The sequence below is a fragment of the Litorilituus lipolyticus genome (assembly GCF_006439335.1).
GTDB lineage: Bacteria > Pseudomonadota > Gammaproteobacteria > Enterobacterales > Alteromonadaceae > Colwellia > Colwellia lipolytica.
The window spans coordinates 1-57,671 of record NZ_SAWY01000005.1; the positions used below are offsets into that span (position 1 = coordinate 1).

The following is a 57,671-nucleotide window of genomic DNA, read 5'->3' on the forward strand; positions in this document are numbered from 1 at the left end:
GTAATCTCTTTGAGTTCGTTTAGTGATTGATTTCATAACACTCTCCAATTTAATCGTGGAAAAGTGTCAACCTTATTTAGGACGGGTCAAGTTAAAGAATAAAAAAAGGTGAGTGTAATACTCACCTTTTTATTGGATTTATCTTTTACAAGTTACAGGAAATGTTCAAACCCCTACCAGATTTTTACTCTATCTTCTGGTGCTAAATATAGTTTGTCTTTTGGTTTTACATCGAATAATCGGTAGAACTCAGGAACATTTCTGACCACACCGTTTACGCGATACATTGACGGGGAGTGAGGATCAGTTTTGATCTGATGCTTTAACGCTTTATCACGATATTTTTTGCTCCAGCTTTGAGCATATCCTAAAAAGACTCTCTGCTCTCCAGTAAAGTTATCGATAGTAGGAGCAGCCTTACCATTAAGAGACATGTTATAGGCTAATAATGAAATACTTAGGCCACCTAAATCACCAATGTTTTCACCAAGCGTAAAGGTACCATTGACGTTAACGCCATCAAGGGGCTCAAATTCATCATATTGAGCAACTAACTTTGCGGTTCTGTTTTTGAATTCTGATTTATCGGCTTCTGTCCACCAATTTCTAAGCACACCATCACCATCAAAGGTACTGCCTGAGTCATCAAAACCGTGACCAATTTCATGACCGATTACTGCACCAATAGCGCCATAATTTACGGCATCTTCTGCTGCTAAGTTGAAAAAAGGTGGTTGTAGAATAGCTGCAGGAAAGACAATTTCATTAAGTGGTGGATTGTAATAAGCATTTACTGTTTGTGGAGTCATTGCCCACTCATGTTTTTGCACAGGACCATTTTGTTTGGCTAGCTGCTGTTGATAAACTACCAGCGCAGAACGCTTTAAGTTACCAAATAAATCGTCTTTATCAATCGCTAAGTCTGAATAATCTTTCCAAATATCAGGGTAGCCAATTTTTGGGGTAAATTTAGAGAGTTTATCTAACGCTTGTGTTTTAGTTTCAGGCGTCATCCAGTCAAGCTCTTTAATACTAACTTCATAGGCTTTGATTAAGTTAGCTACTAATTCTTCCATGCGCTTTTTGGCTTCTGGTGGAAAGTGATTTTTTACGTAAACTTCTCCCACTACTTCGCCGATATTGGCATTAACTACGTTAACTCCACGTCGCCACATAGGCAGTTGAGCCGTGACGCCACGTAATGTTTTACCATAAAACTCAAAATGTTGTTTATCAACCGCTTGTGTTAATCGAGTGGCGGTAGTACGTAAAACACCCCATTTTAAATAGGTTTTCCAATCGGCTAACTTTGTGTCTTTGATAATATCATTTAAGGCTTTCATGTAGTCTAACTGTGTTACTACAAGGCCATCAATATCACTGACCCCCGCTTCAGCCATATATCCTTGCCAGTTAAAGTCAGGCATGATTTCGGTCAATTTTGCCGTAGGGATTTTATTATAAAGCGCTACCATATCTCTGGTTTGCTCTTTCTTCATTTGCTGACTAGCAAGTTTCGTTTCTAAATCAAAAATAAGTTGTGCATCAGCTTTGGCGTTTTTTGCACCTGTTAGCGATAACATTTGTTCAATATGGTTTAAATAATCATCTCTTAGTTTTTGCGATGACTCATCTTGAGTAAAGTAATACTCTCTATCGGGTAAGCCTAAACCTGCTTGCCATGTATACATCATATAAACATTAGGATCTTTAAAATCGACATATTGGCCTAAGTTAAATGGAAGGCCATAACCTAACTTGTTTACTGAAGCAAAATGAACGGCTAAATCATCATAGTTTTTAATGGCGTCAATGTGTTTAAACTCATTATATAATGGCTTTAATCCCGCTTTATTTCGGCTGTCCCAATTCACATAAGATTGATATAAATCTCCCACTTTTTGCTCGTTAGAGCCTTGAGGGAAATTGCCTGTAGCAGAAGCTTCTATTATCGCTTTTACATCTTTTTGTGACTGTTCATGAACAATGGTACCAACACCATAGGAAGATTTGTCATCAGGGATTTCTGTTTTTGCTAACCACTTGCCATTTGCGTATAAATTAAAGTCATCTCCCGGCCTTACTGAGTTATCAATTGCTTGTAGGTTTAAGCCTGAGCTGAGGTTTTGGCTATTGGCGGTAGCTGGAGGAGGTGGGTTGTTATTACACGCCACTAACGTAAGAAGTACCGTTAATGCTATGAGTTGCTTCTTCATTTTAACTTCCTTTTTATTGCTTATTATAGCTTTATATTGTTTAGAAAATTTGAGCACTCGACAACGTACTGAGTGGTGAACAAACAAAGATAGCAGCTATCAAAGCTGCTATCAATGAAGGGAAAGTGTCCTTGTTATCGTATCTTGTTGAAGTTTGCTCTGTTATATATTGAGTTCACACGCTTTAGTGAACTATTTCTTGTAAACTTTGCCTGCTTTCATAACAAAATCAACATCGAGTAACTCGTGAATATTGGTTAAGGGGCTAGCATCAAAAGCGATAATATCGGCATATTTGCCTGCCTCAATAGTGCCAAGCTTATCACTCATGCCAATTAAATCTGCGCCATTTACCGTGGCAGATTTTAAGATGTCTGAGGTTGTCATACCTGCTTTATGCATTAACACCGCTTCTTGGGCGTTGGTACCATGCTTTGATACGCCACTGTCAGTGCCAAAAGCTATTTTAACACCTGCTTTATAAGATTTTTCAAAATTAATGAGCATATCAGCGCCTACGCGAATGGCTTTGGCTTTTATCGGTGCTGACATGAAGTCAGAGGTTTTAGCCATTTCAACCACGGTTGCACCAGCGAGTAATGTTGGTACTAAATACGCGCCAGACTTTTTAAATAACTCAATGGACTCTTGATTCGCATAACTCCCATGCTCAATGCTGTCTACACCGGCTCTTAAAGCAGCGTTAATACCTGCTGCAGCATGGGCATGACTTGCTACTTTTCTACCTAGGCCGTGAGCTGTTTCAACAATTTCTTTTAATTCATTGTTTGTCATTTGCTGACCTGTACCCGTACTCGTATCGGATAAAACACCACCTGTAGAGGCAACTTTAATTGCATCAGCGCCATATTTAATGGCATGACGGGTCATCTTTCGACACTCATAAGGACCATCACACAATGTTTTAGGTGATTTGATGGCTAATAAATCTGGTGCCATACCATCAACGTCTAAGTGTCCGCCGGTAATAGATACGCCTGCTGCAGCAATGATCCTAGGCCCATCTACCCAACCTTTAGCAATGCCATCACGTAAAGCATACATTTGCTCAGGTTGGCTGAGTAAATCACGCACTGTAGTAAACCCTGACAATAAGGTTTTTTTAGCAAAGTGAACACTGTGCATAGCAACATCAGCATCAGATAGCTTCACTGTTTCTTTGATGTTATTTGGGCCAAGTTCACCTTGAAGATGTACGTGCATATCCATCAAGCCGGGCATTACAAAGCTGTTAGATAGATCAATAACGGTTGTACCACTGTTAAAAGAAGCGACTGGGGTAAAGCCTTTGTTAATGGCAATTATTTCATCATTTTCAATGACAACGGTGCGTTTTTTAACAGGTGCTTTACCTGGTACAGAGAGCAGTTCTCCTGCATATATGATAGTCGTATTTGCAAGGCCTTGAGAGCTTATCATAATCGATGATAGTGCCGTGGCTAAGGCGAACGTTTTTGTTATTGCTTTTCGTTTTAATTTAAATTTTTTCATAGTTTCTGTTCTATTATTAAGCCAGTATTACGGCAATAAGCTTTTGCTCTATTTAGTAAACTAAAAGTAATGTGAATTTCCATCATATACTGTATTCTTGTTATATGTAAATGAGTGTTCACATAATAATCCCTATGTTAGCTTTTTAAGTAAGGTATACTTTTTAGCAACAATTGATAAAACAATCTTAATAACAACTTTATGAGAGATAGCAAATGCCCAATAAACCGTTAATGTATGTCTTATGCTGTCACATCAGTGTGATGAGTGTTTTGTTTAGTGGCTCAATAAAAGCTGATACTGGGCCAAAAGAGCAAGCAGTTTTGCATGATATCGTTAAGCAAATCTCGCCTGATAACATTGAAAAGGATATTACCAAACTGGTCAGTTTTGGTACTCGCCATACGTTATCAGAAACAAAGTCTGAAACTCGGGGGATCGGTGCTGCAAGACGGTGGATAAAAGCTGAGTTTGAGCGTATTTCTCGTGCTTGTAATGATTGCCTAGAAGTGTACTTTCAAGCAAAGACTATCTCTGGTGAAAAGCGAATCCCTGATGCTACCGAAGTGGTAAGTGTTATAGCCGTATTAAAAGGTAAAACCGATCCAAGTCGTTATGTTGTTATGTCAGGTGATATTGATTCGCGTGTAACTGATGTCATGGATTTTACCTCTGACTCTCCAGGCGCTAATGATAATGCTTCGGGGGTTGCTGGTGTGTTAGAAGCAGCAAGAGTGCTTTCACAATACTCGTTTCATGGCTCGATAGTTTTTGCCGCCTTGGCAGGGGAGGAGCAGGGCTTGTTTGGTGGGAAAATTATGGCGGAACAAGCACAAAAAGATGGCTGGCGAATAAAAGCGGTATTAAATAACGACATGATTGGTAATATCTCAGGTATAAATGGTGTAATTAATAACACTACGGCGCGAATTTTTGCTGAGGGTACACGCCAAAACGAAACCGAGAAACAAGCAAGAAAAAGACGTTTTACTGGTGGAGAAGTAGATTCGCCCACAAGAAACTTAGCTCGTTACATTGATAGAATGGCCGATGACTATATTCCTAATTTAGATACCATGATGATTTATCGATTAGATCGTTTTGGTCGAGGCGGACATCATCGTCCTTTTAATGACTTAGGCTACCCTGCGGTTCGCATTATGGAAACCAATGAAAATTATAATAGACAACATCAAGATTTACGTACAGAAGATGGCATCAAGTACGGTGATACTCTTGATGGAGTAGATTTTGATTATGCGGCTAAGCTTACTGCATTAAATGCTGTATCATTAGCGGGTATGGCTTGGGCTCCGAACCCACCGGTAAATGTTGCAATACAAGGCGCAGTAAAACCAAGTACAACGTTGTCTTGGAATGCGCCAAAAGCAAATGAGAAAACTATAATTAAAGGTTATAAAATTTATTGGCGTTTAACGGATCAATCACAATGGCAATATAGTCGTTATGTCGGTAATGTAACCCAGTACACGCTAGAAAATATCGTCATTGATAATTACTTTTTTGGTGTGGCAAGTGTTAGTCATGATGGCTTTGAAAGTCCCATAGTATTTCCTGGCGATGCCGGATCATTTGGTCAGTAATTAATAAGAAATTAAACGTAAATAATTAAATTTTAATGAGAATCTAATGAAGTTAGTAAAGAATGTTTTTATGGTGTTGGCTCTTTTGGGCTCAGGGTATGCGTCAGCAAATTTTAGTGAGATACAACAGTTAACGGCACCTGATGATAAGGCAATAATTTTCTTTTATCGAACAGGACGAGTTGGTGGTGCAGTAAAATTTCATGTGCATAAACCTGATGGTACTGCTGTAGGCTATTTAGGTAAAAGCGGTGATAGCTTTTCTATTGAGGTAGCCCCAGGTAGCCATCAATTTTGGAGCAGGGCGGCAAGCAGAAATGATGTTTCATTAACTGTTGAAGCTGGGCAAGTTTATTATGTAAAAGCAACAGTTAAAGTTGGTTTGGCTGTTGGTAGGCCTGTACTTGAACAAGTGAGAATTGATCAAGTACCTCAGTAATTTATAAACTATCACCTACTCATTTTATTAAGGAAAAGTGTTATGTATCAAGGGAAGTGTTTATGCGGTGCTGTGCATATACAAATAGCAGGAAGTATTAATGATATTATTCATTGTCATTGTTCATTATGCCGTAAAAATAGCGGCACGGCTTATGCCACCAATGGCTTTATTCAAACGGCTGAATTTTCTATTGTACAGGGGCAAGAAAAATTAACTGCCTTTTCATTTAAACCGGGCAGAACACGGTATTTTTGTTCGCAATGTGGCTCTCCTATATATAGCGCTAATGCGGATGATCCTTCTCGTCTTAGAATTCGTTTAGGGTTATTAGATTCAGATATTACAGAGCGACCAATTTCTCATAATTTTGTGACATCAAAAGCAAACTGGGAAGAGCTTGATGCTCAGTTACCTCGTTATGAAACGTTTGAGCCTAGTCGAAAATAGTGCTTCAAAACATTTGAACTGATTTTTACCCAATAGGAATTCAATGAACACACCATCAAAAAGAAGCGTTTCACTCGTACTTGGTAGTGGCGGGGCAAGAGGCTTAGCTCATATTGGCGTTATTCAATGGCTTGAAGAGCATCATTTTGACATACAGTCTATTGCTGGCTGCTCTATGGGTGCTTTAGTTGGCGGCATTTATGCGGCTGATAAACTTGATGAGTTTCAGCATTGGGTGAAAGCAATCAGCAAAGGGAATATTGTCAGTTTGTTAGATTTTTCATGGCGCTCGAGTGGCTTAGTCAAAGGTGATCGAATCATTGAAACACTTACGGAGTTAGTTGGTGATGTAATGATTGAAGATCTAGCAATAAAGTACACAGCAATTGCGGCAGATATTGGTAATGAAAAAGAAGTTTGGATGAACTCAGGAAGGTTATTTGATGCAATCAGAGCTTCTATTTCTTTGCCCTTATTTTTTACACCTGTTGAATATAACGGAAGGCATTTGATCGATGGAGGCGTATTAAACCCTGTCCCTATTGCGCCTACCTTTAGTGACCCAACAGAATTGAAAATAGCTGTAAACCTTGGTGCAGATGTCGAAAGTGCAATGAATTGCACTGTGAAAACTATAAAAAATGAAGATAAAGAAGAAGCTTCATTTACAGCGAAAATACAGCAATTTATTGCTGAAATGACCTCTAAAGATGAATTACCTGAAGCAAAGAGCATCGATGCTTTTGATATTGCTAATCAAGCATTTGATGCGATGCAAAGTACAATTTCACGACAAAAGCTCGCGGCTTACCCACCAGATCATACTATTGATATTGCCCGTAATGCTTGTGGTACTTTAGAATTTGATAGGGCTGAAGAAATGATTGCATTAGGGTACGCCAAAGCTGAACAATGTTTGAAAACGATATTGTAATGCTAGGGCTTTTTAGCTGATGTTAATAGCAGGCGAAGATAACTGTTTATCAAAGTAACTTGAATTACATTGGTTTATCCCCAATTTTTATTGATATAAAAAGTGAAATTACAGGATGTTACTATGGGACTTTTTGATACATTTTTGAGCGCATTGGGGTTATTACCCATATCTGGGTTAGGCGAATCAATGAAGCGCTCTAAAACCCTCTCCTTAATGGTTCTACTTGGTATAGCGTTATTTGGCTGCTTTATTTTATTTCTAGTTTATATGGCAGGTAAGCATTAGTGACAGCTCATATATTTAAAGTATTGCTCCTTAGTGTATCTTTATTGAACATTGCCAGTTGTGGCAGTGCCAGCAAAATCCCCAACACTTGTCGAGAACAAGCTTATGGTGAGCATAATAATGAACTTAAAGATTCCACCAGTGATGTCTATGCTAGATGTCAGGCACGCCATAAGAAAGCCCAACAAGCAGCTGATAAAGAAGCTCAAAAAGAGAGTGTTTTTGAATCTATTACTGAGCTGTTAGAAGAGGTCTTTTAACTCGCTAAATTAATATTTAATTATTTCCCCTAATTAGCGACATATAATGAGCAAGCTGTGATTGCTTGTCATTAATTAGTCGTTCTTCAATGCTAGCTTTAATGGTGTCGGGTTTATTTTGGCTCATTTTACAATGAGCTCGAATATCAGTTATTTCAACGTTGAGTAAGGTAATAGCATTGAGCATTTGCGTTATCGCTTTTTCAGGGATTGATTGAAAACGCCATAGTGAATTGTTCTTATTTATATCAATGTCTTGCTCAAAGTGTTCACTGGTTTGTTGTATGCTATGCCTTCTTTGTTGTTCGTCGGTTAATGCAAAGGCGCTACCTTGCACATGGATATTGGCATAATTCCATGTTGGAACGTTATGGGCTGTTCGATTTTCTTCCCCAAAATAGTTAGGTGAAATATAGTGGTCGCCGCCATGAAATATTAAGGTGATGTCTATTTGAGCCGTTTCCATAAGTTGCAGGGCAAGAGGGTGCTGATTGCTAACGTGTCCTGATAAGTTAAGCTTTGATAACGCTTGAGGCGCTTTTTCTAAAGAAGCTGAAGCAAAATGAAAGGGGATATGGCTAACATGTGGGCTAAACTCACCACCTTGGTTTTGCATGAACACTACTGTTGCTAGGGGATTATTATCAATAATGGTTTTAATAAGTTGTTGGTTCTTATGCTCACTAAAGTGTTTGTTAGGGTACATGGAAAAATTCCTCAACAGTATTACCTGTATTTAATAATCGTTTTTTAACCTCTGGCCATTGTTCATCAATAATACTGAACATGGCGGTATTTCTATATTCGCCATTTGGGGAGCGGCGATGTTTCCTTAAAATTCCCTCAAATTTTCCACCGATGCGAGCAATAGCTGTGCGAGATTGTTGATTATTTTCGTGCGTGCAAATTTCTACTCGTGCTATTCCTAATTGTTCAAAGGCATGCTGTAGCATGAGGAACTTAGCATGTGAGTTGACATAACTTCGCTGAAATTTTGGGGTAATAAATGTGTAGCCAATTTCTAGCTTTCTATGTTCTCGGTCTTGGCGTATAAATCTTGTAGAGCCAATCACTTGATTCGTTTTTTTATCAAGAGTGACAAAAGCCAATTGCTTGCCATTGTTCATATCGTTAATCGCATCACTCATCCATGCCATGGCTAACTCGTCTGTTTCACAACGATTCATTGGCATATGCTGCCATACTTCTGGGTAATTTCCGGCTAAACGAAACTCTCTAAGGTGATCTAAAGTCATTGGCGTTAACTTAACAAGACTTGTTTCAAGTACGGTGGGTTCAAACATAGTAGTTCCTAATCATGGCTAAAGTTACTGCATAATGTAGAGTTGTTCTGGTATAACTACTACAACCAGAATTTATAAAGTTAGTAGACCAGATGAAGGCACTCAATTTATCATTAGCAAATGAAAAGAAAGCTAAGTACTTAATTATTGCTGATGCGATTAGAGCTGCCATTAAAACAGAGCAAGTAGCACAAGGTGAGCTACTTCCTTCGGCGAGAACTTTGGCGCAGCAGCTTAATGTTAATCGTCATACAGTAATGGCGGCTTTTGCAGAGTTAGTCGCTCAAGGTTGGGTTGAATCGCGAGAGCGAGCTAGTTATCGTGTTGTTAAATTTCTACCTATTCAAACTAGCAAGAGCCTTGAGGTTAACCTTGAAAGCACAGCAGTTTTAAAACCGTTTAAATGGCAATTTGCTAAACAGGTTTGTAGTGATACGCATTTAGCGAGTGCGAATAAAAAAGCCAGCGAATACTTATTTAATTTTTCAGGAGGCCAGCCAGATATTCGGCAATTCCCCTTTGATGAATTTAAGAGTTATTTTGCCCAAGTTTGTCAGCGACCCAATATGCAACAATTGAGTTATGGTGATAACCAAGGTGAACAAGCGCTTATTGAACAAATAAGCATATATCTTCGACGAGTGAGATCTATTACAGAGAAAAAAGTGATGATTTGTAATGGCTCGCAAGAAGCGCTATATATGATCTCGCAGTTGTTATTGCAAACTGGTGATTATGTGGCGGTAGAGCAGTTAGGTTACCCACCAGCATGGGCTGCGTTTAAAAGCGCAGGTGCCAAATTGTTAGCGATTAAGCAGGATGAAAAAGGTGTTGTCCCTGAACATCTTGCCAAGGAGCTTGCTAAAGGGAAAATAAAACTCATTTACCTAACACCTCTGCATCAATACCCAACGACGGTAACCTTGGATATTCAAAGACGCAGACAAATATATCAATTAGCATCCCAGTACGGCGTAGCAATTGTGGAAGATGATTACGATCATGAGTTTCATTATGATAGTCAACCCGCTGCTCCACTTGCAGCAGAAGACCCTCAAGGTTTAGTGATTTATATTTCAACCTTTTCAAAGTTAATGTTTGGTGGTGCCAGAGTGGGTTACGTTGCTGCTACAGATGAACTTATTGCTCAGCTTGCACAATATAAAATGCTTATTAATCATAAAAGTAATGTATTAATACAGCATGCTGTTGCCAAATGGATGGAGCAGGGAGGTTTTGAAGCACACTTAAGGCGAATGACTCGGCTATATCATAAGCGGCGTGATCATATGGTCGCTTTGCTTAAAAGCTATCAACGGCAAGGGCTATCTATTGAATTTGCAATTCCTGCAGGAGGGATGGCTATTTGGTTAAATGTAGGCAAGTCTGTCAAGGGGTTAAAAGAAAAGCTACTTGCCCAAGGTGTGTATATACAAACGGAAGAAGAATTTAACATCAATAAACAACTGCCCTCAAATGCATATCAACATATTCGGCTCGGCTTTGCTGCAATGACCGAAGATGAAGTTCAAGAAGGTGTGGCAACGGTGATGGGGGAGCTTTTTGGCTCCCCGAAGTAATCGCTACTTTTTAATCGCCGTGTGACTGTTAACGTATTGACTGCTTAAGTAAATGGTTTTTACTTTGTTAATAAACTATCGCTAAATATTATGTTTTCAATTTTCCTTTTGAAAAAAGTAACCAGCGTTTGCTATTTTTACCTACAATTTGCTGTTGATAAAATTGCTCAAACGATTCTTTTGATATGTTACTTAGTACTAATGCTATTTTTTCTTTTTGATCAAAGCGGTAATTAGTTATTTGGCCATTGGCATAGAGCTCTGTTGAGAGTGCTTTGGTGTATCGGTCTAAATGAAAACTAGGTGCATTAAGTTTATTTAGGCTTAATTGTAATTTTTGTTGAAAATCGGCCTCTGACATCTCGGTTAACTTGTTGGCATAGTCTATAAGGAAGTCATTGCTGGCGTTAATTAGAGCTTCAGCTGAACTATTACTTGATTGGGCACTCATAACAATGCCTGAGCTAGCAGGACTATATAGTTTGTTTAGGTCGACAAAGTAGGCCAGTGATTTAGTATCTCGAATACTATAATAGTACTCCCTTGATAACAGTGATTGGGTTAAATGGAACATGGCTTGGCTTTTAAAACTGTTATCTTGGCTTTGTATCAGGTAATTTATACTGGCATCATCATGAGCTAATGGTATTTCGCTTTGGTGTCGCGTATTAGCAAGTTTTTTTACATTGGGTGTAGTGCTTAAATCCGAGGCTAATTTTATCGCTTGAGTACTAATAATTGATTTAGCAAACTCTTGTACAGCCATAGCATTTACATCACCTGCTATTACACCATTAAGCTGAAATTGCTGATCTGTATTTAACGCAGTTACATAATCTTGATAGGAAAAATTTTTAAGTGCTTCTAATGTTTGTGCATCGCTTAACTCATTAAATAAATCTTTATATAACACTCGCTCTAATTGTTGATGGGCATGATCTTGGCTTTTTCGGTGAGTTATATTGCCTTTAATACGCTGTTTTGCCGACGCAAACGCAAGCTTGCTTGGCTCAAGAGTAAAAAAAGTTGTTAATACCTTTTCAGCATAATCAAAATAGTTTTCTTTGTAGCCATTAATATCAATTACATAATGAGAATCTAGCGTATTAATGTTAGTGCTAAATCCTGCTAGTGAAGCAAAATAGCCGCTATTATGAAGTTGCTCCTGTACCATGTTGGCATAGATTTGCTTAACGATTGGGTTTTGGCTTTTTATCTCATGATAAAGTCGCAAAGAAGTACTGATTTTGTTGCGACTAAGATCTGTTTTATGTTGTACCCATAACTGGATACCTTGTTTATTTATGACTAATTCGGGCTTAATTTGAACTAATTTTGTCGTTTTGTCCTTTAATAATAATTGATGATTTTTTTGGTTGTTCACTTGTTGTGCTAAATAAGGATTAGCCTTGGGCAGATGCATACTCGATTTTTTTGTTGCGTTTGACCAGCTATTCAGTTGCTCTGTCGTTAATGTAGAGGTTTTATAAGGCGTGTTAAAAATAGGCTCTATTTTGTTGGTATTAGGCATATCATCTTTGTTGGTATGACTGACAATAAGCTGCATATTTTCTGGCGTTAAATAACTTAAAAAGTGATTGAAATTTTCGATTGAAATTTGTGTGCGGTTATTTAACCAGTGCTTTGCTAAGTATAAGTGCATATCATCACTAATAGGGCTTATCCAATCTCCCGGCTCTTGTGATTTAGGAAAATCAAATTGTCGTTGAGCCATCACTTGTAATTCAGCAACTATCCATGGTGGTAATTCGGTTTTTTTGAGTAAATCAATGTAAGAAAATACTGCTGCAATCACCTTATCTTGGTCTTTTACGCCTTTGTCAGTTAACTCTAAATAAAGGTGCAGTTTGCCTACATAACGACTTCCTTGGTCGATAACTTGCAAATAGTTGATTAACCCTTGCGTTTTAAGGTAAGTAAATAAAGAGCCTTCACTTTCATGACCTAGTAAATAAAAAAGTATTTCTTGGGTATTGTGAGGAAAATCAGAAGCGTTAGCAGGAAGTTCAAAGCGCAAATCTATACTTGGGTTACTTGAAGGTGAAAGTACTTCAATTTTGCTCGCCAGCTGGTTAGATAAATGTAAAGGCTCGTTTGATGGCTGACTTGATAGCTCACTTTGAGGGAATTGATCAAAGTGTTTTATCGCCAGTGTCTTTAACGCTTGAGTAGATTGCTTACCATAAAGGACTAAGGTCATATTTTGCGCACCATAGTACTGCCTATGAAAATCGCTTAAAGCTTTTTTTAATGTTTTCGTATCGGTGCTTAATGTTTGAGTATTACCCGTGCCAAATTTAGCTGAAGGATGCTTGGGATTTGTTTCATTTTGTAAAATAAGTGCGGTTTTTCGCCAGTCATTGATACGGCCGTTAAATTCATTATCAACGGCAATTAGCGATTTTCTAATGCTTGACTCTGTGAGTAGAGGATAAGCGAGAAAATCTGCCATTCTGTGTAAGGTTTCATCGAATGCTGGCTGTGTTACTTGAAAGTGATAACGTGTGTTAGAGGTTCTGGTTGAAGCATTACTCCAACCTTGGTTACTTTTTACAAAAGGATCAAATTCATTGGTATTGGGAAAATTTTTACTGCCCCAAAAAACAGCATGCTCTAGTAAATGTGCTAAGCCTAAATAAGCCTTTGGATTTTCTCTATGGCCAACACCTACCACTAATGAGGCTGCAGCGACTTCTGATGTTTTATCTGAAATAACCAGTGCTTTTAACCCGTTATCTAAAATGAAATGCAAATAGTCTTTTGAATCATATTGACTGGTGACTATGATGTTTTCGGTTTCAGTGCTTTCGGCATAAACATTACTATGATGCCCTACTAGTGCTGTGGCTGTGAAAATGGCGATAGATAATGCATATCGCTTAATAGGTTTAGTGAACATGAACTTCCTTGTAGTGTGCTGTGTATGTGTTAGTTAAAGGTGAAAAGCTATTTTGAAAAGTAATTAAATAGACAAAAAGAGAATCAGATTAAACAACATTGTATACAATAACAAGTGCAATTATTTTTCCTGCTAATATTTGAACATGCAGATTAAAGGAAAGGTTAATATTTAACCTGATAGGTAGGTAAGTGCGATAAACGGTTGATTTCAAAAACTCTTAAAAATATTTAATAGGATATCACTGAAAATTATTATTAAATGCCGAATTAGATATCGATGTAATCTTTAATAAGCTGAAATATCAGAAGAAAAGAGTAATAGAGGGGAGGATATTACTGTGAACTCTTAGTAATATCTTCAATATTTCTGAAATGCCTGCTTAAAGAGATAATAACAGTATGATTTATTTTGCTTTTTTGATATTTTAAGTAACAACTCGTAGATGGATATTACTAAGACGTCTATATAATATACTGTTAGCAGTATAATCATTTATCAAAACATGGAGTGTTACATGAAAATTCAATTACAAAATCAATCTTTTGCTATTACTGGCTTATCTGTAGGTCTATTAGCAACCTTATTTGGTCTACACATCTCATCTGCAATAGAGTCTACTCCTGCTTTAGTGGGAGTAGTTTCTGCTGTATGGATTGCAGTTTCAGCAAGTATTATAGGTGGTAGAGTTAATAAAGACTCAGCATAGTAAATAATGCATACATGGTAATCAAGTGGGGAAAACAATTTGCTGTTGTCGTTCCCCATTGTTTTAGTAAACAATTTTTATTATTAAGGCATTAGTTGAAAGGAGTTTAAGTGGCTATGGGTAATCCATCAACTTTATTAGTCGTTCAAGATCTTCTCGTATCGAGGAATTTTTACATTGATGTACTAGGTCTAAAGCTTGTTGAAGAATATGAAGACAGTTTAAAGCTTAAATGTGGCTCGCATAATGTGTTTATGTTTCAAGGCACAACGGAAGCAATAAGCTATGAACACGGATATAGTTCAAACTCTTCATTAGTGCTTACTGTTAGTAACTTGGATGAAAAAATTACCGAGTTTAAATCAAAGGGGGTTGCTTTTGTTCATAAATCTCCTAATGAAAATCGATGGGGTCGCTATGCAGCTTTTAAAGATCCATCAGGGATCGTTAATGAACTCATGGAGTTTTTCACCTAACAGTCGCTCAAAGTTGACGAAAAAAGTTGACTTACGCTCATTCCTCGCTAATTTTATCCAACAAATTTTTGCCCCTAATGTGGGCGATACCACCGTGCGCTGTTGACACATAAACGACAGTCAAATTTGATTGAATCCTATTAATTGATTTTTATAGATCACGTTAAGGTTTAATCATATTTTCCTTATTCTCGCCTTTCTTTATTGTGCTCGTAAAAAGTGCAAACAATGAATTAAAACTGTGCATCCCTCATTTACCAAGTGGTTATGCTTTGCTGTCATAATTATAATAGAATTATTTAAAATCCAATATAAACAATACCTTAATTGTTTGTTGTTCAAGTTTTTTGCTCTTGGTATTAAATTTGCGACAGCCTAGTTAATAAAAATTAAATTTGTTAAATAGGGCTGCATTATGAGTAAGCAAAGAATTGTTGTAGTAGGAAACGGTATGGTTGGTCATCATTTTATTGATCAATTAACCAATAATCATAGTGATCAGTTTCAGGTTGTCACTTTTGCTGAAGAAAAGCAGCTTGCTTATGATCGAGTGATGCTAACCAGCTACTTCTCTGGTAATGACTTATCCTTAACTACGCCAGAAGCTTATGATGAAAAAGGTGTTGAGTACCATATAAATGAGAAAGTCACTGGTATTAATAGACAAGAAAAAACCATCGTTACCGAATCAGGTAAAGAAGTTGCTTACGATAAGCTAGTGCTTTCAACAGGGTCTATTCCTTTTGTGCCACCTGTACCAGGTAAAGAGCAAGAAGATATCCATGTTTATCGGACCATTGATGATTTAGATGACATTGCCTTTTCAGCCAAGTCAAGCAAAGTTGGGGTGGTAATTGGTGGGGGCTTACTTGGCTTAGAAGCCGCTAATGCTATCAAGCAGTTAGGGCTTGAAACTCATGTGGTTGAGTTTGCCCCGCGTTTAATGGCAGTACAGTTAGACCAAGAAGGCGGTGATTTACTACGCAATAAAATATCTGAACTTGGTGTAACCGTTCATACAGAAAAAAATACTCAAGAAATTGTTCAAGGAGAAAACTGTCGCTATCGCATGAACTTTGCTGATGGTACTTTTCTTGAAACCGACGTAATTGTTTTTTCTGCGGGCATTAGGCCGCAAGATCATTTAGCTAGAGTGAGTGATTTATCGCTTGGTGAACGCGGCGGTATCGCTATTGATGATCATTGTGTAACTAGCGACCCAGATATTTATGCTATTGGTGAGTGTGCCCTTTGGGATAATAAAATTTTTGGTTTAATTGCACCAGGTTATGCCATGGCGAAGGTCGCAGTAAGCCATTTAACTAGCCAAGAGAAAAGCGAAGCCAAAACTTTTAAAGGCGCTGATATGAGCACCAAGTTGAAATTACTTGGCGTTGATGTAGCGAGTATTGGTGATGCTCACGCTCAAACACCAGATGCACAATGCTTTAGTTTTGTTGATTCTGCCGCGGGAATTTATAAAAAAGTTGTGGTGAGCAGCGACGGTAAAAAACTACTCGGTGCTGTATTAGTGGGTGAAACAAGTGATTACGGGCAATGGTTACAACTTGTAGTAAATGATATGGCGTTAACACGCCCAGCAGAATATTTGTTATTGCCTGAGCTTGATGATGAAGGTGCAAGTGAAAGCGGCGTTGATGCATTACCTTGTAGCGCACAAATCTGTTCTTGTTATGACGTCACTAAAGAGACGATAAGTAAAGCGGTAGCTGATGGTGCTCATGATATTGCCGCCCTTAAATCATGTACTCAAGCAGGTACGGGGTGTGGTGGCTGTGTGCCATTACTCACGCAGATTCAAAATAGTGAATTGGCTAAATTAGGGGTAAGTATTGATGATAGCCTTTGCCGTCATTTTGCTTATTCACGCTCAGAATTATTCGACATTATACGTGTGAAAAATATCCGCACCTTTGATGCGCTCATTGCTGAGTGTGGTAGTGGTGATGGTTGTGAAGTATGTAAACCTGCCGCAGCGTCAATGTTTGCCTCACTTTGGAATGAACATGTTCTTGATGAAGAGCTTGTCAGTTTACAAGACACCAACGATAACTTTTTAGCAAATATGCAAAAGGATGGTACGTACTCAATTGTGCCACGTGTGCCAGGTGGTGAGATCACCCCTGAGCAGCTAATTGCTATTGGTGAAATAGCTAAAGAATATAAACTTTACACCAAAATTACCGGTGGTCAGCGTATTGATTTATTTGGTGCTCAATTAGCTCAACTCCCTGTTATTTGGAAGAAAATGGTTGATGTAGGCTTAGAAACTGGTCATGCCTACGGCAAATCATTACGTACGGTAAAGTCTTGTGTTGGTAGCACTTGGTGTCGCTATGGTGTTCAAGATAGTGCGGCAATGGCAATTCTTGTTGAACAACGTTATCGCGGTGTTCGTTCGCCACATAAAGTGAAGATGGCCGTTTCTGGTTGTGCACGAGAATGTGCTGAAGCACAAAGTAAAGATTTTGGCGTAATTGCCACAGACAAAGGCTGGAACTTATATGTTGGCGGTAATGGCGGCATGCGTCCTCGTCATGCTGATTTGTTCGCTAGTGATCTCGATGATGCCACCTTAATTCGATATATCGATATTATTTTCATGTTTTATGTTCGTACCGCGCAGCGTCTACAACGTACTTCGGTTTGGTTAGAAAATCTTGAAGGTGGTTTAGCCTACTTACAAGACGTTGTAATTAACGACAAGCTTTCAATTAATGACGAGTTGCTTTTACAAATGGAGCACTTAGTTGACACCTATCAATGTGAGTGGAAAGCAACCTTAGATGATCCGCAAAAACTTAAGCGATTCAACCACTTTATCAATAGTGACAAATTGGACGATAACGTTATTTTCACCACAGTGCGTGATCAAATTCAACCGGCATCTAAAGCTGAAGAAGCTGAGTTGGTTTAACTCAGGTGTTAGACCAGTAAAGAATTCAAACTTTAAAATTAGAGGAACTATCATGACAACAGAAACTACGGCGTTATCTGACGGTGACATGTCAGGCAAAGATTGGGTCGCTATTTGTCAATTAAGCGATATTGCAAAAAATACCGGGGTGTGTGCTGACTTTAACGGCGAGCAAGTGGCTATTTTTCACTTATTCTCAAAAACACTCGGTGAGCAAAGTGAAGTTAAAGCGGTAGGTAATTACGATCCCTTTGGTAAAGCTAATGTGCTTTCTCGTGGTTTAATTACCGAAAAAGAAAAAAATTATCACATCGCTTCTCCTTTACTAAAACAGGAATTTTGCTTAGCTACAGGACAGTGTTTGCAAGATGAGAGTGTTGTAATTCCAACCTATAATGCACGTGTTAAAGATAACATGGTAGAGCTATGTGCCAAAACCGCTGCAACAGCTGTGGAGGTTTAGTTATGAGTACATCAAAGTTTAGTTTTTGGTCGTTATCACCGAAAATGAAGACCTTGCACTTTAGCTGGGTCGCCTTTTTCATCAGCTTTTTTGTTTGGTTTAACCATGCACCGTTATTAGGGCTTATTGCTGAGTCACTTTCGTTAACTTCAGCACAAATTAAAACCCTACTAATATTAAACGTCGCGTTAACAATTCCTGCGCGCATAATTATTGGTGTGGTCACTGATTTATATGGGCCAAGAAAAACCTATAGCTTGCTCCTTATTATTTGTTCAATTCCGTGTTTTATGTTTGCCATAGGTGATACCTTTGAACAACTGGCATTAGCGCGCTTTTTACTTGGCTTCATTGGTGCAGGTTTTGTCATTGGTATTCGTTTAGTGAGCGAGTGGTTCCCAGCTAATCAACTTGGTTTAGCTGAAGGGATTTACGGCGGTTGGGGCAACTTTGGCTCAGCAGCAGGTGCCATTACTTTGCCTATTATTGCACTGGCCTTTGGTGGCGATGATGGCTGGCGTTATGCCGTGGGTATCACTGGGGTAATTAGCTTCGTATACGGTTTTTTATTCTACTTTGCTGTACGTGATACACCACAAGGAGCAACTTACTTTAAGCCGAAAAGCTCAAAAGCAATGGAAGTTACGAGTGTTGGTGATTTTTACTTATTACTTGTAATGAAGTTACCACTTTTTGGTGCATTAGCATTGCTTAATTGGAAATTATCACCTGCTGGCGTTAGTTTAATTTCGTTCGAATTTAGTATCTTGGTTTATTTAGTGTTAGTGGCGTTATTTATTTATGAAGTTATCGCAGCATATCAGGTAAATAAATCAGTCTTCACCACGAAAGTTGACCCAATTCACCAGTATTCATTTAAGCAAGTGGCGGTACTTAATGTTTTATATTTTGCCACATTTGGTAGTGAATTAGCGGTTGTTTCAATGTTACCGCTGTTTTTTAGTGAAACCTTTGGTCTTGATATTGTCTATGCTGGTTTGCTTGCTTCTAGCTATGCTTTTATGAACTTATTATCGCGTCCATTAGGTGGCTGGATTAGTGATAAATATGGCCGTAAAACAACCTTAGTTATTTTAACGGCAGGTTTAAGTTGTGGTTATGGCGTTATGGCATTAATTAATGGTGAGTGGCCGTTATTTTTAGCTGTTGCGGCGGCTATGTCATGTTCTTTCTTCGTACAAGCTGGTGAAGGGGCTGTATTTGCTGCGGTACCACTTATTAAGCGTCGTTTAACTGGACAAATTGCAGGCATGACAGGTGCTTATGGTAACGTAGGTGCGGTATGCTACTTAACGGTATTATCATTTGTTAGTTACTCAGTATTCTTTGCTGTGATTGCCTTTAGTGCTTTTGTTGGTCTATTAATGCTTTACTTTATGCAAGAGCCAAAAGGGAGCATGGCGGAAATATTACCTGATGGTAGTGTTGAACTGATTAAAGTTAACTAGAGCAAGTTTTTAAAAAGAAGAAATAGCATGGGTAGTAGCGATTTGAAGCAAGTCAAAAGCTTACAAGAAAAAGTAACGTCAATGCGTACAAGTAATAGTGCCAGCCTTGAAGTGACTTTTGGCGGCTACTCATGTCAGGGCGCAAAAGCAGAGAATCAAGATGCTTTTGCGCTGAAAATCAATCAAGGCCAATCTCTTGAACTTAAAGGCCATATTGCGGTTATTGCTGATGGTGTTTCCAGCGCAAACCAAGCCGCAAAAGCCAGTCAAATGAGTGTTTGTCACTTTATTGATGAATACCTAGCAACGCCTGATACTTGGTCGGTACATAAATCTGCCACCAAAGTCATTGCTTCATTGAATAACTGGCTGTTCTCTCAGCAAGTTGTGAGTGATACCAAAGGAGAATTACAACAATGGTTCAGCACATTTTCTGCGGTGATTTTAAAAGGTAATCGCTGTCATTTATTTCATATTGGTGATTGCCAAGTAGCCAAAGTTAATGATGATGGTTATCAAGTACTAACACGAGAACATGCCACGTCTGGCGGCATATTAAATCGCGCTTTAGGCGCAGTCACACATATAGAGATTGATGCCTCTACGTCTGCAATGGCTATTGGCGATATTATTATGCTCAGTTGTGATGGTGTTTATCAATACGTCAAACCAAAACACATAAGAGCGCTACTGAAGTCAACAACTGACTTAGAGCAGGCCAGTAAAGCGATAACAACATTGGCGAGTGAACAAGGCTCACTTGATAATTTAACCTGTTTACTCATTAAAGTAGAGCAACTCCCAAGTCAGCAATTTAACGATTTAGTATTTCATCGTAAGCAGCAAGTGATCCCGCCAGCACTTAACGTCGGGGTTTCTCTAGATCATTTTGAGGTTTTAGACGTATTAGAGCAAACAGCGCGCTCTCATGTATACCTCGCAAAAGATAACCAAGCTCAACGCTTGGTGGTGTTAAAAATGCCTTCGCTAAACTTCATCGATGATGAAGAGTATCTCGCTAACTTTATTAAAGAAGGTTGGTTGGGTGAAAAGCTATCTCATCCAAGTATTATGCAAATTCATCCTTGGCGCATGAGAAGTCAGTTTTTATATCATGTGTGTGAGTATGTTGAGGGACAAACCTTAGCTGCTTGGTTACAAGAAAACCCTAAACCAAGCTTTACCAAAGTGTGTGCTATTGCTGAGCAAATCGTGATTTGTCTTAGAGTATTTCAACGTCATGATGTTGTTCATAGTGATATCAAATTAGATAACTTCATGATAGATGAACATGGCAGAATTAAGCTTATCGATTTTGGCAGTTGTAATGTTGGTGCGTTGGCTGATGAACAAAATAACAACCAACATCAACCACAAGGCACGATAAGTTACAGTGCGCCTGAATTGTTTTACGGACAAAAAAGTAGTCATCAAAGTGAGTTGTTTTCCGTTGCCGTCGTGGTGTATCAGTTATTAACCAATCGCTTACCTTATGGCGAACTCTCACGTGTTGAGCAAGTACCAAAACAGTTTAGTTTGTGGCGTTATCGACCTGTAACGAGCTATCGAAATGATTTACCGACTTGGCTAGACATGGTGTTATCTAAAGGCTTAAATGCTGATCCTAGCATGCGCTACCAACATTACTCAGAATTTATTGGTGATTTAAATAATCGCAATCAAGATAATGTTTTACTGCAAGTAAAAAGACCTCTCATTGAGCGTGATCCCGTTAAATTCTGGCAAGGGGTTAGCGCGATACTCATGGTGATTACTTTGCTGCAACTCTTTTGGTAAGTCATTTTTATCTGTTTAATAAGCCATGAGCTGCACAAATACAACTCAGTGTCTGCACTATTATTGCTCATTCCAATGCTTACTTATTAACGTTGTTTTTCTTTTGTTTGTAAAATCAAGTTGTTACTTGGTTTTATCTCTTGGTATGGGCGTTGCAATCTAACAGTTATGAAGCATAACGTAAGTGCTGACTAGCGATTTGCTAGAAAAAGCATGCAGAGAGATATCATGAGTGAATTAATAATACCCGCCAACATTAATCAAGCGTTAAAGCATAATAACGTAAAGACGACTTGCCCATATTGCGGTGTAGGGTGCGGTGTTACCATCTCTACTAATGAAGAATCTAAGGTGGTTGTTCAAGGTGATAAACAACACCCTGCTAACTTAGGTAATTTATGTATTAAAGGAAAAAATCTGGCTGAGACTATTGATAATAGCAACAGGCTAGTTTCGCCACGAGTAAAGGGACAAACACAAACGTGGTCAAGAGCACTGGATTATGTTGCGAGCAAATTTAATGAAACTATTGCACAACATGGTAAAGAGTCGGTTGCCTTTTATGTATCAGGGCAATTATTAACTGAAGATTACTATGTCGCGAACAAGTTAATGAAAGGTTTTATTGGCTCTGGCAATATCGATACCAACTCAAGACTTTGTATGTCTTCTGCAGTATCAGCGCACAAGAGAGCATTTGGTGAAGACATTGTGCCAACAAACTATGATGACCTTATTCATGCTGACGTTGTGGTTTTAGCGGGTTCTAATTTAGCGTGGTGTCATCCTATTTTATTTCGCCGCTTAAGAGAAGAAAAGGCACGAAGACCTGAGCTTAAAGTGATTGTTATCGACCCTAGAGTTACCGCGTGTGTTGAATTGGCAGATTTACATTTACAAATTAAGGCTGGCTGCGATCTTATTTTATTCAACAGCTTATTAAATTATTTGGCACAGCAAGGTTGCATAGATGTTGAAAAGCTAGCGCAGAGCACTTCAGGTTTACAGCAAGCACTAGACAGTGCACAAGCAGACAGTGAAAAACTCAATGGTATTGGTTTATCAGAGCAAGATATCGAGCAATTTTTTTCCCTGTTTGCTCAACATGACAAAGTCGTGACTGTTTTCTCTCAAGGTATAAACCAATCACGTCAAGGCAGCGACCAAGGTAATGCCATTATTAACTGCCATTTAGCGAGTGATAAAATTGGAAAGTTAGGTAGTGGCCCTTTTTCTATGACTGGACAACCTAATGCCATGGGTGGCAGAGAAGTTGGGGCTTTGGCAAATACTTTAGCTGGTCATATTGAGTTTGAAGATGATGCATTATGCGAAGGGTTAGCTCAATTTTGGCAAACGGATAACCTAGCAACGAAAGCAGGGTTAAAGGCGATAGATTTATTTGATGCAATTGATCAAGGCAAAATAAAAGCGGTCTGGATTATGGCAACCAATCCTTTAGTGAGCTTACCTGATCATGACAAAATCAAGGGTGCATTGCAGAAATGCCCATTAGTGGTAGTGAGTGATTGTGTGGCCAGTAATGACACCCTTGAATATGCCGATGTTATTTTTCCAGCACAAACCTGGGGAGAGAAATCTGGCACAGTGACTAATTCAGAAAGACGTATTTCTCGACAGCGTCCCTTTTTAACACCATTTGGTGAAGCAAAAGCGGATTGGTGGATTATTAGTGAAGTGGCAAAACGCATGGGGTTCTCAAAGGCGTTTAATTTCAAATCACCTAAAGAGATATTTGCTGAACATGCAGGTGTGTCTGGCTTGGCGAACTTGCATAGAAAATCAGCATGTAATATTGAACAAGCGCAAAACTTAAAGTTGTCGGCACAAGCATTATTAAAAGGTTTTGATATTTCTGCATATCAAAACCTATCAGAGCAGCAATATCAACAATGGCTACCTGTGCAGTGGCCACAAGCAAAACAAAGTAGTATTACTTTAAGCGATCAGCGTTTTTTTACAGAGAAACGTTATTTTCACAGTGATGCTAAAGCTCGTTTCATTGCAGTGCAAACAAGCGATTATGGTGAAGATAATGCCACAAGCCATGTGCTACTAGATACCAATAAAAACAAAGAAGTCAGTACAAAAACTTTTACCTTGAATACTGGCAGAAATAGGGACCAATGGCATACGCAAACACGATCGGGTAAATCAGGCACCTTAACCAACCGACATGCTGAACCTGAATTAGCCATTAACCCTAATGATGCTTTAAAGCTAAATATAGAGGGCGGTGATTTAGTTAAGGTAGAAAATGAACGCGGTCAACTGTTGGTGCGTGCACACATAACTGAGCAGCAACGAGCTCATGAAGTTTTCATTCCCATTCATTGGTCAAGCAGTAACTTTACTCAAGGATGTGTAAGTCAGTTAGTTGCGCCGTTGGTTGATAAAGTTTCAGGACAACCTGCCTTTAAACACAGCCAAGTGACTTTAACGGCTAAAAAAGTGAATAGTGAAGCTATGCTCGTGGTAAAAAAGCAAGTCACAAAAGTTTTTGCCCAATATCAGGTTAAGCAAAAAATCGCTGGCGGATATTGTTATCATATTGCCAGTGAATTGAACACAGAATCACTCTATAAATCACTGTGTGACTATGTTGAAGAACATGAGTTGGAACAAGAAAATAATTCAAGCTTAAATGCCAGTGAACCGTTAAAGCAATATTATCGAAAGAGTTACTTACATGATGCCAAGATGTATTGTGCAGTGCTAGTTGGTCGAAAAAAACAGGATTTACCTCATGGCTGGTTAAGTCAATTTTACCAGCAGGCGAGTGAGTTATCAGCTAAACGCAATGTGATCTCTGCTGATATTGAAAGGGTGCAAGCAAAAAAGACCTTTTGCCAATGTTTGAATATTGCCAAAGAAGATATTAACCAAGCGGTAGAGTCTGGCAAGTTAACACTTGCTGATATTCGAAATAAAACTGGTGCAGGCAACGGCTGCGGTAGTTGTATTGGTGATATTGCCTTAATGTTGAATAATCAGGCGCAACAAGTCTTAGAGTAAGTAGCACAAAAGCAAGCGAATATTGATAACTTAATACCAATACCTTGTAGGTGTTAATTAAACCTATGAAATTTTAATACACTATGCCACTTGCTGAAATGAACTTGTTGATTCGTCAAATGGAAAAATAACGGTATTTGTTTCTCCTACATCTGTTATCGGGCAATCTGCCAATGACTTGCTAATGTCTTGACTGTTTTCAGTGTCTACTAATAATAAATGATGGCCTATATCTAACTCATGATCGAATGGGGTTATTCGAAAGTTATGATTTAATACACCAATAAAGGCACCTGAGAAAAAGCCTAATATTATTGGGCTTGTCAAAATAGTCAGTAATATCATTTGTCGAACTGGGAGTGTGATATCCCAAAAGGGAGCTTGGCATGCAGCGACGACGAAAAACATGATACCTAAGGTTAGCCCATATACTATACCTTGTTCAGCCCCACGAATTATATCGCTCTTAAGGATGAAGTTTGCAGGATGCAAATGATGCTCCTTTAAGCCACGGCTATTCTTGCTAATAACATGAATATTATTATCTTTAATATCTAGTTCGTTATGGAGCACTGCTACCGTATGATCTAAGGCATCCAAAGTGTCGGCTAAGTAGTATTTCCGTTTCATAGTAAGCCTCCTGTACTAAATGATGTAATAACTCTTTTTAGTCCTGTTCATTTTAACTAATCTGAGCAAAAGGTTTTTCTCTGATAGTGAAATTAACGTAATATTTGTAAGGAGTAAGTGTAGTACAAATAATAATGATTACCCTTTATTTTTGGGTGGGAGTTGGTTAAATTTTAGTCGTTTTTGCGCTATGAAATACTTGTTAGTTATATACGGGTAAAAGTCGATAATAGTTAATTTACTGAATTGGCATAATCATCTATTCCGATGTTATGACAGTTCTTTTGATCGCTTTTTATATGAATATTGCTATTTCAATTACAATTACACTACTTCAACTAAACTGATTATATATTCTGTACAATTAGCAAATACTTAACTTTTAGGCCATTCTTTAGGTTGGGTAATAAGTTAATAGCTATGTTGAGCTAAGTATCGTTAAGCCAAACTCATAAGCTGTTCATTAAATACACCAAAAATGAGATAAGAAACCGTTGAGCTCATCAGAATTAAATAAACTTAAAGAAGAAAATAGGCAACTTAAAGCACAGGTAGAGAATCTATCTAATCAAAGAGACAAATATCAAAAACTGTTTGAAGTTTCTGCGGATGCGCTGTCTATATTAAATTTAGATACCGGCAAGTTTATAGAGTGTAATCAATCAGCTATTGATATGCATGGTGTTGATAGTGAAGATAATTTTTTAAATTTATCCCCAGGAGAACTTTCTCCAAAGTTTCAACCTTGTGGTGGTGCTTCAGAGGCAATGGCGATTGATCGAATTACCAAAGCCTTTACAGATGGTCCTCAAATTTTTCAATGGACGCACTCACGTTTAGATGGCTCTACCTTTCCTTGTTTAGTCTCATTAACTGCTTTACCGTCTAAAACTAATAATTTGATTTTAGCGATAGGGAGAGATATCACTGAACTAATTGAGTATCAGGAACAGCTCTCAAGCTCTAATAAAGCAAAATCAATATTTTTAGCGAATATGAGTCATGAATTAAGAACACCGATGACGACAGTATTAGGTTATACCGAACTGTTGTTAGAAGATAAGTTGTTAAGTGATTCTACTCGTGAAACCTGTGATAAAATTAAATCTGCTACGACATCATTACTTCATATTATCAATGAAATTTTGGATATGTCTAAGCTGGAATCTGGCAAGTTAGTCCTTGAATATATGAACTTTGATTTTAGATTTCTTGTACATGAAGTCATCAATATTTTTGATAATAAAAGAAAAAATGAAGCAGACATTGATTGGCAGCTGACAATTGATCCTAACATTCCTACGGGTATTCGTTCCGATCCAACTCGCCTTAAGCAAGTACTTTTTAACTTGCTTGGTAATGCTCAAAAATTTACTAAAAAAGGAAGTATCTCTATAGCATGTGAAGTCATTCACAGCATAGATAAAGCTGCTCATATACAAGTGTCAATAACGGATACAGGGATAGGTATTAGTGATGAAGTAAAAGATAAGATCTTCGATCCTTTTAGCCAAGCCGATTCATCAATGTCTCGAAAATATTCAGGTACGGGATTAGGACTGCCTATTTCTAAAAATATTGTTGAGCTGTTAGGAGGCGATATTACTGTGGAAGGTGAGCAGGGCAAAGGTTCGACTTTTTATTTTACCTTCCCGCTGGTTGAAGCAGATGGCGCCGTTAATTATCCACAGAAAAAACTTTCAGCAGGAAGTTTTATTGCCACTAGATCGCTTAACATTCTTTTTGCTGAAGATAATAGGATAAATCAAGCTTTAGTTAAGAAGATACTTAACGGGTACGGCCATCAAATTGATCTTGCTGATAACGGCCTGCTAGCTATTGAGGCTAATGCTAAAAAAGACTATGACCTGATACTGATGGATATACGGATGCCAGAAATGGATGGTATTGAGGCGACATCTCGTATTAGAAAGCAACAAGATGAAAAATCAAATATACCGATAATAGCCCTCTCTGCGGATGCGATGAAAGATAATGTAAGTGACTATTTAGAAGCCGGAATGAATGCTTTCTCAAGTAAACCATTTGATTGGCCTCAGTTATTATTACTAATCAACCAAGTTTTAGCTGAAAAAGTCCATTGTGTGGAAAACAATGAAGCTGCAAAATGATGCTAAATATTATGGTGCATGTTAGGGGGATAAGTAATTTCGCTGTTATTCCACATTGGTTAACTTGTATAGGTCTTTACCATTTTTCTAGAAGATCAGAGACATTCTTTTTAGGCGTTTTGGCTATTTTTTGGATTAATTCAAATGGGACCGATGATTGGTTAATCTGCTGTTGAATATTGTCGAGCATAACTAGCCATAATTTAGCCGTCATTTCTGCATCAAATAACGCTCTATGAAAGTTACCTTCACTGGCGATATTCATAAAATTAACCAAGGTACCTAATTGATGATTTGGTGCGTTAGTGTTTATACGTCTAGATACTAATAATGAGCAGGCAAATTCTCCTGAGTAGCACTGTGCTATATGGCTAAATTCAGCATCGAGAAATTTTTTATCAAAAGAAGCATTATGGGCAAGTAAGTTATCATCGCCGATGAAGTCAGCGAAATCATTCATAACCTCATGGCAAGGAGGGGCACTTTGCAACATGTGATTAGTAATACCAGTATAGTTTTCAATAAAGTTATTTATTCGAAATCCTGGATTCATTAGTGATTGAAATTTTTCGGTAATTTTACCGTTTTCTATTTTTACTGCGCCAATTTCAATGGCTCTATCACCATTGTCAGGTGATAAGCCCGAGGTTTCAAAATCTAGTACAATTAGTGAATTTGCATTGTTGTTCATAGTCGTTAACTTTCATTGATGATTTCGCAATAGTTTAACGGCTTAATAACAGATTCATAGCCCTGTAAGGTGAATAACACACTTATTAACAGTAAAGTTTTAGTAGAAACTTGCTATTAAAGAGTAAGTAAGGGATAACTAAATCTTTTGAGTTAGGTAAAAGGTAATAGGGCATTAAGTGGTAGCAGATATTTTGGCAGGACCGATTTTACGTCGGTTAACTGAGCAACAGTTGGTACTTTGGTGGGTTAGTCCATACCAGGTGAGTGGTGACTTTCATTGTTATATTGATGATAAGCAAGTGCTTAGTGTGTCATTATCGCCTGAAAGTGTTACGACCTTTCGAGCAGGCGAAAAAGCCTATGTGCATCTACTCGATATTGCGATTGATTTACCTGCAGAAACCTATATTGAATATGACTTGTTGTTAAAAGGCGAGACTGAAAGTGAAGTTAAGCGACTTGCTGATATGAATCCTAACCTTTGCTATCCAGGTAAAAATCGACCTTCATTTATTATTCAAGACAGAATTAATAATTTACTACATGGCTCTTGTCGAAACCCACACCACCCCAGTGCAGATAGTTTATTAGCGGGCGATGAGAAAGTTGCTAAAACTCTACATGACAGGCAAGAGCGCCCAGCATTGTTGATGATGTCGGGTGATCAAATTTATGCTGATCATGTCGCGGGTAGTATGTTATTTGCTATTCATCAGGTAATAGCGCTGCTTGGATTAAACCATGAATCATTTACTGGCAGCGACTTAAAAGATAGTGAGCAGCTATATCAAATGAGCGAGCAATATTTTCATCGAGAAAATATTTTGCCACAAAGTAAACTTGCCAGCTCGTGGTATAAACCTAATGCGTCTCAAGCTATTTTTACCTCAACATATGCTCACAACCATTTAATGACCTTTGCTGAAAGCTTCGCTATGTATCTTTTAGTTTGGTCACCTTCTTTGTGGCAGCATATTAAACTTGAGGGTTTTACTGTCGATGCCAAAAACCAAGCATTGCACCAACAAGAGGTGTCAGCTTTAAAACAATTCATTGCGGGTTTAGCTAAGGTACAACGGTTGTTGGCACATATACCTTGTTATATGATCTTTGATGATCATGATGTAACTGATGATTGGAATTTAACAGCTCAATGGGAGCAAGCGGCTTATCAAGATCCTTTAGCTAAACGTATTATAGGTAATACCTTAATGGCGTACTGGTTATGCCAAGGATGGGGTAATGATCCTATACGTTTTAAAGGAGATTTTTGGCAAAAAGCTGATGCTTACCAGAAAACCCCAAAGATAGAACAACATGATGACTTCATTGATTATTTATATGATTTTTCTCACTGGCAATATACATTAGATAGTAACCCTAAATTAGTGGTGATTGATTCAAGAACGCGGCGTTGGCGCTCTGAACATGCTCTTGATGATCCTTCTGGTCTTATGGACTGGGAAGCAATGTGTGAATTGCAGCAGGAGTTAATTGGTCAGCAAGCAATTATATTAGTTTCACCGGCCCCTATTTTTGGTGTGAAAGTTATTGAAACCATTCAACGGGTGGCGACATTGCTAGGTCATCCATTAGCAGTAGATGCTGAAAATTGGATGGCGCATCCGGGCTCTGCCAGTACTATGCTTAATATTTTCAAACACCCGAAAACACCTCAGCATTTTGTTATTTTATCTGGGGATGTACATTATTCCTTTGCTTATGATGTGGAGTTACGCTTTCGCCATTTTTCACCAAAAATTTGGCAAATTACTTCCAGCGGTATTAAAAATCAATTTCCACAACCTTTGATCAGCATTTTGGATAAATTAAATCGTTGGTTTTATGGGCCATATTCACCGTTAAACTTTTTCACTAAGCGCCGTTCAATGAAAATAACGGCAAGAAAAATTCAAGGCATGGGTCACAAGCGCTTAATTGAAAAAAGTGGTTTAGGCTATGTTGAGTTAAATGACGATGGATCGCCTAAATATATTTGCGATTTGCATTGTGATGGTAGTAAAACAGAGTTTAGTGAAAGTTCTGAAGAGATGTTGCCCTAAGCAAACATTAGAGCAACAGGTAATTAGAGACAGTGTAAAGGCTACTTTTTCGGTAACATTCTCAACAAGGTGTCATCTTTTTGAACATAATGGTGTACTAGAGCCGCTATGGCATGAAGTCCTATAAGGTAATAACCTATTTCTCCTACAGTTTCGTGCAGCTCTTCAATTGATTCAGCTAATTCTTTATTGGTGTCAATTAATGGCGGTAACTCTAAGCCAAAAAAAGGGACAGGCTTACCTTCAGCACTTAAAATCAACCAACCAGCAATGGGCATTGCTATCATAAAAACATATAGCATAAGGTGAGCAGCTTTAGCACCAAGCTCTTGCACAGCGGTTAATGGTGGCATTATTTTTGGCGTTACTTGGCTGAACCTTAAGTAAACGCGTGCGGTCATTAATGCCAACACTAATAAACCTAACATGAAGTGCCACATTTTAAATAAATCGCGCAGCTCAGTGCCTTTTTCAAACAGTTGACGCCCTTCAATAGAAGCAAAGACTAAAACCATTAGAAATACCATTAACCAGTGCATTTTTATAGAAAGGCTACCGTAACGATGCTCAGTATTTTTCCAGCTCATGCTAACCTCCTGTAACCAAATAGATAAACAACTTGGTATCGTATTTAATTATAGTTACTTTTGTTTAGGAACGAATGTATTGGCAATATCAGCAATGTCATCCACACTTTTTTCTAGCTGTAGCATTTGTTCTGCGACAACATCAGTTTCTGTCCAAGTTTGCTCAGTGCTGGTCGATATTTGAGTAATATGGTTATGAATTTCATCTGATACACAGGATTGCTCTTCAGCTGCAGTCGCAATTTGTGCAGCAGCGTGACTAATATTTTGCACTTTCTCAACGATTTGATCTATTTTTTGATGAGAATCTTCAGCACTTTCAACACAAAAAACAGCTTGGTTTTTATTTTGATTCATTAACTCAACCCATTGTGCGATGGTATCAAGCATAGCGGTTAAGCGTTGATGGATTTTTTCTGCAGACTCCTGAGTTCTTGAAGATAAACTACGTACTTCATCAGCAACAACAGCGAAACCTCGACCATGTTCACCAGCACGAGCTGCTTCAATAGCGGCATTTAATGCCAGTAAATTAGTTTGATCTGCAATGGATTGAATATCTTCCATTAACTCACCAACACTGTTAGCAGATTGCGTTAACGTGTCTGCTGAGCTTGATGCTTCTTCAACAGCATCGGCAAGTTCCTTAATTTTATTTGTGGTGACGTGTATTCCTTGCTGAGAGTGTTCACAGTGCTCGAAAGTCACTTCAAGTTCTCCTGCTGCATTAACAGTATTCTCAGCTATTTCTTTGGTTGACGCTTGCATTTGATTCATCGCGACACTCAGTTGCTCTAGCTCAGACTTTTGTTGAGCTAATGTAGTTCGCGTTGAGTTGAGCCCTTGGCTGACTTTAGCCATGACATGCTTAATAGGGCTGGCTGTATCTAGAGTACGTTCGATTATCGCTTTGATTTTAGTCTTCATCATATTGAAGTTAAAATCAAAAATACTGGCAGTACCTTTACCAAAGTATATTTTTCGAGAGATGGAATCAAACATACTTTGCATTTTTTGTGCACGTATTGCTGTGGGGATTATATCAGACCAAAATACCAGAATTGGCGCGATAGCACTCAGGGCGGCAATAATTGAAACAGAGAGTCCAAACTCAGTAAATATAAAGCCTTGAGCGATAAGGGACAACAATACCAGAAAGGAAAATTTGTGATTTTTGGTTAATTCGAAAGTCGCCCATTTACTTTGGTTATTGATGGCTTGATATATATCTTTTGCATTTTGGGCTAAAACAGGTTGTGCTGCCTTACTTATGCATTGGTAACCAATAATAGTACCTTTACTGTATTGAGGTGTCATAAAAGCATCTAACCAAATACTTTGGCCATTTTGATTTTTTATGTGTAAAAGGCCTTGCCAAGAGAAGCCTTGGGCTAATGTAAAAGATAACTCCTCTAGTACTACTTTGGGCATGTCTGAATGCGTTAACCGTCGAGTATCTGTACCTAATAAATCGGTTTCTTGATAACCCGTTATTTGGCAATAGGCATCATTAACATAAGTATAATTTCCGTTTAAATCGGTTACGGAAATAAATTGTTCATTACTCGACGACATAATTATTACACCACTTTAAGTGAACTGCCTGAAAAACTACCACAAGATAACAGGCAATTATTTTTATTATTTTGATCTATATCGACAGTCAGTGTGAATTATTAATAAAAACATTGAAGAAAATTATACTTTGAAGCTGTGAGTAGAGCTCAAAGTATAATTTATTGATTAGAAGCTGTAAGCAACGCCTAGAGAGATGTTTGTATCTAGCCAAAATGAGCCATTAAAATAGGCAAAACATGTTCCTGACTGACAAAATAATTGTTCATCTTCATCCACTAGAGTGGCATAAGCTCGCACTTCGGTAATAAAGCTGAGGTTATCAGAGATATTATGGCGAGTACCAATAGCCGTTGTTAAAGAAAAGTAAGTCGCATTATCATAATCACTATTAAAATGTGCAGCGCCTACGCCTACACCAAAAGTTGTTATATAACTGGGCTCTTCAATAAAAGTTACGCCACTGAAGTGTGTGTAAAGAGTGTCAAAGTCGTGAGAGGTTCCTGTACTATCGGTAAAGTCTCGATTTACGTAATTAATGAGTACTTGCCCTTGCCCTTGGCTTGGCTTTCGTTGGCTTGATGTTTCTTGCCAAGCGAGTGCTAGAGAGAAGTTTGCATTATTGCTTACAGACGAATCCCCAGATCTTTCTGCATTAACTAAATCTGGGCTGTAGGTGTAGCCAAGCATAGGAGTTATTTCAAACTCAGTGCTATGAGCTAAGTTGCTAGATGAAATCATTAAAGGAAAAAGAAAACTGCTAACCACGGTTAGTGGTGATAACTTAATACTTTTTTGAGGGTAAGAACGCATGGTAATGAGATCCTCGAAAAGGTTAAGTAAATAAGGTATTGATTTTAACGTACACTCTAAACCTAGTTAGAACATGAACAAAGTGCAAGTTATAACTAGGGCTTTTATTGTCTAATTTATTGTCTAATTTATTGTCTAATCTACTATTTTTTGTTGTAGCTCATAAAAGCGTACTTAAGATCTATTAAATTATTATTAAAAATTATTTATAAACGTGGAGTACTTCTTCAAAAAGGGCTTTTATTAACTCGCCACCCAGCTGGTTACTGCTATAGCCTTGAGTTTTTCCAATATCGTTGAATGTTATGTTGTTGAAACTTTTTTTACTGACGGTTCCTTGATTAAAGATCGCAACATGTAAGCGATTAATCGTGATGTTTTTAACGATTATTTTGTTTTTAATTTTTTTGCGGCCAGAGGAGGTTTTCTTCGCTTGCTTAGCTTCAATTGCTGCAGCTGTTTCTACTCTTTCACTACTTGCCTTAGTATTTTGTGAGGCTAATGCGGCATTGCGTTCAGGATGTTGTGCAGCATAATTTCTCGCGCTGATCTCGGGGTAATTTAATGGAAAATCTTTGGCTAGCGTTGCTGTTGCTCGTTGTAATAGCATTGCAATATTACTGGTACTGTTTTGGTATTCAACATTCACTGTTATGTTATCAATCGTTAAGTTTTCAACCACGGTTAAGTTAGCAGTTTGCACTGCATCAACCGATGCTATTTGTGCCGTTGCTTGGTCGATAACCAGTGCATAAGTCTGAGTAAAGCCGTTGATATTTTCTACTTTTAAGTTAGTAAAATCCGCAACTAAAGTGTTTGGAGAAAATTCAGCTTTATTCAAGGTTGTTGTTTGGCCAGTGTAATATTTGCCTTGTAATTGAACTTGGCTTTTTAAATATTGATTTAAAGAACCATTGGCTAAAAACCATAACATACTACTGAAAAATAATAACAGCGCGAACGCTAACACAGCTAGTTTATTCACAAGGGAGATCTCATTTGCGGTCAATGCCTTGTATTTTAAGCTAAGTTGACCTCTGGGTAAATGCACTCAAGTCAATGTTGCGTTATAGTATATTTGTCCAACACACTTTGTTTTAGAGAAGTTTTATGTCGAATGATCAAACAATTACCAGCCGATTACCCTTACTTACCATTTTAATTGTGCTTATCGGCTTGGTTGTTTATTTACAATGGCCAGCGAGTGAACAACAACGCAAATCTTATAAGCGTATTGTTGCGGTAAAAAATGCAACAGTCGCTATGGCAGAGTTTATTGATAGTGTTGAAGGAGTTGGTACTGCGCGGGCCAATGAACAAGTATTAATTACCAGTAAATATTCAGATTTAGTGGAAGAAGTATTCTTCCAAGATGGGCAAATTGTTAAACGCGGCGATGTATTAGTGCGTTTAAATAATCAAGAAGAATTAGCTAAAGTAAAAGAGTTGGAAGCCAATTTGTCAGAATCGGTTGCTCAGCTGAATCGTCTTTCTGAACTTTTGACCACTAAAGCCACCTCAAAATCGATTGTTGATCAACAAGAAGCAAAAACCAAAGCGATTAGCGCTCAATTACTGAGTGCAAGAACAAAGCTTGATGAACTGACCATTAAAGCGCCTTTCTCAGGTATGTTAGGTTTTCGAGAAATTAGTCGAGGCGCATATATCAATGCTGGTAGTGTGATTACTAGTTTAGATGATGTTTCCACAATTAAAGTTGATTTTACTTTACCAGAAAGACTGTTGACCAAAATCCATGTAGGCCAGAAAATTTCAGCACGAAACAGTGCTTATAAAAATATTAAATTTATTGGTGAAATAACGTCCATTGATAGCCGTATTGATGCCAGTACGCGTAGCATTAAAGTAAGAGCTGAGCTGCCTAATGATAATTTGAAGTTGCGCCCAGGAATGATGCTTAATATACAAGTGGTGTTGCTTGTTGAGAAATTATTGCAATTGCCGGAAAGCACTATTATTCCCATTGAAGATAAGCATTATGTCTTTGTCATTGAAGATGATGTTGCAACACGTAAAGAAGTCTCTATTGGACGCAGGCAGCCAGGAATTGTTGAAATATTATCGGGTGTTAATCAAGGTGAACAAGTGGTCGTTGAGGGGGCTTTAAAGCTTCGAGATGGCGCTAACGTAAAAGTATTGGAAGTCGATGGTGTTGCAGTTCAAGCACCAGAGCAGAGTGAAGGGAGCAAAGCGTAGTGATTTTATCTGATCTTTCAGTTAAGCGACCTGTCTTTGCCACAGTTATCAATTTATTGATTATTACCTTTGGTATTGTGGCTTTTTTAATGTTGCCTTTACGTGAATACCCTGACATTGATCCACCAGTTGTCAGTATTACTACCTCATACCCTGGGGCCTCTGCTGCGATAGTTGAGACCAAGATTACCCAAGTACTAGAAGATAGAATTAGTGGTGTTGAAGGTGTTAAAACTATTAATTCAAACAGCCGTGTTGGTCGTTCAAATATCACCATTGAGTTTGACTTAAGTCGTGATATTGATGCCGCAACTAATGATGTGCGCGATAGAATTTCAAGGGCCTTAAGAAGTTTGCCAGAGCAGGCTGATCCGCCGCAAGTGTTTAAAGCGAATGATGATGAAAGTGTTATTGTGTGGTTTGTACTGCAAAGTGACACTATGTCTACCCTTGAGTTAACGGATTATGCTAATCGCTATATTGTTGATCGATTTGCCGTGGTAGATGGTGTTGCTAGGGTACAAGTGGGTGGTGGTCGAACCTATGCCATGAAAATATTACTTAATCGCACTGCCATGGCCGCACGCAATGTTACGGTTGATGATATTGAAAGTACTTTACGTGATGAAAATATAGAGTTACCTGCGGGTAAAGTTGAGTCAATTGATAGAGATTTTTCTATCAGAGTTGAGCGCAGTTATTTAACTGAACGTGATTTTGCTGAGATGGTGATTACACGTTCTAAAGATAACTCGTTAGTACGCTTAGGTGATGTTGCGCAAGTATTTGTTGGCGCACAAGATGATGAAAACATGTTCCGCGGTAATGGTAAGAACATGGTAGGGCTTGGGGTCATTAAACAGTCTAAGGCTAACACTTTAGAAGTGGTAAAAGCGGCTCGCAAAGAAATGTTAGATATTCGTGAAGGTTTGCCTTTAGGGACAACCATAACCAATAGTTATGACTCTTCTGTATTTATTCAAGGCTCTATTGATGAAGTCTATAATACCCTCATTATAGCGATGTTAATGGTTATTCTGGTTATCTTTTTATTCTTAGGTAATGTCAGGGCAACTTTAATTCCTGCGGTTACGGTACCCGTTGCCCTCATTGGCTCTATGATGGCATTATCTTGGTTTGGTTTTTCTATTAACTTATTGACTCTATTAGCTTTAGTATTAGCAATTGGCTTGGTTGTTGATGACTCTATTGTGGTGTTGGAAAACATTTATCGTAGAATAGAGAATGGAGAAACGCCGTTACTTGCTGCTTATCATGGTGGTCGGGAAGTCGCCTTTGCCGTGGTAGCAACCACCTTAGTGCTTGTTGCGGTATTTGTTCCTTTAGTATTTCTATCGGGTAATGTTGGCCGGCTGTTTACCGAGTTTGCCATTGCTATTGCGGCAGCTGTAGTTTTCTCAAGTTTAACGGCATTGTCGCTAACGCCAATGATGTGTTCAAAAATGTTAAAGCATAGAGAGCGTAGTTCCTCATTTGGACAAAAACTTGATAAAGCGTTTGCCAAATTTGAAGCAGCTTATGGCCGTGCATTAAGTAAAAGCATTCACCAACCATTTACGATTATTGCGATATTAGGTTTAGCGCTATTTGCTGTGCAGCTATTGTTTCAACAACTGCCTACGGAATACACGCCAAAAGAAGATCGCGGCAATATGTTCTTGATCATGCAAGGGGCGGAAGGCGCAAGCTATGAAAACAATGTTAAAAACATGCAGAAGATAGAAGAAAAGCTCCTAGCGTATCAACAGCGTGGCGATTTAGATCGTGTCATTGTCAGAGTACCTGGTTTTGGCGGTACCGGTGGTATTGCTATTTTAGGTATGCCAGATTGGGGCGAGCGTAATATTGGCACCTTTGAGTTTATTAAACGCATTAATGGTGAATTGCGCAGTATTACTGATGTGAGAGCATTCGCCATGATGCGTCGTGGCATAGGTGGCGGCGGTGGTAGTAATGCCCCAGTATCTTTTGTACTACAAGGTAATACTTATAGTGAGTTAGCAAGGTGGCGCGATATTGTAATAAAAGAAGCGCAAAAGAACCCTAATTTATCAGCGATTAATAGCGATTATAAAGAAACTTATCCGCAGTTAATGGTGAAGATTGATCGCGACCGAGCGTACGATTTAGGCGTACCTGTAGGTGATATCGCCAAAACGTTAGAAACTATGTTAGGGCAACGACGAGTGACAACATTTGTTGATCGTGGTGAGGAATATGATGTGGTGGTTGAAGGAGATGAAAGCCAATATACTAGCCCAACGGATATTGATAATGTTTATGTGCGTTCTCGTACAACAAATAAATTAATCCCATTAGCTAATTTGTTAACGGTCACTGAAAATGCCACATCTTCACGATTAAATCGTTATAACCGCTTACGTAGTATCACTATTACAGCTAATTTAGCTGATGGATATGCGCTAGGTGATGCGTTAGATTTTCTTAACGATATTGTCGATAGCCAACTCCCTGAAGAAGTACAAATTGATTATAAAGGGCAATCTTTATTACTTAAAGATTCAGGCAATTCAATGTTAATGATTTTCCTGCTGGCTTTATTGATTACCTATTTGGTGTTATCAGCTCAGTTTGAAAGCTTTATTCACCCATTCGTTATTTTATTAACGGTTCCTCTTGCCTTAGTAGGAGCTCTAGCAGGTTTAGAGTTTATGGGGATGAGTTTAAATATTTATAGTCAAATTGGTATTGTAATGTTAATCGGTTTAGCGGCTAAAAATGGTATTTTAATTGTTGAGTTTGCCAACCAATTGCGTGATAAAGGTGTTGAATTTGAACAGGCGTTAATTCAAGGTGCTCAACAACGGTTACGCCCAATAGTGATGACAACCTTTACAACAGTAACCAGCGCCATTCCATTAGTATTAGCTTCAGGGCCGGGGGCTGAAAGTCGCATGGTTATTGGTGTAGTAATTTTTGCAGGGGTTTCTTTAGCGAGTGTATTCACTTTGTTTATTGTCCCCGGTGCTTACTACTGGCTATGCCGTAATACAGGCTCTCCTGAAGCCATTGCTAATGAAATAGAGAAAGCAGAGCAAGCTAAGGTCGCCTCAAATTAAAAAGCAGAGTAAATAAAAAAAGGCTGTTATCACACGTGATAACAGCCTTTTTTACTGATGAAATATATTTATATTAATGAGTATTAGGAAAACTAAAAATCAAACTGTAAATAGACAGTGTTGTAATTACTACCACCTTTAATGCGGCCAAATTGTGATGCTTTTTCAAAAATAGATGAACGATGATGGATACTATAACCAAGCCACGTTTTCTTCAAAGCGGGGCTATTGAATATATCACCTAAATTAATATCAAGGCTAAAATCGAGGGCATTCATTAACTCGCTAGGACGATAGCCTTTTCTTTCCATTTCTGCGCGTTCAATATAAGTGACATTTGATACGTAAGATAATCCTTCTGCGACACCTAATCGCCATCTAACAGGCCAATCAATAGTGTAATAGGCTTTGATCGCTAACACGTATTCTTGTTCTGAGTTTTGAACCTCAGAATCCCAATGCCAGACAAACCCTGTCGTTAAATAAATATCAAGTGGTAAGGAAAACAATTCATCTGTTAATGGATAGCCATAATAAATCGAAGTGAGCTGGTTGTTATATTCATCTTTAACACTATCACCACGAATAATATCACCTATATTCGAGGGCGTTGCCCACCCATGAGCGACTCTCAAGTAATCTTTATTAGATAGTTCTGTTTTTTTCGGTTTACTGATGTCATTAAAAAAAGCAAAACCCAAGTACACTTCACTTTGCCAGCGTTGGTTAACTGCTGTGGCATCATAAGCATTATCATCAAGAGTGGTGGCACCTATCGAGCCAAGCAAATAGAAGTTACTTGCTACATGATAGCGACTTTCAAGGGTGGCATTTAAATCAAAGCCAGCACCAATTTTTTCATTGGTTAATTGCTCTAGTGCGTAATAATGACTATTAAAACTAGCACTTTTATAGCGAGCACTAACTTTAGGCATGAACTCCCAGCTGCCATATTGTAAATACCATTGTTTAGTGAGGTTACCGTAGGGGTTACCTTCTAAATCGGTAAAAAACTCTACATCCAAAAAGCTGTGTTTTGAGAAATGTCGCCTAGCTTGTATGCCTAAATCAATGGTATCTCCTTGCACTGCGTTTTGATATTCAGCAGGAATATCGAAAAATCGCATTCGTGCAATTGCATTGAGTTGCCAATCATCTTGTTGATAAAGGTGAGCACCGCCCTCTATACCGCGTAAAAAGAAAGTTTCGCCCTGAAAGAACATCATAGGTACAAAACTTGTGACATTGTCAGCATCTGTATCAAATGGAATTTCGGCATTACGCATTAAGGCACCTATGCCCCATGATTGCTCTTGAAAAACCGAAGACTTTTTGTCAGAAGCGTAACTATGTGTGCTTATTAAAAATATTGAAAGCAATAGAAAAGTTAGAGTTCTATACATTTTTGTTATTAACCTACAAGTTTACAAACTATCTCATGAAAAAGAATCATAAGCATTTTTAAAGCAATAGTGTAACATTGAAGTATGGATTTATACCAAATTGATAAGGTTTTAGGAGAATAGAAATGAAATTACTACTATCGACAGCTGTGTTAGTTTCAGCCATGGCAATAACTTTCCCAACAAGTGCTGATGTACTGACGTTAAAAGATGGTCAAAGCATTACTGGAACGTTAGTTTCACGAGACGCGAACGGGGTGGTTTTTGAAGTGGCGGGACAACAACTAACCTTTAAAAGTGAAAATATTGCAGATATTAGTTTTGGTAATGTAAAAGCTAAGCAAGCAGCAACTAATGATGCGCCAGTAAAAGCAGATAAGCCAGCTCAAAAGCCAGTTGCGGAAAAAGCTGATAAATCAGTAACGGTACCAACAGGTACACGTTTAGTTGTAAGAACCAATGCCAGTATTAATAGTAAACAGCATAAAGCTGGCCATAAGTTTACTTCACGGTTAGAAGCCGATTTAGTGATTGATGACACTGTAGTAGCACGACGAGGCAGTATGATTTATGGTGTCGTGAATGAAGCAAAGCGCTCTGGGAGATTAGCAGGGCGTTCAAGCATAGAATTAAAATTCACTGATATCATGATTAATAATCAAATGATGCCGATTTCGACCTCAGGTGTAAAAGCGGTAACTGAAGGTACCGCAAAAAGTACCGTTGGCACAACCGCAAGAGCAGCGGCTATTGGTGGTTTAATTAATGGTTCAAAAGGCGCACGTGATGGTGCAAAAGTAGGGGCGGGTGTTTCTATCCTAACGAGTGGTAATCAAGTAAACATTCCATCGGGTACCATGCTTGAGTTTCAGTTAACGGCACCGTTTAAGGCCAAGTAACTATTATTGGCAAACATGCTGTTCTGAGTGCAGGTTTGTTATAACTCACAGAACATTCAATGACATTCACCAAATACTTGAATGATTAATAAAAAAGCCGTTCTCTATGAGTAACGGCTTTTTTAATCGTTAAATGTCATTACTTGTTATTTAAATCTCAGAGCTAGGTACATTAGTTGGGCTAATGTGCTCAATGGGGTAGCACCCTAATACTTTAATGAAATTTGTATGCTTGGTTATTTCTGTAATTGCTTCTTGTAGGGCAAAGCTTTTTAAATTGGCTTCCACATCTAAGTAAAACATTTCTTCCCAAGGACGACCTTGAATTGGGCGTGATTCTAATTTACACATATTAATGCCTTTTTCTTTCAGCACTAATAAACACTCAACTAAGGCACCTGCTTTTTGACCCGTTGCAAAAATTAAAGCTGTTTTAGCGGGGATTTGTTCGGCAACATCAACAGCTTTTCTCGCAACCAAGATAAAGCGAGAGTGGTTTTCATTTTGGTTTGCAATAGATTGCTCTAACGCATGTAATTGATATAGTTGTCCGCCTTCTTCACTGCCAACGACGGCGATGGTTTCATCTTGCAGCTCAGCTGCTTGAGCCATGGCATCAGCAGTACTGTCACAGTATTCAATACGAATACCTTTTTGTTTATCTAAAAAGTTACTACATTGCGCAATGGGTTGGCCGTGGGCATAAATGGTTTTAATTTTATCTAATGAAGTATTTACTGCCGTCAGTAAGCAATGTTCAATAGGTTGGGTGATTTCACCGACAATTGATAAATTAGTGTGTTGGAGTAAGTCATATACTTCGTTGATACTTCCTGAACTAGTGTTTTCAATAGGTAGCATACCGTAATCAACCTGGCCCGATTCAACTTGCTGTAAAATATCGCTGAAGTTTTGACAGCCTGACTCAACAATTTTTTCAGCACGACGAGAAAAATATCGATGACTAGCAAGGTAACTGTATGATCCTTTATCACCTAAGAACGCCACACTTACTGTTGGCACTTGAATATCTGGATTAGCTAAGCTTTGTAAATAAGCTTGTTGATTAAGCACAGAGTCTTCAATAATACTTTGAAAAATACTGGTGACGTAGTGGGCATCTAGACCAACATCTTTACCACGCTTAATTAAGCTTATTAAAAGCTCTTGTTCACGTTGTTTGTCGCGAATTGGTCTAACTTGTTGTACTTTGCTTTTAGCAACATTCAAGGTGAGTGCTCTACGCTTAGCAAATAAAACTAACAGCTCTTGATCAAGCTCGGTAATTTGTTCACGTATTTTATTTAAATCTAGTTTTTCAGTCACTTTTTTACTCGCATTCTTATTGCTACTGGCAAACAGGTTTTCTAATAGAGCACCCTGTATTTTTCGAGTTGTTACTCTAGCTATCTTAGCTTGATAGTGTCAATACTTTCTTTAGAATGTTTTAACACTATCTATGACAGCAACAACTACACAGCGCGGTTAAGGTATTGAAAGAAAAACGATGCTAAAACTGGGAATCGTTGCTACAGCCCAAGAAAGAGAGCGTAAAGTGCTCAAGTTAACAAGGTATAAAATGTTGTATAAGACTCGAGCAACAATGTGAACTATAGCGAGTGTGATAATGGTATCTGAGGCGTTGTTAGTCGCAATAGCTAAAATGATCGCAGGCGCGAAAATAATGACGGATTCAAAAGCATTTTGGTGAGCTGCAAGGGCTCTTGCGCCTATGCCAGTTAGTTTGTTTTGTTGGGCTCTAGGATGATTGTTATCATAACCACCTGCTTTATTCATTGCCCAGGCTACAGGCCCTTTGGCTAAATAGGGCAGAATAAGACTGATAAAAAGACAGTAATATAAAGTGGTCATGTAAACTCCTGATTTTTGTTGTTATTAATTAAACGAAAGCCTTTATTAAAAGGCTTTCGCTTTGATAGCTAAACTGTTCGTTAAATGTCTAAATATTTGTTTGGTTGTGCTAGTAACTAAGTAAGGTTAGCTTATAGACGGTTTTACCGGGTAAAAAGGCAGAGGCTCTTCCTTGTTCCCAATCTTCATGACCTTTACCGTAATAAGGACTCCAAGGGTGTCCAGATTGGCTAGTTGGCATATGAAATATGCCTGTTTCTTCATGGCCAGGTGAAACTATCATACGTTCTGATGCACCAAATGATTTCCCTTGTACTTTCGGCATGTAACTGTCACCTGATAAAGCATTAGCAGGCATATCTAGCCAATAACCTATAATGGGAACGGCATTACTTAATGGGTGCTTTATCGTCGTGGTATTTTGTTGACCCCATGTTGCTGCGGATAGCGGTTGCTCTGAACCATCATCGGTTGTTTTCATATCACTAATTGTTTGCATAAGTGCTTTTTTAAACAAGGCTTGCCAACTTGACTCTGGGCGCATCAAAAAGTTATCAGGTTGTGTATTAACTAATTGCCATAAAGGTGTTTCTATTTGATGGCGAATGGCGCGGAAACTGTATTGTTCATCGAGTGATTTAAAGGTGGAATTTAACTCTGAAAAGAGTAAGTCTCTTAATGCGATTCTAAAGTTTCTAACTAATCGATAGGCCACGGAGCCTGTACTCGCGATTAGTTTGCTTTCTTTCATTAAGATGGTTTTCGCTTCCAAAAACTCTGCTTGGCCAGCGATTGTCTGTTCAGTCAGAACATTGTTTAACAAAAACGCTTGCCACCTAGTTAAGAATATTGCCTGATCATCAAGGGCGATATCGAGTAACTCTTGCTCACTAAAGCTTGCTTTAGCAAAAAGCTTATCTCTAATTTGTTTTGAACGAGCTCCTAAGGCATAACCTCCGTTGCCTAGTTTCGCTAGCATTTCATCACCCACTACACGTGAGTTTGCAGTCCATAGTCTATGTTTTTTCGGGTTAAGTACACGTGGATATTCTTGTGGAGTTAAGTAACCCTGCCAAGCATTTTCCCCTGTTGCCCAGTTCATCGGCGTGTCACCAATGTCACCGACCTTTTTGGGAATAGCGCCCATAATTGTCCAACCGATATTACCTTCGTTATCACCTACCATCATGTTTTGAGCAGGGATGCCAGAGCGTGCGGCAATATCAAACGCTTGCTCTACATTTTTGGCTGACTCTAGCGCGATTGCGTGTAAATTGATTGCCTCTTTGTCATGAGCAACCCATCGATAAGCAAGTAGTGCTCCTTGATGATTTTTACCGATAACAGGCCCCCAAATAGTCTCTTGAACATTCACTTCAGTGGCTTTTTGATCTTTTATCGCGATTACTTCTCTTTCAGATTTAAATGCCTTATAGCCGTCTGGGGTTAGGTATTGAGTATTGTCTTCATTGGTCACAAGTTCAATAACATCACTGTAATCACCATAACTGTTGGTGAAACCCCAAGCGATATTTCCGTTACTACCGACTACAATATTTGGCGTGCCAGGAAGGGTGGCACCGGTTATTTTTATTTGCTCACTGTTTTGTGGGTACTCAAAAGAAGCTCTAAACCATGTGTTTGGTACTCGAATGCCTAAGTGCATATCATTAGCAACAATGGCACTACCAGTGGTACTAATATTGCCGGCCACAGCCCAGTTATTTGAACCTGGAAAATATTCTGTTCTATATTTTTCAGTTAATCCAGAAATTGTTTGGCTTGTTTGTGAATCGACTGCTTGCGCTGAATTACCTTGATATTGCGAGCTTTGTTTATTTAAGCTTATATACCTATGGTCACTCATATACGATTGTTTTGCTGATGCTGAAGGCCATGGTAGTTCTGGCAGGGCTGCTGGTTCATATTGTGTTCCATCAATCGCAGCATCCCAAATGCTGCCTTTAGGATTTAAAAAGTCATAAACGTCAGCTCGAAGCAAGGCTTTCATTAAGCCTAAGGTACGCTCTCTTTGGCCATCGTGGTATTGCAAATCAATGTACATACTGAAAATAGCAAGGATTGAATCTTCTTCACTCCATAAAACTGGTTCTTGCTGTAAAAGAATATACTCAAAGGGGGTACCTTTAAGGTATTTTAGCCCTTGGTTTACACCGCGAGTATAGGCTTGCAGTAAGTTAACTTGTTCATCAGGTAATTGGCTAACTATGTTTCGAGCCCTATTTCTAAAACGATGCCTTCTGATAGATTTGTCATAATTTACGGCTTTTTCACCAAATAAGCTGGAGAGCTCACCGGCTGAATTACGACGTAGTAAATCCATTTGGAAAAAACGCTCTTGAGCGTGAATAAAGCCTGTTGCTACGGCAATATCGAGTCTATTTTCTGCTTTTATGGTGGCAATACCAAGTTCATCGCGCTCAATAATGGCAGTTTTTGATAAACCGAAAACCGTTTCTTTTCCATCTAGTATGGGTAGGGCACCATCAATTCGGCTGAATACCCATGTTGCGATAGTTGCAATGACCAAAGAGCTGACAAGGAGAAGCCAAATGAAGATTTTTTTTGTTTTGTTCATAAAGGTAATAGTCGATGGTACGATGACTAGTAGATTACCTGAATTATTGTGTTATTGCACCTAGGATGGCTTGCTCTTTTACGGGGATGTTTTTTTGACAAAAAGCTCAAACTATTTATTAAGTTGAGCTTATAGTTTTTAAGGAAATTGTAAATGGAGCTTAGCTATAGCTAGCTTTGCATTTAGCTATTGAAACTTCTTCTTCCAACTCTTCATGAGGTTGCTCGGGTTCTGCAACTAAACTTTCTTCGTCTGATGAGAAAAAAGAAATGACTTGTTGTAATGTTTCATTAAAGTTTACTGCCGCTTCAAAGAATTGATTATGCTTATTGCCTATTAATTTAGGTGATGAATAAGTGTGAGTTAAGTCATTGTTAGCACTAAAGGTAACTGTCGTGGTTTTTATTGAGTTATTAAACGCAGAACTTGTTAAATTATTGTAACTAATCATATTCGTTTTAGCATTAACAACAGGCTGAACGGCTAAAGGTTGCGCGGCAAAAGAGTATAAACTTGTACATAAAGCCGTGGTAATTATGCTTGATGCTAGTAACAGTTTAAATGATCTCATTGCTATCTCCTTAGCTTAAAGGCTTATCTTTCATATATTGCAGTAAAGACAAGCTGATATATATCGTTACAGTTATTTTACATTTTTACTATATGATCAAATTTAACCTAAAGCTAACGTCATGGGATGAGCTGCTAGTTATTTGAGATAAACTGTTGCTTAAACCATCAATTAGCTTATTAAGATATGAACGGGGAAATGATTATATTATTTCAAATAGTGATGAGTTGTAATAAAAAATGACTAACAAATATATTGTTAGTCATTTGATTTTTAAAGTAAATACTCTGTTTTTATAAAGAGTTTAATTCTCGTTTTTTTTCTAATCTAAATTGATGTAACAAAGGTTCAGTATAGCCGTTTGGCTGTTCAGTACCTGAAAACACCAAAGCACTTGCCGCTTTAAAGGCAATACTTTCACTGAAATTGCTACTCATGGCTTGGTACTCGGTATCGTGAGCATTTTGAGCATCAACAATTTTTGCCATTTTCTCTAAACTGGTTTGTACTTGCTCTGTGGTACAAATCCCATGATATAGCCAGTTAGCAATATGTTGGCTTGATATACGCAATGTTGCTCTGTCTTCCATTAAGCCGACATCATTAATGTCAGGTACTTTTGAACAACCAACACCTTGGTCAACCCAGCGAACAACATAGCCTAAAATACCTTGAGCATTGTTATCAAGTTCGGCATTTATCTCTTCCTCAGACCAATTTGTGTCTTGAGCTAACGGTATGGTGAGTATATCGTCAAGTTTTGCTGGTTGACGCTGCTTTAATTGCTGCTGGAGCGCAAATACATCAACATGATGATAATGTAAGGCATGCAGTGTAGCGGCAGTAGGTGAAGGTACCCAAGCTGTATTTGCTCCTGCTTCTACGTGGCCAATTTTAGCTGTGATCATATTGGCCATTTGATCAGGTATAGGCCACATCCCTTTACCAATTTGCGCTTTTTTACTGAAACCACAGGCAAGGCCGATATCAACATTGTTATCTTCATAGGCACTTATCCAGGGTGTGTTTTTAATATCAGCTTTTCTTGCCATGGCTCCTGCGGCCATTGAGGTATGAATTTCATCACCGGTTCTATCTAAAAAGCCTGTATTAATAAATACCACGCGATCTTTTGCGGCATGAATACAGTTCTTTAAATTCACACTTGTACGTCTTTCTTCATCCATAATGCCCATTTTAATGGTGTTAGCTTCAAGTGATAAGGCTTGCTCAACACGAGAGAATAACTCATTAGCAAAACGCACTTCTTGAGGGCCATGCATTTTAGGTTTTACGATATAAATGGAGCCTTTATTTGAGTTATTTAATTCATTGGCGTTTTGGATGTCATGTAAAGCAATAAGTGAAGTGATCATTGCATCCATAATGCCTTCAGGAACTTCATTGCCATGCTTATCAATAATGGCATTGTTCGTCATTAGGTGACCAACATTTCTCACAAACATTAAGCTTCGACCTTTTAGCTTTATATCGTTGCCTGAAATGGTTTGATAGCTTTTGTCAGCATTCATTTTTCGAGTGAATTGATGGCCGGCTTTAGTGATATCACTAGTTAACGTCCCTGTCATAAGACCTAGCCAGTTTCGATATGCTAATACTTTATCTTCACCATCAACCGCAGCTACAGAATCTTCACAATCCATAATAGTCGTTAAAGCGGACTCTAAATTAATATCACTTAATCCAGCAGCATCTTCTTTACCTATAGGGCTGTTAGCATCAAAGATTAACTCAAGGTGCAAGCCATTGTGTTTTAATACAATGGTCTCTGGTTGATTGATGGGCCCTGAAAAGCCAATGAAGCTGTCAGCATCTTTTAAAGCACTTTGTTGCCCATCTTTGAAGCTCACCATGAGTTGTTGTTCATTTAAATGATAAGCTACTACGTCTTGATGGCTACCTGTAACCAGTGGAATTGCTTGATCTAAATAGTTCTTAGCAAATGAGATTACTTTTGTTCCGCGAATAGGGTTATAGCTTTTGTTTTTTTCTGCGCCGTCTTCCTCGCTAATGGCATCTGTACCATATAGAGCATCATATAAACTACCCCAACGTGCATTTACGGCATTTAAGGCAAAACGTGCATTCATAATAGGCACAACAAGCTGCGGTCCCGCAATGGATGCTAACTCATCATCAACATTAGTTGTTGTAATTTGAAAGTCAGCGACCTCAGGTTCTAGGTAATTAATCTCTTGCAGGAAACTTTTGTAGGCAGAGAAGTCAAAGTTAGCGCCTTGATTGCTTTTATGCCATTGATCTATTTGATCTTGCATATCGTCACGCTTGGCAAGTAATTGGCGATTCTTGTCACTTAAGTCGTCAATGATGCTGGCAAATTGCTGCCAAAAGTTTGAGGAGGAAATGTTTAACCCTGATAAGGCTTCTTCTTCAATAAAATTATAAAGGCATTGACTTACATGTAGTTTTTCAATGGCAACTCTTGATGACATAAAATCCTCTCTTTAATGCGCTGTTTATGGCTAAGCTATAGGATAAATTTAAGTGAAGCGATCCACTTTGAATTAGCTGGTAATAAATAGTAGTGATAATACTAGGGGGGATTATCACTACTGGCAATAGTTGTCATTGGCATATTAAAGCCATTCATCATGAAAAACCGCTTATATAAATAAATGCTTGTTTTTAAATTGTTGATAATTAGCGATATTTTGATTTTTGGTTTTAATGCCATCAATAGCATTGTACTGGATTATAATTGTCATTCACGACGTGAATGATTGGTGTGCTAATTGTTACTAAGTCTGTTTTTAGAGAATTATTAATTAACTGAATAGCTTAATGAGTGAGGGAATAATTAATGGGCTTAGTATCGCGGTTAATAATGCTGAAAATATCAAAGCTAATGAGCTGTATGCACCGTGTACAGGTTTGTCTTTGGCAACAATCGCAGTACCAATAACATGACTTGCAGCGCCAATGGCTATTCCTTGAGATTTTGCACACGTTATACCGAGTAGATTAAGCCACTTAGGGCCGAAAATGCCGCCTACGAAACCGGCGATAATAATCGCAAATGCAGTAATAGAGCTATCCGCCGAAAACTGCTCTGACAGTGCAATACCTATGGGGGTGGTGACAGATTTTAGTGATAGTGCAATAGCTAAGCTGGGTTGATATATCAAGAACATTGTCATTGAAAAGCTGACAATTATGACGACAAGAACGCCTAGTGATAAGACGGCGATAATTCCTTTCCAATGGTATTTTATTTGATTCAATTGCTGATACAAAGGAAAGCCTAACGCGACTATGGCAGGCTCTAATAATCGAGTTAATAGCTGACTTGACTGTTGATACTGACCGTAGCTAATGTGTTGTGAAAGCAAGAAAGGCACTAACACTATAATGGTTATTAACATGGGGTTTAGCCAGATAAACTGCCATTTTTGCTGGGCTTTCATAATTAACTGATAAAGCACCAAGGTTAATAAAGTCAGCAGGATTGCGAGAGAAATAGGGGAGAGCGCTTCGAGAATCATTTAATGCATTACCTTGGCTCAATTGAATGGCTTTGTTTAAATATTCTTTGAGAGCACCAAGCAACGAAGGTCAGTAAAATGAATGTTGAAACAATGATGATCGATAAAATGGTAAAACCGTATGATTTGACTAGATCAAAGTGGTTCATAATACCGACGCCTGCCGGAACAAAACAGATCCCCATATAACGAATCAGCCATTGATTGGTTTTCTCAACGTTATCAGGTGATACGAGGTTAAGCTTTAACAACAAGCAGTAAAACATCATGCCATAGAGACTGGCAGGAATAAATGGTATAAGAGCATAAATCAGCTTACCTATCAGTAAGCTGATCGCTATAGCACAAAGGGTATACAGCGCATTTTTCATCATTTTTAAATAAGCATTATTATTGCAAACCTTGGCTTTTTTGCGCTGCTGCAATAACTAACTGTCTAAACCAAACATGGCTTGCGTCATGATGAAGCAAAGGGCTCCAAATCATTTTCAGTTCTATATCTGGTATCTCAAATGGCGGTTTTATAATCGTAAAGTTTGCATCATGCTTATGTAGCTCAGCGGCTTTAGTTGGCAAAGTTGCTATTAAGTTGTCTTCATAAGCTAATTGCATTGCAACATGATAATTACGTGTGAACACCTTAATATCACGCTTTTTACCCAGTCGCGCTAGGGCTTCATCAACCCAGCCAAGTTTTTGCACATCTTTGGGATCCATACCAACACCAACACCAAAGCCCGTTTTTGATACCCATACATGTTTACTATTTAAGTAAGCATTGAGGTTAAACTTGCTAACTACAGGGTTGTCAGCACTCACTAAACATGAAAATGAATCGCGCCAAATGGCTTTTTGATGAAAAGATTGGGGTAATTCATCGAAACGGTTGATGGCCATATCAATCTTGCCTGCTTCAACATCATGAAAGGTAACATCACTGGGTGTCATAATATCTAGCGTGATATTTGGAGCCACTTTATTGAGTAGTTTTAACAGTGTAGGGATAAGAGTTGAGGCCGCATAATCACTAGCCATAATACGAAAAACACGCTGACTATTGAGTTCATTAAACTCTTCTTCGCCTTGTAGTGCTTCTTCAAGCTCTAATAATATTTTTCTGATACTCGGTGCTAATGCTCTTGCTCTTTCTGTTGGAGCCATTCCATCAGACGTTCTCACCAAAATAGGGTCATTAAATAACGTGCGTAGACGCTTTAAACCGTTACTCATTGCAGGCTGTGTAATGTTTAGTTGGCTAGCAGCGCGAGTAACATTTTTTTCTCGTAGCAATACATCAAGATAAATAAGTAAATTCAGATCTATTTTAGAAATATTCATAAGTTTAATGGCTCGACGAAAAAATATAATTGAAACATATATAAGCGAATTTACCAGTGAATACAAATTTTTTTCGCAGAAATAATGGCTATGTGCAATTTTTACGACTAAAGGCTAGTAGTTACGGGCTTTATTAGGCTGAAAGTGATGATCTCAAAATGTTTTATGAGCAACCAATAAAAAGTATTATTCATGATGTGAATGGCGGTAATTGTAATTATATATTTTGAAAATGTTTCTTGGGCCTTTATGCTTTTTGTTGTCCGGTATGAAAGCTAACTTTTTCAAGTTCTGTCGTTTTAAGTTGAATGAAGAAAGCAAATCAACCAATGCCAATAAACTATATGAATAATACAACAAGACTTTTGGAGAATGATATGTCTAATTATCAAAGTGCAATTGAAGCAGTTAAAGCCATTAAAGAAAAAGCAGGTAGCTCTTGGGACGCGATTAATCCAGAGTCAGTTGCTCGTATGCGAGTGCAAAACCAATTTAAATCGGGTTTAGATATTGCAAAATATACTGCCGATATTATGCGTGCTGATATGGATGCGTTTGATGCAGATAATACCAAATACACTCAATCACTAGGTTGCTGGCATGGTTTTGTTGGTCAGCAAAAGCTAATTTCAATTAAAAAGCATTTTGGTTCAACAAAACGAAGATATTTATACCTTTCTGGTTGGATGGTAGCGGCACTACGTAGTGAATTTGGTCCATTACCAGATCAATCAATGCATGAAAAAACCAGCGTCGCTTCATTAGTAAATGAACTATACACTTTCCTACGCCAAGCGGATGCTCGCGAGCTAGGCTTATTGTTCACAGCTTTAGATAAAGCGATTGAAGCTGACGATCAAGCACAAGCAAAACAAATTCAAGATCAGATAGACAATTTTGAAACTCATGTTGTTCCAATTGTTGCAGATATTGATGCTGGTTTTGGTAATGCCGAAGCAACTTACCTTATGGCTAAGCAAATGATTGAAGCGGGAGCTTGTGCTCTTCAAATTGAAAATCAGGTGGCTGATGAAAAGCAATGTGGTCACCAAGACGGTAAAGTTACCGTTCCACATGCCGATTTCCATGCAAAAATTCGTGCATTACGTCATGCATTCTTAGAGCTAGGTGTTGATAACGGTATTATTGTTGCGCGAACTGACTCTGAAGGTGCTGGTCTTACTAAAGAAATTGCGGTAGTTAAAGAGCCAGGCGATGAAGGCGACATTTATAACTCTTACTTAGATGTAGAAGAAATCGATGTATCACAAATGCGTGAAGGCGATGTGTGCTTAAACCGTGACGGTAAACTTGTTCGTCCTAAGCGCTTACCTTCTGGCTTATACCAATTCCGTGAAGGGACAGGTCATGAGCGTTGTGTGTTTGACTGTATTGGTGCATTAAATGCGGGCGCTGATTTACTTTGGATTGAAACAGCCGTTCCTACAGTACATGAAATTAAAGGTATGATGGATGATGTTCGTAAAGTTCATCCAAATGCTAAGCTAGTTTACAACAACTCTCCATCATTTAACTGGACACTTAACTTCCGTCAACAAGCTTATGATGCATGGGTAGAAGCGGGTAAAGATGTTTCTGCTTATGAACGTAGCGATTTGATGAATGCTAAGTATGACGATTCTGAGTTATCTGCTGAAGCTGATGAGCGTGTACGTACATTCCAAGCCGACACATCACGTGAAGCAAATGTATTCCATCACTTAATTACTTTACCTACTTATCACACCACAGCATTGTCGGTTGATAACTTAGCGAAAGAGTACTTTGGTGAAGCGGGTATGCTTGGTTATGTTAAAGGTGTGCAGCGTCAGGAAATTCGTCAAGGTATTGCCTGTGTTAAGCATCAAAACATGTCAGGCTCTGATATCGGTGATGCTCACAAAGAATATTTCGCAGGTGAGAATGCATTAAAAGCAGGTGGTGCGAAGAACACTTCAAACCAATTTGGTTAATCATAAAATAATTCATTAATTGTTAAGTAGAACGTCAGTTACTAGGTTTTAGTGACTGACGTTTTTTTGTTAATTTCCAATGCATTATAGTGAACTGACCTCAGAGCAGTAGTTTAATTTCTTTTTAGTAAAAAAACCTTAGCATTCATTATATTTTAGCGGTATAGTCGTTTTGATTTATCTTTAAGAGATTCGATTCTTTAAAGCTAATTTTCTATGTAAATTAAAAGGTTGAGGTTATGTCGCAGTTTCGACGAACAAAGCAATTACTTTTGCTTAATACCAATCGTGAAAGACTCACTTCGCTTGAAAAACTATTAACAGAAAAAACTGATCTTAAGATTCTACCTGCCTACACCACACAAGTGGCTATTGATACACTTAAAACACAGTCTGTTGACTATATTGTAAGTAATATCAATCTTGATAACTTTGACGGTTGGCGTCTTGCACGCATGGTGCGTTCAGGGGTTTTAAAGTGTTCTTCAGAGACCCCATTCATTATCGTGGCCAATACTTGGTGTGAACATATAGCTCGAACAACTGCACGTGAGTTCGGTATAAATAAGCTCATCGCATTCTCTGAATGTGAACAATTGCCAAGTATTTTGAATAATGATGATTATCTGCCAGTTTCAGATATGAAAAAATCGTCATTACTTGTCATTGAGGATAATGAAGATACACGACAGTTAGTCACCCGAATACTTTCGACACGTTTTAACATTGACACTGCTGAAGATGGTGAGCAAGGTTTAATTCAATGGCGTGAAAAAAATTATGACTTAGTACTGTTAGATGTCATGTTGCCAGGTATGAGTGGTAATAATGTTCTTGACGTAATGATGCAAGAACAGCCATCGCAATCCGTGGTTATCATGACTGCAAATCACACGATGGAGTTAGCTGAAGAATTAATGCTTAACGGTGCAGCAGACTTTGTTACAAAGCCTTTTAGGGCTGAGCAGTTACGTGGTGTTTGTGAAAGTGCTGCGCGACGTGAAGACTTCATTATCAGTAATAAGCAGTTTGCCAGCAAAGTAAAGTCCTTAAATGAATCAAGGGCACAATATCGGAACATTTCTGAGCAGCATCAGCATCTATTAGATCAATTAGGTAGTGTTATCATTGAACTTAACGAGCAAGGGGAAATTTGTTTCCTCAATAAGGCTTGGGAGAAGTTTACTGGATATACCATTGACGAATCGAACCAAAAATCCTTACTCGACTTTATAGAGAAGCCAAGCTCTCCCGGGGCTTATATATCTAATGAAGTGAAAACATTATTATCGGGTAAAACCAGCTCCCACAGTTTTGAATTTCGTTTGAAAAATAAATTTAATGAAGAGCTTTGGGTAGAAGCTAAATTTGATGTCAATTTGTCTGACAAAGAACAAAATAGATATATTTCTGGCACCATCGATAATGTCACTTCCCGTAAAAAGGCACAAAAAGATTTAGAATACTTGGCAATGCATGATGGCTTGACTGGTTTGTATAACCGAGTCTATTTCGAAAATGAACTAAAACAGTATTCTGCGACTGCAGCAAGAGGTCATGGACCTCATGCTTTATTTTATTTGGACTTAGATCGTTTTAAAGTGATTAATGACACTTTAGGTCATCATCATGGAGATGTGGTATTGAGAAATATTTCATCTTTAATTCAATCACGTATTCGCGAAGCAGATTTTATTGCTCGGATCGGTGGCGATGAGTTTGCTTTGTTGTTACCTAACACTGATATGCAAACAGCATTAAAGTTGGCGACAAATATTTGTCAATTACTTGATTCGTATAAGTGCGAGATTGAAGAGCAAATTTTTAAAGTAAACTGTTCCATTGGGGTAGCAGAAATTAATGGCTCTGAGTTTTCTGCACAAGATTATATGAAACATGCTGATATAGCACTTTATGCAGCTAAGAAAATGGGGCGAAATACGGCTCACCTCTACAATCAAAACGATATCTTAAGTAAAGAGTTACAAGCAAGTCTTGAGTGGGCTAGAACACTTCATCAAGCCGTTGCTGATGATAATCTTATTTTACACTTTCAACCTATTTATCATATAGCAACAAGAGAAATTGCCTACTATGAAGCATTAGTGAGGCTTGAGCTCGATGGTAAGTTAATTATGCCTGGGGAATTTATTCCTGCACTTGAACGTGAAGGCGACATGAGCCTACTTGATCGGCAAGTGATCAGTAAAGCAATTTACTATTTAGCTGAACATTCTGGTTTGAATAAAATAGCGATAAACTTATCTGCTCAAGGCTTTAGTGACGAGCGTTTAATTCCGCTTTTACAAGAAAAATTACAACAATATCAAATTGATGCCAATCGAATTATTTTTGAATTAACAGAAAGTGCAAGTTTAACCAATATTGCAGCGACACAAAAAATAATAGAGCAGTTAAGTGAGTTAGGCTGTGAGTTTTCAATAGATGATTTTGGTACGGGGTTTAGTACTTTTACTTATTTGAAGCAATTGCCAGCTCAGTCGGTGAAAATTGATGGTTCCTTTATTGTAGATTTAGCAAATAATAGTGTGGATTTAGCACTGGTTAAAGCCATTTGTGAAGTGGCAAGTGCATTAAATAAAAGAACAGTGGCTGAATTCGTTGAAAATGAAGAAACCTTAAATATCTTAGCCGATATCGGGGTGACCTATGCGCAAGGTTACCATTTATGTAAACCACAACCTGTTGAAGGTCTATTTTAGCCGTAAGTTGATATTATTAAGTAAAGAGAAGGCATCAATTCTAAATTGATGCCTTCTTATCGCTGTTTACGCTTTGTTAAGTCCTCATAACCTGTTCAGTAATTCTCTTTACGATGACTAATATAATTTTAATAAAGATCCGATTGTTTAAAGGTTTTTACTTAGCTGTAGATAAAAAGAACGCCCTTGAATAGGGTAGTCTGATATTGGCCCCAAGGCTTCAGGAACTAATGGATGAGATGGCTCAAAAGCAGACTCATCGGTTATATTTTTGCCAATAAGCGATACTTTCCATATATGTTCATTATCAATTGCCCAGTGTAAAGCAAAATCTAAAGTAGCATAATTATCTAAAGGTGGGCGTGAATCACCAAGTTGCCTTGCTCTTTTTCCTACCCAGTTTAATTTAGCATTAAAGTTTAATGACTCAGTAACTTGGCTATCGTACATTGCGTTAAAAAGTTGGCGAGGTGCCATAATAATCGTTTGTTTTGTTTTATCGTCTTCGGAATGTTGCCAAGAGTAGTTTAACTTCCATAGGCCAGTAATGTTTTTCCAAGATAATTCGCTCTCAAAACCATAACCTGTTTGCCCTCGAGCATTTTGTGCTGTTGTGGTTGTTGTACCTTGATCAGGAATGAATTCAATTAAATTTTTACTTTCATAAGCGAACAAGTTGGTGGACCAATTGAAGTTTTCATTAAGTGTTTGGTTAACGCTAAACTCAATGGTATCAATGGTTTCAGGGGAGAGGTTTGGGTTACCTAAACCTACGGGATTATTTATAGCGTATAGGGTGTCAAATGCAGGCGCTCTGAATGCCCTACCGTAGAGAAATTTTGAAGAAGTACTTTGTGTCATTTCCCAAACTAATGCTAATCTCGGATTGACCGTTGAGCCAAAGTCATCGTAATAGTCATAGCGAATACCTGCAGTTAGCTCCCAATCATTGGCAAATTTCCATTGATCTTGCAAACTAATATAACTATTTAACCGTTCGACATCTTTAACAAAAATGTATGGGGTATTGCTTACATCGGTTAATGTTCCATCAACTATAATCGGTTGACCTAATGAAAAAAGTTGGCTGACCTGTCCCATATCAAGCACACCTGGACCAAAATTTTTCTCTTCTTTTGCGGTAAGCTTTCTTTGCGAAATTCCTAGTCCAATTCGTATTTGATGATCATTGTATTTGGAAGATAGCGCATTGAAGTCAATTGAATTTAGTACTTCCTTAGGCTGAGGATTACCCTTAAACCCTTCAGTGAATAAACCAATGCCAACAGGAGAAACTAAATTCATATTGCCATCTGCCCCAAGTGGAACGAGTGCGCCAGGTGGCAAAATAGTAAACTCTGCTTTGGTTTCTAGCTGGTAATAATTATATAACACTTTGGCATCCCAGCTTGATAACTCCCAGTTGTACGCTAAATCAAATTGGTAAATGGTTGAATTTTGCCTTCCAGTAGGATCGAGGGCCTGGGCTGCTCCAACACCTTGTCCGGCATTGTTGTTATCCCAATACCAAAAGTTTCCTTTAAGCTTCTCTGTTGTGGCAGAAAGTCGAACGTCTAAAATATCATAATGAGTGGCTACAGGGCCTGGTGCTAAGGAAGCATTTGTTCCGATAGTCTCATCAAAAATCGATTGTAAATCCCTAGTCATTATACGATCTTCGTCGCCATCTCCTTTTAAACTTTCAATAGAGACGCCAAAGTTTACTTGTTCAATTGAAAAGGAGTTTTTGTACCATGCATTTGATGAGTTAAAACTACCGTAACTAAGGCCATAACTACTTTGCTCTAACGCTGTAATATCTTGAGTGATAACATTGATGACACCTGAATATGCATCAGCGCCGTATACTGCTGAGCCAGGGCCTCGAATCACTTCAATTCTATCGATTGTATGAACAGGCATTTGAAAGGTTTCTGGTCTCGCTCCTGTGTACTCTTCTCTTACTGGCAAACCATTAATAAGGAATAGGACTTGTGGATTTTGATCTGTATGAATGCCTCGTATTGAAAAAGAATTGTTCATACGATTGAAGGGCGAGGGGTAAACATGCAGACCAGGAACATTTTCTAGTGCTTCTGCAACGGTTTTAGCGCCCATATGAGCAATTTGTTTAGCGGAAATAACTGTAGCAACAGAGGGGGCTTTTTTAATTAATACTTTATTGCCGGTAGCAATACTGACAAATTCTTCATCACCATAGAAGTCAGCCAAACTGTCTTCGCTGTCTTGTTCATAATATTCTTCGGGCAGAAAGGAAATGGTTTCGGTTTTTTGGCCAGATGCCGTTGGAGTATGTATTGATAGTGCTGTTAATATTGATAAAGAGATATATTTCATAGAAAAAGACATTTGTACTCTCCGCTTATTATTATTTTGTATCGCTAATTTCACGCTCATCCCAAACTAAAGGGATTTTTACACTAAAAGTTGAACCTACATTAATTTCACTATTCACCGTGAGTTTTCCGCCCATAAGTTGGCAAAAATTCTGAGTAATAGCCATACCTAATCCTGTTCCTTCAAACCGACGTGTTTGACTACC

At 38.2% G+C, this 57,671-nt stretch carries 42 protein-coding genes and 1 pseudogene (1 of these 43 running past the window's edge); 21 read left to right on the forward strand and 22 right to left on the reverse strand.

What is annotated here, in order from left to right; all coding sequences use genetic code 11:
* Positions 1 to 173: 173 nt before the first annotated feature.
* Together EPA86_RS02535 and EPA86_RS02540 are read right to left on the reverse strand one after the other, a co-directional pair.
* Complete coding sequence (locus tag EPA86_RS02535) at positions 174 to 2,216, reverse strand: M13 family metallopeptidase (RefSeq protein WP_140601582.1); 2,043 nt, start codon at positions 2,214 to 2,216, stop codon at positions 174 to 176.
* A 192-nt stretch (positions 2,217 to 2,408) separates the two neighbouring features.
* Positions 2,409 to 3,728 carry a metal-dependent hydrolase family protein gene (locus tag EPA86_RS02540; RefSeq protein WP_140601584.1) on the reverse strand — a complete coding sequence of 440 codons (1,320 nt, stop codon included), beginning with the start codon at positions 3,726 to 3,728 and terminating at the stop codon, positions 2,409 to 2,411.
* 263 nt (positions 3,729 to 3,991) lie between these two features.
* Here EPA86_RS02540 and EPA86_RS02545 point away from each other — a divergent pair, with 263 nt between their 5' ends.
* The 6 genes from EPA86_RS02545 to EPA86_RS02565 all read left to right on the forward strand — a co-directional run bounded on the left by EPA86_RS02545 (position 3,992) and on the right by EPA86_RS02565 (position 7,703).
* Positions 3,992 to 5,332, forward strand: coding sequence for a M28 family metallopeptidase (locus tag EPA86_RS02545; protein WP_246058231.1), 1,341 nt, complete (start codon positions 3,992 to 3,994; stop codon positions 5,330 to 5,332).
* Between the two features lie 46 nt (positions 5,333 to 5,378).
* Entirely contained in the window at positions 5,379 to 5,771 is a 393-nt protein-coding gene (locus EPA86_RS02550) for a hypothetical protein (protein ID WP_140601586.1), read from the forward strand.
* A gap of 42 nt (positions 5,772 to 5,813) precedes the next feature.
* Positions 5,814 to 6,221 (forward strand): GFA family protein, encoded by a 408-nt coding sequence (locus tag EPA86_RS02555; protein ID WP_140601588.1) that lies wholly within the window; start codon positions 5,814 to 5,816, stop codon positions 6,219 to 6,221.
* A 43-nt stretch (positions 6,222 to 6,264) separates the two neighbouring features.
* Positions 6,265 to 7,155, forward strand: coding sequence for a patatin-like phospholipase family protein (locus EPA86_RS02560; protein WP_140601590.1), 891 nt, complete (start codon positions 6,265 to 6,267; stop codon positions 7,153 to 7,155).
* A 123-nt stretch (positions 7,156 to 7,278) separates the two neighbouring features.
* Complete coding sequence (locus tag EPA86_RS18175) at positions 7,279 to 7,443, forward strand: hypothetical protein (RefSeq protein WP_170309549.1); 165 nt, start codon at positions 7,279 to 7,281, stop codon at positions 7,441 to 7,443.
* Positions 7,443 to 7,703 carry a hypothetical protein gene (locus tag EPA86_RS02565; RefSeq protein ID WP_140601592.1) on the forward strand — a complete coding sequence of 87 codons (261 nt, stop codon included), beginning with the start codon at positions 7,443 to 7,445 and terminating at the stop codon, positions 7,701 to 7,703. Before EPA86_RS18175 ends, EPA86_RS02565 begins: the two co-directional genes overlap by 1 nt.
* Positions 7,704 to 7,719: 16 nt before the next feature.
* On the opposite strand, the gene EPA86_RS02570 is transcribed toward EPA86_RS02565, so the two are convergent.
* Both EPA86_RS02570 and EPA86_RS02575 read right to left on the reverse strand, forming a co-directional pair.
* Positions 7,720 to 8,409, reverse strand: a complete 690-nt coding sequence (locus tag EPA86_RS02570) for an FMN-binding negative transcriptional regulator (protein ID WP_140601594.1) — start codon at positions 8,407 to 8,409, stop codon at positions 7,720 to 7,722.
* A complete protein-coding gene (locus tag EPA86_RS02575; RefSeq protein ID WP_140601596.1) occupies positions 8,399 to 9,007 on the reverse strand; it encodes a GNAT family N-acetyltransferase in 609 nt (202 codons plus the stop codon). The genes EPA86_RS02570 and EPA86_RS02575 overlap by 11 nt, the downstream gene beginning before the upstream one ends.
* 92 nt (positions 9,008 to 9,099) lie before the next feature.
* On the opposite strand from EPA86_RS02575, the gene pdxR reads away from it, so the two are divergent.
* A complete protein-coding gene (pdxR, locus tag EPA86_RS02580) occupies positions 9,100 to 10,587 on the forward strand; it encodes a MocR-like pyridoxine biosynthesis transcription factor PdxR (RefSeq protein ID WP_140601598.1) in 1,488 nt (495 codons plus the stop codon).
* 88 nt (positions 10,588 to 10,675) lie between these two features.
* Here the strand turns inward: pdxR and EPA86_RS02585 are convergent, their stop codons facing one another.
* Positions 10,676 to 13,507 carry an insulinase family protein gene (locus tag EPA86_RS02585; protein WP_140601600.1) on the reverse strand — a complete coding sequence of 944 codons (2,832 nt, stop codon included), beginning with the start codon at positions 13,505 to 13,507 and terminating at the stop codon, positions 10,676 to 10,678.
* A gap of 517 nt (positions 13,508 to 14,024) precedes the next feature.
* Here EPA86_RS02585 and EPA86_RS02590 point away from each other — a divergent pair.
* The 7 genes from EPA86_RS02590 (at position 14,025) to EPA86_RS02620 (ending at position 24,395) form a co-directional block, all read left to right on the forward strand.
* Positions 14,025 to 14,216, forward strand: coding sequence for a hypothetical protein (locus tag EPA86_RS02590; protein WP_140601602.1), 192 nt, complete (start codon positions 14,025 to 14,027; stop codon positions 14,214 to 14,216).
* Between the two features lie 116 nt (positions 14,217 to 14,332).
* A complete protein-coding gene (locus EPA86_RS02595) occupies positions 14,333 to 14,692 on the forward strand; it encodes a VOC family protein (protein ID WP_140601906.1) in 360 nt (119 codons plus the stop codon).
* Between the two features lie 415 nt (positions 14,693 to 15,107).
* Positions 15,108 to 17,630, forward strand: coding sequence for a nitrite reductase large subunit NirB (gene nirB / locus EPA86_RS02600; RefSeq protein WP_140601604.1), 2,523 nt, complete (start codon positions 15,108 to 15,110; stop codon positions 17,628 to 17,630).
* A 52-nt stretch (positions 17,631 to 17,682) separates the two neighbouring features.
* On the forward strand, positions 17,683 to 18,093 hold the full coding sequence (gene nirD / locus EPA86_RS02605) for a nitrite reductase small subunit NirD (protein WP_246058221.1): 411 nt from the start codon (positions 17,683 to 17,685) through the stop codon (positions 18,091 to 18,093).
* A 2-nt stretch (positions 18,094 to 18,095) separates the two neighbouring features.
* Complete coding sequence (locus EPA86_RS02610; protein ID WP_140601606.1) at positions 18,096 to 19,562, forward strand: NarK family nitrate/nitrite MFS transporter; 1,467 nt, start codon at positions 18,096 to 18,098, stop codon at positions 19,560 to 19,562.
* Between the two features lie 27 nt (positions 19,563 to 19,589).
* Positions 19,590 to 21,359 carry a bifunctional protein-serine/threonine kinase/phosphatase gene (locus tag EPA86_RS02615; protein WP_140601608.1) on the forward strand — a complete coding sequence of 590 codons (1,770 nt, stop codon included), beginning with the start codon at positions 19,590 to 19,592 and terminating at the stop codon, positions 21,357 to 21,359.
* A gap of 228 nt (positions 21,360 to 21,587) precedes the next feature.
* The gene (locus EPA86_RS02620; protein WP_170309550.1) at positions 21,588 to 24,395 is read left to right on the forward strand and encodes a nitrate reductase; all 2,808 of its coding nucleotides are present in this window, start codon (positions 21,588 to 21,590) and stop codon (positions 24,393 to 24,395) included.
* Positions 24,396 to 24,476: 81 nt separating this feature from the next.
* Here the strand turns inward: EPA86_RS02620 and EPA86_RS02625 are convergent, their stop codons facing one another.
* Positions 24,477 to 25,025, reverse strand: a complete 549-nt coding sequence (locus tag EPA86_RS02625) for a hypothetical protein (protein WP_140601612.1) — start codon at positions 25,023 to 25,025, stop codon at positions 24,477 to 24,479.
* 494 nt (positions 25,026 to 25,519) lie between these two features.
* On the opposite strand from EPA86_RS02625, the gene EPA86_RS02630 reads away from it, so the two are divergent.
* Positions 25,520 to 27,157: an ATP-binding protein gene (locus EPA86_RS02630; protein ID WP_140601614.1), complete on the forward strand. Its 1,638-nt coding sequence runs from the start codon at positions 25,520 to 25,522 to the stop codon at positions 27,155 to 27,157.
* A gap of 76 nt (positions 27,158 to 27,233) precedes the next feature.
* Here EPA86_RS02630 and EPA86_RS02635 read toward each other — a convergent pair whose 3' ends face one another.
* Positions 27,234 to 27,848, reverse strand: a complete 615-nt coding sequence (locus EPA86_RS02635) for a 3'-5' exonuclease (protein ID WP_140601615.1) — start codon at positions 27,846 to 27,848, stop codon at positions 27,234 to 27,236.
* A gap of 178 nt (positions 27,849 to 28,026) precedes the next feature.
* Here EPA86_RS02635 and EPA86_RS02640 point away from each other — a divergent pair, with 178 nt between their 5' ends.
* Positions 28,027 to 29,913 carry an alkaline phosphatase D family protein gene (locus EPA86_RS02640; protein WP_140601617.1) on the forward strand — a complete coding sequence of 629 codons (1,887 nt, stop codon included), beginning with the start codon at positions 28,027 to 28,029 and terminating at the stop codon, positions 29,911 to 29,913.
* A 41-nt stretch (positions 29,914 to 29,954) separates the two neighbouring features.
* Here EPA86_RS02640 and EPA86_RS02645 read toward each other — a convergent pair whose 3' ends face one another.
* From EPA86_RS02645 to EPA86_RS02660, 4 genes are all read right to left on the reverse strand, one after another.
* The gene (locus EPA86_RS02645) at positions 29,955 to 30,500 is read right to left on the reverse strand and encodes a cytochrome b (protein ID WP_140601619.1); all 546 of its coding nucleotides are present in this window, start codon (positions 30,498 to 30,500) and stop codon (positions 29,955 to 29,957) included.
* A gap of 54 nt (positions 30,501 to 30,554) precedes the next feature.
* Complete coding sequence (locus EPA86_RS02650) at positions 30,555 to 32,075, reverse strand: methyl-accepting chemotaxis protein (protein ID WP_140601621.1); 1,521 nt, start codon at positions 32,073 to 32,075, stop codon at positions 30,555 to 30,557.
* Positions 32,076 to 32,243: 168 nt separating this feature from the next.
* Positions 32,244 to 32,888, reverse strand: a complete 645-nt coding sequence (locus EPA86_RS02655; RefSeq protein ID WP_140601623.1) for a hypothetical protein — start codon at positions 32,886 to 32,888, stop codon at positions 32,244 to 32,246.
* 202 nt (positions 32,889 to 33,090) lie between these two features.
* Positions 33,091 to 33,873, reverse strand: a complete 783-nt coding sequence (locus tag EPA86_RS02660; RefSeq protein WP_140601625.1) for a hypothetical protein — start codon at positions 33,871 to 33,873, stop codon at positions 33,091 to 33,093.
* Positions 33,874 to 33,998: 125 nt separating this feature from the next.
* On the opposite strand from EPA86_RS02660, the gene EPA86_RS02665 reads away from it, so the two are divergent.
* Together EPA86_RS02665 and EPA86_RS02670 are read left to right on the forward strand one after the other, a co-directional pair.
* Positions 33,999 to 35,105 (forward strand): efflux RND transporter periplasmic adaptor subunit, encoded by a 1,107-nt coding sequence (locus EPA86_RS02665; RefSeq protein ID WP_140601627.1) that lies wholly within the window; start codon positions 33,999 to 34,001, stop codon positions 35,103 to 35,105.
* Positions 35,105 to 38,206 (forward strand): efflux RND transporter permease subunit, encoded by a 3,102-nt coding sequence (locus tag EPA86_RS02670; protein WP_140601629.1) that lies wholly within the window; start codon positions 35,105 to 35,107, stop codon positions 38,204 to 38,206. Before EPA86_RS02665 ends, EPA86_RS02670 begins: the two co-directional genes overlap by 1 nt.
* 92 nt (positions 38,207 to 38,298) lie before the next feature.
* Here EPA86_RS02670 and EPA86_RS02675 read toward each other — a convergent pair whose 3' ends face one another.
* Positions 38,299 to 39,609, reverse strand: a complete 1,311-nt coding sequence (locus EPA86_RS02675; protein ID WP_140601631.1) for a MipA/OmpV family protein — start codon at positions 39,607 to 39,609, stop codon at positions 38,299 to 38,301.
* 125 nt (positions 39,610 to 39,734) lie between these two features.
* Between EPA86_RS02675 and EPA86_RS02680 the strand changes: the two genes are divergently transcribed.
* Positions 39,735 to 40,508, forward strand: coding sequence for a hypothetical protein (locus EPA86_RS02680; RefSeq protein WP_140601633.1), 774 nt, complete (start codon positions 39,735 to 39,737; stop codon positions 40,506 to 40,508).
* 153 nt (positions 40,509 to 40,661) lie between these two features.
* On the opposite strand, the pseudogene pheA reads toward EPA86_RS02680, so the two are convergent.
* The 8 genes and pseudogenes from pheA to EPA86_RS02720 all read right to left on the reverse strand — a co-directional run.
* Positions 40,662 to 41,834 (reverse strand): annotated as a pseudogene (gene pheA, locus EPA86_RS02685) (prephenate dehydratase); the annotation flags it as partial.
* 159 nt (positions 41,835 to 41,993) lie between these two features.
* Positions 41,994 to 42,380, reverse strand: coding sequence for an MAPEG family protein (locus EPA86_RS02690; RefSeq protein WP_140601637.1), 387 nt, complete (start codon positions 42,378 to 42,380; stop codon positions 41,994 to 41,996).
* A gap of 109 nt (positions 42,381 to 42,489) precedes the next feature.
* The gene (locus EPA86_RS02695) at positions 42,490 to 44,979 is read right to left on the reverse strand and encodes a penicillin acylase family protein (RefSeq protein ID WP_140601639.1); all 2,490 of its coding nucleotides are present in this window, start codon (positions 44,977 to 44,979) and stop codon (positions 42,490 to 42,492) included.
* Positions 44,980 to 45,139: 160 nt separating this feature from the next.
* The gene (locus EPA86_RS02700) at positions 45,140 to 45,550 is read right to left on the reverse strand and encodes a hypothetical protein (RefSeq protein WP_140601641.1); all 411 of its coding nucleotides are present in this window, start codon (positions 45,548 to 45,550) and stop codon (positions 45,140 to 45,142) included.
* A gap of 293 nt (positions 45,551 to 45,843) precedes the next feature.
* Positions 45,844 to 48,024, reverse strand: coding sequence for a malate synthase G (locus tag EPA86_RS02705; RefSeq protein WP_140601643.1), 2,181 nt, complete (start codon positions 48,022 to 48,024; stop codon positions 45,844 to 45,846).
* Positions 48,025 to 48,357: 333 nt separating this feature from the next.
* A complete protein-coding gene (locus tag EPA86_RS02710; protein WP_140601645.1) occupies positions 48,358 to 49,074 on the reverse strand; it encodes an LrgB family protein in 717 nt (238 codons plus the stop codon).
* A gap of 8 nt (positions 49,075 to 49,082) precedes the next feature.
* Complete coding sequence (locus EPA86_RS02715; protein ID WP_246058223.1) at positions 49,083 to 49,448, reverse strand: CidA/LrgA family protein; 366 nt, start codon at positions 49,446 to 49,448, stop codon at positions 49,083 to 49,085.
* 16 nt (positions 49,449 to 49,464) lie between these two features.
* Positions 49,465 to 50,412: a LysR family transcriptional regulator gene (locus tag EPA86_RS02720; protein WP_140601647.1), complete on the reverse strand. Its 948-nt coding sequence runs from the start codon at positions 50,410 to 50,412 to the stop codon at positions 49,465 to 49,467.
* A 377-nt stretch (positions 50,413 to 50,789) separates the two neighbouring features.
* Here EPA86_RS02720 and EPA86_RS02725 point away from each other — a divergent pair, with 377 nt between their 5' ends.
* Both EPA86_RS02725 and EPA86_RS02730 read left to right on the forward strand, forming a co-directional pair.
* Positions 50,790 to 52,385: an isocitrate lyase gene (locus tag EPA86_RS02725; RefSeq protein WP_140601649.1), complete on the forward strand. Its 1,596-nt coding sequence runs from the start codon at positions 50,790 to 50,792 to the stop codon at positions 52,383 to 52,385.
* Positions 52,386 to 52,624: 239 nt separating this feature from the next.
* A complete protein-coding gene (locus EPA86_RS02730; RefSeq protein ID WP_140601651.1) occupies positions 52,625 to 55,108 on the forward strand; it encodes a GGDEF domain-containing response regulator in 2,484 nt (827 codons plus the stop codon).
* 147 nt (positions 55,109 to 55,255) lie between these two features.
* On the opposite strand, the gene EPA86_RS02735 is transcribed toward EPA86_RS02730, so the two are convergent.
* Together EPA86_RS02735 and EPA86_RS02740 are read right to left on the reverse strand one after the other, a co-directional pair.
* Positions 55,256 to 57,478 (reverse strand): TonB-dependent receptor plug domain-containing protein, encoded by a 2,223-nt coding sequence (locus EPA86_RS02735; protein ID WP_170309551.1) that lies wholly within the window; start codon positions 57,476 to 57,478, stop codon positions 55,256 to 55,258.
* A 19-nt stretch (positions 57,479 to 57,497) separates the two neighbouring features.
* Positions 57,498 to 57,671, reverse strand: the final stretch of a protein-coding gene (locus tag EPA86_RS02740; protein WP_140601655.1) for a sensor histidine kinase. Its footprint extends 1,407 nt past the window's final position; the window shows 174 of its 1,581 coding nt (coding positions 1,408-1,581); the start codon falls outside the window, past its right edge — the gene reads right to left on this strand; it ends in the stop codon at positions 57,498 to 57,500.

Coding starts and splice junctions, on each gene's coding strand:
- EPA86_RS02535 (WP_140601582.1), bottom strand. CDS start 2,216: ATGAAGAAGCAACTCATAGCATTAACGGTACTTCTTACGTTAGTGGCG.
- EPA86_RS02540 (WP_140601584.1), bottom strand. CDS start 3,728: ATGAAAAAATTTAAATTAAAACGAAAAGCAATAACAAAAACGTTCGCC.
- EPA86_RS02545 (WP_246058231.1), top strand. CDS start 3,992: ATGAGTGTTTTGTTTAGTGGCTCAATAAAAGCTGATACTGGGCCAAAA.
- EPA86_RS02550 (WP_140601586.1), top strand. CDS start 5,379: ATGAAGTTAGTAAAGAATGTTTTTATGGTGTTGGCTCTTTTGGGCTCA.
- EPA86_RS02555 (WP_140601588.1), top strand. CDS start 5,814: ATGTATCAAGGGAAGTGTTTATGCGGTGCTGTGCATATACAAATAGCA.
- EPA86_RS02560 (WP_140601590.1), top strand. CDS start 6,265: ATGAACACACCATCAAAAAGAAGCGTTTCACTCGTACTTGGTAGTGGC.
- EPA86_RS18175 (WP_170309549.1), top strand. CDS start 7,279: ATGGGACTTTTTGATACATTTTTGAGCGCATTGGGGTTATTACCCATA.
- EPA86_RS02570 (WP_140601594.1), bottom strand. CDS start 8,409: ATGTACCCTAACAAACACTTTAGTGAGCATAAGAACCAACAACTTATT.
- EPA86_RS02575 (WP_140601596.1), bottom strand. CDS start 9,007: ATGTTTGAACCCACCGTACTTGAAACAAGTCTTGTTAAGTTAACGCCA.
- pdxR (WP_140601598.1), top strand. CDS start 9,100: ATGAAGGCACTCAATTTATCATTAGCAAATGAAAAGAAAGCTAAGTAC.
- EPA86_RS02585 (WP_140601600.1), bottom strand. CDS start 13,507: ATGTTCACTAAACCTATTAAGCGATATGCATTATCTATCGCCATTTTC.
- EPA86_RS02590 (WP_140601602.1), top strand. CDS start 14,025: ATGAAAATTCAATTACAAAATCAATCTTTTGCTATTACTGGCTTATCT.
- EPA86_RS02595 (WP_140601906.1), top strand. CDS start 14,333: ATGGGTAATCCATCAACTTTATTAGTCGTTCAAGATCTTCTCGTATCG.
- nirB (WP_140601604.1), top strand. CDS start 15,108: ATGAGTAAGCAAAGAATTGTTGTAGTAGGAAACGGTATGGTTGGTCAT.
- nirD (WP_246058221.1), top strand. CDS start 17,683: ATGACAACAGAAACTACGGCGTTATCTGACGGTGACATGTCAGGCAAA.
- EPA86_RS02610 (WP_140601606.1), top strand. CDS start 18,096: ATGAGTACATCAAAGTTTAGTTTTTGGTCGTTATCACCGAAAATGAAG.
- EPA86_RS02615 (WP_140601608.1), top strand. CDS start 19,590: ATGGGTAGTAGCGATTTGAAGCAAGTCAAAAGCTTACAAGAAAAAGTA.
- EPA86_RS02620 (WP_170309550.1), top strand. CDS start 21,588: ATGAGTGAATTAATAATACCCGCCAACATTAATCAAGCGTTAAAGCAT.
- EPA86_RS02625 (WP_140601612.1), bottom strand. CDS start 25,025: ATGAAACGGAAATACTACTTAGCCGACACTTTGGATGCCTTAGATCAT.
- EPA86_RS02635 (WP_140601615.1), bottom strand. CDS start 27,848: ATGAACAACAATGCAAATTCACTAATTGTACTAGATTTTGAAACCTCG.
- EPA86_RS02645 (WP_140601619.1), bottom strand. CDS start 30,500: ATGAGCTGGAAAAATACTGAGCATCGTTACGGTAGCCTTTCTATAAAA.
- EPA86_RS02650 (WP_140601621.1), bottom strand. CDS start 32,075: ATGTCGTCGAGTAATGAACAATTTATTTCCGTAACCGATTTAAACGGA.
- EPA86_RS02655 (WP_140601623.1), bottom strand. CDS start 32,888: ATGCGTTCTTACCCTCAAAAAAGTATTAAGTTATCACCACTAACCGTG.
- EPA86_RS02665 (WP_140601627.1), top strand. CDS start 33,999: ATGTCGAATGATCAAACAATTACCAGCCGATTACCCTTACTTACCATT.
- EPA86_RS02675 (WP_140601631.1), bottom strand. CDS start 39,609: ATGTATAGAACTCTAACTTTTCTATTGCTTTCAATATTTTTAATAAGC.
- EPA86_RS02680 (WP_140601633.1), top strand. CDS start 39,735: ATGAAATTACTACTATCGACAGCTGTGTTAGTTTCAGCCATGGCAATA.
- EPA86_RS02690 (WP_140601637.1), bottom strand. CDS start 42,380: ATGACCACTTTATATTACTGTCTTTTTATCAGTCTTATTCTGCCCTAT.
- EPA86_RS02695 (WP_140601639.1), bottom strand. CDS start 44,979: ATGAACAAAACAAAAAAAATCTTCATTTGGCTTCTCCTTGTCAGCTCT.
- EPA86_RS02700 (WP_140601641.1), bottom strand. CDS start 45,550: ATGAGATCATTTAAACTGTTACTAGCATCAAGCATAATTACCACGGCT.
- EPA86_RS02705 (WP_140601643.1), bottom strand. CDS start 48,024: ATGTCATCAAGAGTTGCCATTGAAAAACTACATGTAAGTCAATGCCTT.
- EPA86_RS02710 (WP_140601645.1), bottom strand. CDS start 49,074: ATGATTCTCGAAGCGCTCTCCCCTATTTCTCTCGCAATCCTGCTGACT.
- EPA86_RS02715 (WP_246058223.1), bottom strand. CDS start 49,448: ATGATGAAAAATGCGCTGTATACCCTTTGTGCTATAGCGATCAGCTTA.
- EPA86_RS02720 (WP_140601647.1), bottom strand. CDS start 50,412: ATGAATATTTCTAAAATAGATCTGAATTTACTTATTTATCTTGATGTA.
- EPA86_RS02725 (WP_140601649.1), top strand. CDS start 50,790: ATGTCTAATTATCAAAGTGCAATTGAAGCAGTTAAAGCCATTAAAGAA.
- EPA86_RS02730 (WP_140601651.1), top strand. CDS start 52,625: ATGTCGCAGTTTCGACGAACAAAGCAATTACTTTTGCTTAATACCAAT.
- EPA86_RS02735 (WP_170309551.1), bottom strand. CDS start 57,478: ATGTCTTTTTCTATGAAATATATCTCTTTATCAATATTAACAGCACTA.